The sequence below is a fragment of the Exiguobacterium sp. s7 genome, assembly GCF_018618195.1.
Classification (GTDB): domain Bacteria; phylum Bacillota; class Bacilli; order Exiguobacteriales; family Exiguobacteriaceae; genus Exiguobacterium; species Exiguobacterium mexicanum_A.
The window spans coordinates 1-43662 of sequence record NZ_JACSLO010000016.1 but is presented as its reverse complement, the minus strand read 5'-3'; the positions used below and the strand labels follow the sequence as shown (position 1 = coordinate 43662).

The 43662-nt window shown below is 51.0% G+C and carries 43 protein-coding genes, 2 tRNA genes and 1 rRNA gene; 45 read left to right on the top strand and 1 reads right to left on the bottom strand.

Translation table 11 applies throughout. The annotated features are described in order from the left end of the window. The 10 genes from rrf to rsmI form a co-directional block, all read left to right on the top strand. Window positions 1-80, top strand: a 5S ribosomal RNA gene (gene rrf / locus KNP79_RS15920); the annotation flags it as partial. An 85-nt stretch (window positions 81-165) separates the two neighbouring features. Then, window positions 166-1587 (top strand): aminotransferase class I/II-fold pyridoxal phosphate-dependent enzyme, encoded by a 1422-nt coding sequence (locus tag KNP79_RS14300; RefSeq protein WP_251130541.1) that lies wholly within the window; start codon window positions 166-168, stop codon window positions 1585-1587. A gap of 2 nt (window positions 1588-1589) precedes the next feature. Continuing rightward, on the top strand, window positions 1590-2228 hold the full coding sequence (tmk, locus tag KNP79_RS14295; protein WP_034781763.1) for a dTMP kinase: 639 nt from the start codon (window positions 1590-1592) through the stop codon (window positions 2226-2228). Beyond that, entirely contained in the window at window positions 2228-2557 is a 330-nt protein-coding gene (locus KNP79_RS14290; protein WP_029594397.1) for a cyclic-di-AMP receptor, read from the top strand. Before tmk ends, KNP79_RS14290 begins: the two co-directional genes overlap by 1 nt. Beyond that, window positions 2557-3567 (top strand): DNA polymerase III subunit delta', encoded by a 1011-nt coding sequence (locus KNP79_RS14285; protein WP_371743438.1) that lies wholly within the window; start codon window positions 2557-2559, stop codon window positions 3565-3567. Before KNP79_RS14290 ends, KNP79_RS14285 begins: the two co-directional genes overlap by 1 nt. Window positions 3568-3573: 6 nt before the next feature. After that, a complete protein-coding gene (locus KNP79_RS14280; protein ID WP_034781766.1) occupies window positions 3574-4404 on the top strand; it encodes a PSP1 domain-containing protein in 831 nt (276 codons plus the stop codon). 23 nt (window positions 4405-4427) lie between these two features. Further along, window positions 4428-4763: a DNA replication initiation control protein YabA gene (yabA, locus tag KNP79_RS14275; protein WP_034781768.1), complete on the top strand. Its 336-nt coding sequence runs from the start codon at window positions 4428-4430 to the stop codon at window positions 4761-4763. Between the two features lie 65 nt (window positions 4764-4828). Then, window positions 4829-5563 carry a tRNA1(Val) (adenine(37)-N6)-methyltransferase gene (locus tag KNP79_RS14270; protein WP_034781771.1) on the top strand — a complete coding sequence of 245 codons (735 nt, stop codon included), beginning with the start codon at window positions 4829-4831 and terminating at the stop codon, window positions 5561-5563. After that, a complete protein-coding gene (locus tag KNP79_RS14265) occupies window positions 5556-5834 on the top strand; it encodes a GIY-YIG nuclease family protein (protein WP_034781773.1) in 279 nt (92 codons plus the stop codon). The genes KNP79_RS14270 and KNP79_RS14265 overlap by 8 nt, the downstream gene beginning before the upstream one ends. Beyond that, window positions 5806-6675 carry a 16S rRNA (cytidine(1402)-2'-O)-methyltransferase gene (gene rsmI, locus KNP79_RS14260; protein ID WP_214709874.1) on the top strand — a complete coding sequence of 290 codons (870 nt, stop codon included), beginning with the start codon at window positions 5806-5808 and terminating at the stop codon, window positions 6673-6675. The genes KNP79_RS14265 and rsmI overlap by 29 nt, the downstream gene beginning before the upstream one ends. A 16-nt stretch (window positions 6676-6691) precedes the next feature. Here rsmI and KNP79_RS14255 read toward each other — a convergent pair whose 3' ends face one another. Beyond that, entirely contained in the window at window positions 6692-6985 is a 294-nt protein-coding gene (locus KNP79_RS14255; RefSeq protein WP_012727742.1) for a transition state genes transcriptional regulator AbrB, read from the bottom strand. A gap of 329 nt (window positions 6986-7314) precedes the next feature. On the opposite strand from KNP79_RS14255, the gene metG reads away from it, so the two are divergent. The 35 genes from metG to lysS all read left to right on the top strand — a co-directional run bounded on the left by metG (window position 7315) and on the right by lysS (window position 43339). Then, window positions 7315-9276, top strand: coding sequence for a methionine--tRNA ligase (gene metG / locus KNP79_RS14250; protein ID WP_214825159.1), 1962 nt, complete (start codon window positions 7315-7317; stop codon window positions 9274-9276). Between the two features lie 53 nt (window positions 9277-9329). Continuing rightward, a complete protein-coding gene (locus KNP79_RS14245) occupies window positions 9330-10097 on the top strand; it encodes a TatD family hydrolase (protein ID WP_034781781.1) in 768 nt (255 codons plus the stop codon). Beyond that, complete coding sequence (locus KNP79_RS14240) at window positions 10094-11401, top strand: 3D domain-containing protein (RefSeq protein ID WP_214709878.1); 1308 nt, start codon at window positions 10094-10096, stop codon at window positions 11399-11401. The genes KNP79_RS14245 and KNP79_RS14240 overlap by 4 nt, the downstream gene beginning before the upstream one ends. Continuing rightward, complete coding sequence (gene rnmV / locus KNP79_RS14235; RefSeq protein WP_034781784.1) at window positions 11394-11954, top strand: ribonuclease M5; 561 nt, start codon at window positions 11394-11396, stop codon at window positions 11952-11954. The genes KNP79_RS14240 and rnmV overlap by 8 nt, the downstream gene beginning before the upstream one ends. Continuing rightward, window positions 11951-12829: a 16S rRNA (adenine(1518)-N(6)/adenine(1519)-N(6))-dimethyltransferase RsmA gene (gene rsmA / locus KNP79_RS14230; protein ID WP_214755102.1), complete on the top strand. Its 879-nt coding sequence runs from the start codon at window positions 11951-11953 to the stop codon at window positions 12827-12829. The genes rnmV and rsmA overlap by 4 nt, the downstream gene beginning before the upstream one ends. 82 nt (window positions 12830-12911) lie before the next feature. Next, entirely contained in the window at window positions 12912-13148 is a 237-nt protein-coding gene (locus KNP79_RS14225; protein WP_021065751.1) for a Veg family protein, read from the top strand. Window positions 13149-13248: 100 nt separating this feature from the next. After that, the gene (gene ispE, locus KNP79_RS14220) at window positions 13249-14112 is read left to right on the top strand and encodes a 4-(cytidine 5'-diphospho)-2-C-methyl-D-erythritol kinase (protein ID WP_214755100.1); all 864 of its coding nucleotides are present in this window, start codon (window positions 13249-13251) and stop codon (window positions 14110-14112) included. 73 nt (window positions 14113-14185) lie between these two features. Then, on the top strand, window positions 14186-15010 hold the full coding sequence (gene purR / locus KNP79_RS14215; RefSeq protein ID WP_114165389.1) for a pur operon repressor: 825 nt from the start codon (window positions 14186-14188) through the stop codon (window positions 15008-15010). Between the two features lie 135 nt (window positions 15011-15145). Then, complete coding sequence (spoVG, locus tag KNP79_RS14210) at window positions 15146-15445, top strand: septation regulator SpoVG (RefSeq protein ID WP_034781793.1); 300 nt, start codon at window positions 15146-15148, stop codon at window positions 15443-15445. Window positions 15446-15630: 185 nt separating this feature from the next. Next, the gene (gene glmU, locus KNP79_RS14205; protein ID WP_034781794.1) at window positions 15631-16986 is read left to right on the top strand and encodes a bifunctional UDP-N-acetylglucosamine diphosphorylase/glucosamine-1-phosphate N-acetyltransferase GlmU; all 1356 of its coding nucleotides are present in this window, start codon (window positions 15631-15633) and stop codon (window positions 16984-16986) included. 45 nt (window positions 16987-17031) lie between these two features. After that, complete coding sequence (locus tag KNP79_RS14200) at window positions 17032-17988, top strand: ribose-phosphate diphosphokinase (RefSeq protein ID WP_021065746.1); 957 nt, start codon at window positions 17032-17034, stop codon at window positions 17986-17988. 55 nt (window positions 17989-18043) lie between these two features. Next, the gene (gene pth / locus KNP79_RS14195) at window positions 18044-18601 is read left to right on the top strand and encodes an aminoacyl-tRNA hydrolase (RefSeq protein WP_034781796.1); all 558 of its coding nucleotides are present in this window, start codon (window positions 18044-18046) and stop codon (window positions 18599-18601) included. A gap of 46 nt (window positions 18602-18647) precedes the next feature. Next, window positions 18648-22172, top strand: a complete 3525-nt coding sequence (gene mfd, locus KNP79_RS14190; RefSeq protein ID WP_215192829.1) for a transcription-repair coupling factor — start codon at window positions 18648-18650, stop codon at window positions 22170-22172. Further along, entirely contained in the window at window positions 22156-23703 is a 1548-nt protein-coding gene (locus tag KNP79_RS14185) for a polysaccharide biosynthesis protein (protein WP_214755096.1), read from the top strand. The genes mfd and KNP79_RS14185 overlap by 17 nt, the downstream gene beginning before the upstream one ends. 1 nt (window position 23704) lies before the next feature. Beyond that, window positions 23705-25120, top strand: a complete 1416-nt coding sequence (gene yabN, locus KNP79_RS14180) for a bifunctional methyltransferase/pyrophosphohydrolase YabN (protein WP_214755094.1) — start codon at window positions 23705-23707, stop codon at window positions 25118-25120. After that, window positions 25117-25389: an RNA-binding S4 domain-containing protein gene (locus KNP79_RS14175; protein ID WP_021065741.1), complete on the top strand. Its 273-nt coding sequence runs from the start codon at window positions 25117-25119 to the stop codon at window positions 25387-25389. Before yabN ends, KNP79_RS14175 begins: the two co-directional genes overlap by 4 nt. Window positions 25390-25434: 45 nt before the next feature. Further along, the gene (locus KNP79_RS14170; RefSeq protein WP_034781803.1) at window positions 25435-25809 is read left to right on the top strand and encodes an FtsB family cell division protein; all 375 of its coding nucleotides are present in this window, start codon (window positions 25435-25437) and stop codon (window positions 25807-25809) included. A gap of 74 nt (window positions 25810-25883) precedes the next feature. Then, complete coding sequence (locus KNP79_RS14165) at window positions 25884-26420, top strand: S1 domain-containing RNA-binding protein (RefSeq protein ID WP_034781804.1); 537 nt, start codon at window positions 25884-25886, stop codon at window positions 26418-26420. Window positions 26421-26615: 195 nt separating this feature from the next. After that, complete coding sequence (locus tag KNP79_RS14160; protein ID WP_215192828.1) at window positions 26616-29018, top strand: YhgE/Pip domain-containing protein; 2403 nt, start codon at window positions 26616-26618, stop codon at window positions 29016-29018. 142 nt (window positions 29019-29160) lie between these two features. Continuing rightward, window positions 29161-29237 (top strand) — tRNA-Met (locus tag KNP79_RS14155). A gap of 9 nt (window positions 29238-29246) precedes the next feature. Continuing rightward, window positions 29247-29318 (top strand) — tRNA-Glu (locus KNP79_RS14150). A 68-nt stretch (window positions 29319-29386) separates the two neighbouring features. Next, window positions 29387-30616, top strand: coding sequence for a tRNA lysidine(34) synthetase TilS (tilS, locus tag KNP79_RS14145; protein WP_251132984.1), 1230 nt, complete (start codon window positions 29387-29389; stop codon window positions 30614-30616). 35 nt (window positions 30617-30651) lie between these two features. Continuing rightward, entirely contained in the window at window positions 30652-31197 is a 546-nt protein-coding gene (hpt, locus tag KNP79_RS14140) for a hypoxanthine phosphoribosyltransferase (RefSeq protein ID WP_021068188.1), read from the top strand. A gap of 105 nt (window positions 31198-31302) precedes the next feature. Next, entirely contained in the window at window positions 31303-33330 is a 2028-nt protein-coding gene (ftsH, locus tag KNP79_RS14135; protein WP_034781808.1) for an ATP-dependent zinc metalloprotease FtsH, read from the top strand. Window positions 33331-33424: 94 nt separating this feature from the next. Then, window positions 33425-34189: a type III pantothenate kinase gene (locus tag KNP79_RS14130; protein WP_021068190.1), complete on the top strand. Its 765-nt coding sequence runs from the start codon at window positions 33425-33427 to the stop codon at window positions 34187-34189. Window positions 34190-34209: 20 nt separating this feature from the next. After that, window positions 34210-35136, top strand: coding sequence for an Hsp33 family molecular chaperone HslO (gene hslO / locus KNP79_RS14125; protein WP_285800851.1), 927 nt, complete (start codon window positions 34210-34212; stop codon window positions 35134-35136). A gap of 86 nt (window positions 35137-35222) precedes the next feature. Next, window positions 35223-36176, top strand: coding sequence for a cysteine synthase A (gene cysK / locus KNP79_RS14120; protein WP_021068192.1), 954 nt, complete (start codon window positions 35223-35225; stop codon window positions 36174-36176). Between the two features lie 118 nt (window positions 36177-36294). Then, window positions 36295-37650, top strand: coding sequence for an anthranilate synthase component I family protein (locus tag KNP79_RS14115; RefSeq protein WP_251131417.1), 1356 nt, complete (start codon window positions 36295-36297; stop codon window positions 37648-37650). Further along, window positions 37647-38231, top strand: coding sequence for an aminodeoxychorismate/anthranilate synthase component II (pabA, locus tag KNP79_RS14110; protein ID WP_215192826.1), 585 nt, complete (start codon window positions 37647-37649; stop codon window positions 38229-38231). Before KNP79_RS14115 ends, pabA begins: the two co-directional genes overlap by 4 nt. Then, on the top strand, window positions 38215-39045 hold the full coding sequence (locus tag KNP79_RS14105; RefSeq protein ID WP_058765122.1) for an aminotransferase class IV: 831 nt from the start codon (window positions 38215-38217) through the stop codon (window positions 39043-39045). Before pabA ends, KNP79_RS14105 begins: the two co-directional genes overlap by 17 nt. After that, entirely contained in the window at window positions 39042-39827 is a 786-nt protein-coding gene (gene folP, locus KNP79_RS14100) for a dihydropteroate synthase (RefSeq protein WP_021068196.1), read from the top strand. Before KNP79_RS14105 ends, folP begins: the two co-directional genes overlap by 4 nt. Then, window positions 39820-40185 carry a dihydroneopterin aldolase gene (folB, locus tag KNP79_RS14095; RefSeq protein WP_034781816.1) on the top strand — a complete coding sequence of 122 codons (366 nt, stop codon included), beginning with the start codon at window positions 39820-39822 and terminating at the stop codon, window positions 40183-40185. The genes folP and folB overlap by 8 nt, the downstream gene beginning before the upstream one ends. Then, the gene (folK, locus tag KNP79_RS14090; RefSeq protein ID WP_034781818.1) at window positions 40182-40685 is read left to right on the top strand and encodes a 2-amino-4-hydroxy-6-hydroxymethyldihydropteridine diphosphokinase; all 504 of its coding nucleotides are present in this window, start codon (window positions 40182-40184) and stop codon (window positions 40683-40685) included. Before folB ends, folK begins: the two co-directional genes overlap by 4 nt. Before the next feature lie 79 nt (window positions 40686-40764). Continuing rightward, window positions 40765-41703, top strand: a complete 939-nt coding sequence (gene dusB, locus KNP79_RS14085) for a tRNA dihydrouridine synthase DusB (RefSeq protein WP_251132985.1) — start codon at window positions 40765-40767, stop codon at window positions 41701-41703. A 145-nt stretch (window positions 41704-41848) separates the two neighbouring features. Continuing rightward, a complete protein-coding gene (gene lysS / locus KNP79_RS14080; RefSeq protein WP_215192824.1) occupies window positions 41849-43339 on the top strand; it encodes a lysine--tRNA ligase in 1491 nt (496 codons plus the stop codon). The last annotated feature ends 323 nt before the right edge of the window (window positions 43340-43662 follow it).

Here is a 43662-nt window from a genome sequence, read left to right as displayed (position 1 = left end):
ATGCCGAACACGGAAGTTAAGCGCTTCAGCGCCGAAAGTAGTTGGGGGTCTCCCCCTGTGAGGATAGGACGTTGCCAGGCCAACGCGAAAGACGATCAAGCATCCGCTTGGTCGTCTCTTTTTGTATATATATGTCGTATTTAATTCGGATGGGAAGGTGTCTAAATGACTCGAAAACCTAAACATAATCCTTTTACATTTATGGAGACGCTTGAGCAACATGTGCGAGAAGGACGGGTTTCTTTTCATGTACCTGGCCATCACAATGGAACGGTGAGAGATGAAAAGCTTCCGACGGCCTTCCAAAAAATTATGCCATATGACTTAACAGAGCTTGGTCACTTGGATGATTTACACCATGCGGAAGGTATTATTTTAGAAGGTGAAAAGGCATTAGGATCCCTTTACCAGAGTAAAAGCAAATGGTTGGTAAATGGCTCTACTGCAGGGAATTGGAGTCTATTAGCAGCAACCGTAAAACGGGGAGAACGAGTGTATGTACAACGTAATTCCCACAAATCGGTTTGGAACGCCATTGAGTGGCTCGGTTTAGAACCCATTTTACTCACTCCTGAATTAGATAGGGGGAGCAGTTTACCGACTGTCGTCACATTAGAAACAATTCAAGATGCTGTCACGCAGTACCCAGGTGGGAAAGCCCTCCTACTGACGTCTCCTACTTATTACGGAGATATGGCAAACATCCCGGAGATCAGTGCTTATTTGCGTTCGTTGCATATTCTTCTCTTAGTTGATGAAGCACATGGCGCTCATTTGATTCATCCTACATTTCCAAAGCGATCCGCTATTTTCGAAGGAGCTAGCGCAGTCGTACAATCAGCCCACAAAACATTGCCCGCTCTCACGATGGGGGCATGGATTCATTATAAAGAAGAAATCGATGAAAAACGTCTCTTTCATGCGCTTTCATCTTTCCAAACATCTAGCCCATCTTACTTGATTATGGCCTCGCTTGATTACGCCCGAGAGTACCTCGAAAACTTGAGTGACCGAGATTGGACTCATATTCAAACGAGTCATTTTTCATTCATCATGGAAATGAGACGTGCTGGGTTTTCAATCAAAGTGGGCGATGACTTCACCAAGATGACTGTGTTAACATACCCTAAAAATGGTCTGATCTTTAGCCAGCATTTAGCGTCAATCGGGATTGACGTGGAACTGGCTGCAGAAGATCACGTGTTATTCTGCTTGCCGTTAAGGGAATTAAAAAGCCAAGAGATTCAACATTGGGTCAAACTGATTAAAAATGCATCGCAGCACGTCCCGCTCATTGTTGAAGATGAGACAATCTATCCTTACCCGATGACTGAACGCGTTTCGTTGTTGCGTTCTATATCGGACGACGCTGATATTGAACGTCTACCGTTTGAGCAAGCGATTGGTTCTGTTGCGGCAGAGACCGTTATTCCGTATCCGCCGGGGATTCCTTGGATTCTAAGAGGAGAAGTCATCACAGACGAGAAAATCCGAGTTTTGAATGAATGGATTTCATTAGGACGGAACCTGCAGGCAAGTAGACATGTTATGATGAAACAAATTGATGTTATCGTAGAGGAGTTTTAAGCGTGAAAGGTATGTTTATTACTGTGGAAGGACCAGATGGTTCTGGGAAAACAACACAGCTACAATTGTTAGTTCAGTCATTGACTGAACAAGGGTATGAAGTGGTCGTCACCCGAGAGCCAGGGGGAACGAAGGTCGGAAACAGTATTCGAGAAGTCTTGCTCTCGCCAGAACATGATGAGATGACGCCTCGAGTCGAAATGATGCTCTATGCCGCATCCCGAGCTCAAAACATTGATCAAGTGATTCGACCGGCTCTCCACCGTGGAGCAGTTGTCGTATGTGATCGATTTGTGGATGCCTCGATTGCGTATCAAGGCTATGGGCTCCAATATGATTTGTCACAAATTTTGTCGTTAAACGACTGGGCGACTGCTGGGATCAAACCAGATTTGACGTTTCTCTTTGACTTGACCCCGGATCAAGCGAGCCATCGCATGAAAGATAGAGGCCAATTAGATCGAATCGAGAGCCGTGATGAGTCTTTCCATCAACGCGTATACGAAGGATTTCAAATATTATTAGAGCAACATCCAGAACGAATGGTACGTATTGATGCGAACGCCTCGATTGAAACCATTCAGGATGAAGTGTTAGATATTACGTTAGAACGATTAAAAGAAAGAGGAGTGATGCAATGATGAAGATGGTAATCGCGATTGTACATGATAAGGACAGTGCCCGCTTGTCAGATGCTTTGATTGAAGAGGACTTCCGTGCAACGAAATTAGCCACAACGGGAGGTTTTTTGAAAGAAGGAAACACCACGTTTATGATTGGTGTACCGAAAGAGCGGTTAGATGACCTACTTGCGTTAATCAAATCAAACTGCTCGAGCAGGGATCAAATGATCACGCCGATTTCACCGATGGGTGGACACGCTGATTCATACATTCCTTATCCTGTAGAAGTCCAAGTTGGCGGAGCGACTGTGTTTGTCTTGCCGATTGAAGGATTTCATCAGTTTTAATGGGGACGGTCACGAACATGAGTTTTCAGGAGTTATCAAAATCTCAAACGGTTATTGCGAAAGTGATTGAAAACTCGATCGTTGCTCAAAAGGTCGGTCATGCATATATCTTTTCAGGTGACTATGAACCGTACTTGATTGAAACGGCACAGCTGTTTGCGAAATCCCTTTTTTGCGAGTCGCCTGACGGGGTAGAACCCTGCGGTAACTGTCGAAACTGTAGACGAATGGATTCGGGAAACCTTGTCGACTACATGGAAGTCGAACCGGATGGAGCCAGCATTAAGAAAGAACAGGTGCAACAGTTATTGAGTGACTTGTCTTTACGTGGTGCAGAAGGTGACCGTCAAGTGTATGTGATTCACCAAGCCCATAAGATGACGCCACAAGCCGCCAACAGCCTATTGAAGTTCTTTGAAGAGCCAGGTGTAGGGAAACTAGCCATCTTGGTAACAACTCAGCCACAACTTCTCTTACCGACGATTCGTTCGCGAGCTCAGCATTTAGTATTCCGACCGATTGATCGAGAACGGCTTGTGGAAACGTTGGTCGCAGACGTGCAATGTACGAGCGATTTAGCGCGTCTTGCTTTAGAGACATATCCGAAATTCGAAGACGCGCGTGAGGCGCTTCACAACGACTGGTTTGTACAGGCGTATGGGCTAGTGGTACAATTAGTTGAAGTATTGACAAAACGCCCGCAAGAATTGCTTTTATTCGCCCAAGAAAAATGGCTCGGTCATTTTAAAGGGCGGAATGAATTGCGAGTCGGTCTCGAGCTGTTCGGAAATTGGTTGGAGCAAGCGCTCCACTTCAAAGTGCGAACAGACTATGTTCCGGAGTTGTTTACGAAAGAACAAGCGCTATATACTGCGTTTGTAAAAAATCGTCCGGTTCATAAAATCGTCCATGCTATTGAATCTGTCCATGAGGCGATTCGACGACTAGAGGCAAACGTCAATCCTCAATTAACGTTCGAACGGTTAACGTTCGATTTGCAGAAAGGATAGGAGAGCGTGCTTGAAGTAGTCGGAGTCCGTTTTAAAGAAGCGGGAAAAATCTATTACTTTTCACCAGGCGAAGCAACGCTTGAACGTGGGGACCATGTCATCGTAGAGACGGTACGAGGCATCGAGTACGGTGAAATCGTCCAAGTTGGTAAACAACTAGGTGAAGACGAAGTGGTTTTACCGCTAAAGACAATCCTTCGTGTCGCTGATCAAAAAGATGCCGAAATCGTACAAGATAATCGATTGGCCGCTTTTGACGCTCACGCCGTCTGTGAAGAAAAAATTCGTGAACATCGACTTGAGATGAAGTTAGTAGATGTTGAGTATACATTCGATCGTAATAAAGTCATCTTTTATTTCACGGCAGAAGGCCGTGTTGATTTCCGTGAGCTCGTTAAAGATTTAGCGAGTGTGTTTCGGACTCGAATCGAGCTTCGCCAAATCGGGGTTCGAGATGAAGCGAAACTGCTGAGCGGAATCGGACCTTGTGGCCGTGTGTTGTGTTGCTCCTCGTTCTTAGGGGAATTTGAACCGGTATCCATTAAGATGGCCAAGGATCAGAACCTATCCTTGAACCCGAACAAGATCTCCGGTGTATGCGGTCGTCTCATGTGCTGTCTAAAATACGAGAACGATACGTATGAAGAATTAAAGCGGGATTTGCCAGACGTCGGAAAACGAATCAAAATTCCAGAAGGTGACGGACGTGTCATCGGTCTCAACATCTTGGATCAATTGATTCAAGTCGAGTTGAATGATCGGACCCGTGTTGTGACGTATACAATCGACGAACTCGTCGAAGTCGGTGCAGTCAAACGAAAACCGTCGAAACAGTGATGGGGTGCTGAGCAGTGGAAAGAATGGATAAAAAGGAAGTCATGATGCGGGTCGATGCGATCGAGCAACAGATGCAATTGTTGACGGAGCATTTAGGGGTGCTCAAAGAGCAACTCGCCTATTTGCTCGAAGAAAACCAACACATGTATCTCGAGAACCATCATCTGCGCGAAAAAGTAGAACAACTCGCAGAAGTCGAGACACCTAACGGAGATCCTCAAATTGCCTTGTCCGGAAAAGGACAAAATAACTTGGCGGCGTTATACCAAGAAGGGTTTCATATCTGCAATTTGCACTATGGACAAGTCAGAAAAGACGGGGATTGTCTCTTCTGTATGTCAATGCTAAATAAACATTAATAAGGGGCGATAGACGGGTATATACTCGTCCGTCGCCTTTGTACGTTATGTAGGAGGGAAATGGCGTGACTGTAAAACAAGGTGAACGTCTTGATGATTTGTTAGGACGTCCCGGAAAAATCATTCAAAGTGATGATGTATTTTCATTTTCATTGGATGCGGTGTTGCTGGCCGAATTTGTGTGGGTCCCGATTCAAAAAGGGAGACTCGTTGATTTATGCGCCGGTACGGGGGCTATTCCGCTCTTTTTATCGTATCGGACGAAAGGAACGGTGACAGGACTTGAAATCCAGCCCCGTCTCGTTGATATGGCGAATCGAAGCATTGCCGTTAACGATTTAAGTGACAGACTGCACATCCTTGAAGGCGATGTGAAACATGCGACCAGCGTACTAGGGCATGCTCGTTATGACGTTGTCACGTGCAACCCACCTTATTTTTTAGCAAACGAAACTTCGCTCCGTAATCAAAATGAACATCATACGATTGCACGTCATGAAGTGCTTTGCACGTTAGAAGACTGTATCCGCTCAGCCAGTCAACTCGTCAAGCCGGGTGGGAAGGTAGCCTTCGTCCATCGACCAGAGCGATTACTCGATATTCTAACGCTCATGCGGGCGTATCGGATTGAACCGAAACGAATGCAACTCGTTTACCCGAAACAAGGCCGAGACGCAAATACACTTTTAATAGAGGGGTCGAAAGATGGAAAAGCAGGGCTCACAATCTTACCTCCGTTTGTCGTCTATGAGGAAGATGATACGTACACGAGTGACATGCGGGCCATCCTCGATGCGTAAGCACTTTGCCTATATTCTCGAGTGTAGCGATGGCACATACTATACCGGATATACGACGGATGTAGATAAGCGGATGGACGTGCACAACAGCGGTAAAGGTGCGAAATATACGCGAGCGCGTCTCCCGGTGACGTTACGATATGTCAGGTCGTTTGCGACCAAACGTGAAGCCATGCAGTACGAATGGTCCATCAAACAACTCACTCGGGCTCAAAAACAGCAATTGATGGAGGGAACGAGTAATGAACTCACAGAAAAGTTATCAGACTGACGGGCCTACGCTCTACGTGGTGCCAACGCCGATCGGAAACTTAGAAGATATGACGTACCGAGCGGTCCGGATTCTAGGTGAGGTCGATTTGATCGCGGCTGAGGATACGCGTCAAACGATGAAGCTCTGTCGCCATTTCGGCATTGAGACGAAACTAGTCAGCTACCATGAGCACAATAAGCACGTGAGTGGCCCGCGCTTAATCGAAGATATCGAGGCCGGCAAATCAGTCGCCGTCGTCTCAGACGCGGGCATGCCGGGGATCTCGGACCCGGGGAGTGACCTCGTGCGGTTGGCCATTGAAGCGAAGCTCCCTGTCGTCGTGCTCCCTGGAGCGAACGCGGCGTTGACGGCTCTTGTCGCCTCTGGTCTTGCGACCGAGCGGTTTTTGTATTACGGATTCTTGCCACGTAAAAAGAAAGAGCGGCTCGATGTGTTATCTTCTTTGCAATATGAACCGGGCACCATCATTTTTTATGAAGCGCCACATCGGTTAAAAGAGATGCTGACCGGGATTCAGGACGCGTTCGGCAATCGGCAACTCGTTCTCGGACGAGAGTTGACGAAAACGTTTGAAGAGTTTTTACGCGGGACGGTAGAAGAAGCGCTTGTTTGGTGTGAAGGTGAGGTACGTGGTGAGTTCGTCGTCATGGTGGCTGGTTCGACGGAAATAGCACCGACACACGATTGGTGGGAGGCGTTATCGCCGCTCGAACACGTCGATCGTTATATCGAAGACGGATTGAAGCCGAACGCCGCTATCAAACAAGTTGCTAAAGAGCGCGGTTTATCACGTGGCGAGGTGTACGACGCCTATCATCAAGTCGACAAAAAAGAGTAAGCAAGGAATTCCTTGCTTACTCTTCGCTGTAGTAGTTTTCGAGCATGTTTTTCAACTCGACGAGAACGCGTTGTGCGCCTTCTGGTGAAAGGATCAATTTACCGTCAGCCAACTTGAAGTTGTCATCCGATACTTCGCCCGTCACTTGGCAAGTCATGTTCGGTTTGTATTTTTTCAACACGATTTGATCGTTGTCGACGTAGATTTCAAGAGCGTCTTTCTCAGCGATCCCGAGTGTGCGGCGCAATTCGATTGGAATGACGACACGACCGAGCTCATCAACTTTCCGTACGATACCTGTAGATTTCATTTTGTGTTTCCTCCTCCAATGGTGTCGAAATCTCTTGGTGACATGAGTCGTCAAAATTCGACAATGTTACTACAGCAAAAAGCATACTAAACTTTCCAATTGCAGTCAACTGCTTACTATTGGAAATCTACATTTTCGAAAATTGGCGATATGAGAACGATATATACCTAAAATTCCCCGAAAGTTAGGACATGAAACAAAGAAAGGGTTTTTTTGGAACATTTTTTATGAGGTAATAACAAAATAATTCCAAACAATTGGTTTGGAAATTCTTTTGTCGAACCGTGTATAATGGAAATTGCAAATGTCGAAAGGATGGAGAACATACAATGGCGAAGCCTACTTTTTATATTACGACTCCGATTTACTATCCGAGTGCCAAACTACACATCGGTCACGCCTATACGACGGTGGCTGGCGATGCTATCGCGCGTTATAAGCGTCTGAAAGGATTTGACGTCCGTTATTTGACGGGGACAGACGAGCACGGTCAAAAGATTCAGGAAAAAGCGAAAGAAGCTGGCGTGACGCCGCAAGCGTTTGTCGATGAAGTCGTTAAAGACATCAAGGTGTTATGGGACCGTCTTGAAATCTCGTACGATGATTATATTCGTACGACCGATGCCCGCCACAAGGCCGTCGTCGAGCACGTATTCGAGACGCTTCTGAAAAACGATGACATCTATCTCGGTGAATACGAAGGGTGGTATTCGATCCCTGATGAAACGTATTACACGGAGTCACAGCTCGTTGATGGGAAGAGCCCTGACAGCGGTCACCCGGTCGAGCTTGTACGCGAAGAGTGCTATTTCTTCCGTCTCAGCAAGTACGCCGATCGTTTAATCGAGTACTTCGAGTCGCACCCTGACTTCATCTTGCCAGAATCGCGCAAAACCGAGATGATCAACAACTTCTTGAAGCCGGGCCTCCAAGACTTGGCCGTCTCACGGACGACGTTTGACTGGGGTGTCCAAGTGCCATCGAACCCGAAACACGTCGTGTATGTATGGGTCGATGCTCTCACGAATTACATCTCTGCCCTCGGCTATGGGTCGGACAACGACGAGTTGTTCAACCGCTATTGGCCAGCCGACGTGCACTTGGTCGGAAAAGAAATCGTCCGGTTCCATACGATCATTTGGCCGGCGTTGCTCATGGCGCTTGACCTTCCATTACCGAAACAAGTTTTCGCCCATGGTTGGTTGCTCATGAAAGACGGCAAAATGTCGAAATCGAAAGGCAATGTCGTCGATCCGATTCCACTCATCGATCGCTACGGACTCGACTCACTCCGCTACTATCTTCTTCGTGAAGTTCCATTCGGAGCGGACGGCACGTTCACACCGGAAGCGTTTGTGGATCGCTTGAATTTTGACCTTGCCAATGACCTCGGAAACCTGCTCAACCGGACCGTGGCCATGATTAAGAAGTATTTCGATGGCGAGATCCCTGCCTACGCGGGCAATGTAACAGCGTTTGATGCCTCGTTGCTTCAAGTCGTCAACGAGACGACAGAGAAGACGGAAGCGGCCATGGAACACATGGAGTTTTCCGTCGCGCTCACAAGCATTTGGCAACTCGTGAGCCGTGCCAATAAATATATCGATGAGACGCAACCGTGGGTCCTTGCGAAGGACGAAGCGAAGCGTGGTGAACTCGCATCCGTGATGACGCATCTGGCCGGCGTACTTCGCCATGTGGCGGTCATGATTCAACCGTTCATGACACGGGCACCAAAAGAAATGTTCCGCCAGCTCGGTCTTGAAGGAAAAGACATGTCATGGGAAGCGCTCGATACGTTTGCGGCCTTCGATGGAGCGGTCGTCACCGACGGGACACCGATTTTCCCACGTCGTGATGTAAAAGAAGAGATCGATGCAATTCAGGAAATGATGCGTCAAGCATCGAAAGCACGTGTCGAGGAAGCCGAAGTGGAGGCGAGCGATGCTGAGGATGAGGACGTCCGTCCAGAAATCACAATCGACGTCTTTGACCAAGTCGAGTTCCGTGTCGGTCAAATCGTCGAGGCCGATAAAATCAAGAAGGCGAAGAAGCTGTTGAAGCTTCAAGTCGACCTTGGTAGCGAGACACGTCAAATCGTCTCAGGCATTGCCGAATGGTATGCGCCGGAAGACTTGGTCGGGAAGAAAGTCATCGTCGTCGCCAATTTGAAGCCGGTCAAACTACGTGGCGAGTTGTCACAAGGGATGATTTTAGCGGCTGATAAAGACGGTAAGCTTGAGCTTGCGACCGTATCTGAGAATATGCCGAACGGGGCCGTCGTCAAATAATCGTTTGGGGGAGACTTCGGTCTCCCTCTTTGTCTATATAAGGAGGAAGCACCATGTTGATTGATACGCATACCCATATCAATGCCGAGCAGTTCAATGAGGATGTCGAGGCGACGATCGAGCGGGCTCGTGCCGCGGGCGTTTCCCCGATGCTCGTCGTCGGATTCGATAACCCGACCATCACGCGGGCAATCGAGCTCGCGGAAACGTATGAGGATATCTATGCCATCGTTGGCTGGCATCCGGTTGATGCCGTCGATTGTACGGATGCTGATTTGAAGAGAATCGAGACGCTAATGGCTCATCCGAAAGTGATGGCGCTCGGGGAAATCGGTCTCGATTACCATTGGGACAAGTCGGAGAAAGATGTCCAACAACGCGTGTTCCGGCAACAAATCGCTATCGCGAAGCGGACGAACATGCCCATCGTGATTCATAATCGGGAAGCGACAGCCGACGTGCTCGATATTTTAGAGGAAGAACATGCCGAAGAGGTAGGCGGCGTGTTCCATAGTTACAGCATGTCCGTCGAATTGTTGGAACGCTGTCTGCGCTTGAACTTCTATATCTCTCTCGGAGGACCAGTGACGTTCAAGAATGCGAAAGTACCGAAGGCGGTGGCGCAACAAGTCCCGCTCGATCGGCTCCTTGTCGAGACGGACTGCCCGTATTTAACGCCGACGCCGTTCCGTGGTAAACGGAACGAACCCGCTTACGTCACGTACGTCGCCGAAGAGATTGCATCGCTACGTGACATGTCCTACGACGCGCTCGCTGAAGCAACGACAGCCAATGCGAAGCGCCTATTCCGTCTCCCATGATGTTCAGGCGCATCATCTTGAGTATTGGTGTCGTAGCGACGGCAGTGTTCGCCTATATGGCGATGCAGCCTGAACCGATCACCATCGTCGACGACGGCGTGACAACCGTGCATGAAAGCCGCGGCGATTCGGTGCTAGAAGTGCTTAACGAGACCGGTATCGTGATCGACGAGGCGGATATGGTGACTCCCGCCTTAAGTGCCGACGTCCCGACGGATCGAGTGATTCATATCGAACGAGCTCGTACCGTGTCGCTTCAAATCGGTTATGGCCAGGTCGAGACGATCGAGACGCGTGAACGGACCGTCAAAGACGTGTTGCTTCGTTATGGAGTGAGTGTACGCGAAGGGGACGACGTGTACCCGGGCGTACGTGCACCGGTCACATCAGGGATGACGATTCGCTACCAGCCTGTCGTCGCCCTCGATGTCATCGTCGGGGACGAGGCGAAGACCTTGTATACGATGGCTCAAACTGTCGAACAGGCGTTACGGGAGGCGAATGTGACGGTTTCTGACCAAGATACGGTCGTCCCGGCTCTCACGACACCGGTACGGGATGGAATGACCATCAGCGTCAATGTGAGTCGAGACGTCGTACAATATGAGAGTCGTCTCATCCCGTTTGAAATCGTCATGGAAGAGGACGATACGCTCGAACTTGGAGAGACCGAAGTCGTGCAAGTCGGCATCCCGGGACTCGAACGGACGCGGTATGCACTGACAGTGGAAAATGGTACAATTACAAATCGGACCGAAACGAGCGTGGAAACGCTACAAAGCGTACGCCCTCAAATCATTAAACGTGGGACGAAAGTCGTGGCCGAACCGGAGATTGAACCGGCAACGAATCAAGAAACGACCGCCACGACCGAACCGTCGAGTCCGTTTCGAGACGAGGCGGAGATTAAGATTGAAGAGACACCTCGTGCCGAGGATGCGCTGGACTTCACTTCCGCGAAACAACTTCTCGTCGAAGCGACCGCGTATACGAACAATGCAGAAGACACGGTCACATTTGATGACAGGGTTCTGACCCGTAGTGGTTATGATGTGACGGATACGATTTTGTATGAAGGGATGCGAATCATTGCTGTCGACCCCGCTATTATTCCTCTTGGCACACGTGTGTACGTTGAAGGGTTTGGCATGGCGATTGCTTTAGATACAGGCAGTGCGATCAAAGGTCATAAAATTGACTTGATGATGGACACGAAAGAAGAAGCGGTAACGTTTGGGCGTCAGCCGCTCACGATTTGGGTTATCCCGAAGCAAGAAGAGAAAGAAGGAAACGATGATGCGTGAAAAAATACAAGAGGTGATTGTCGTCGAAGGTCGAGATGACACGACGCGGCTTCAAGAAGTATATGACGTCGATACGATTGAAACGAACGGATCTGCCGTCTCGAAACAGACGATCGAACGAATCAAACGCGCCCAAGAAACGCGCGGCGTTATCATTTTGACGGACCCAGACTACCCGGGTGACCGAATCCGGGCCATCGTCGAGGAGCAGGTTAAAGGATGTAAGCATGCCTATTTACCTCGGGCCGAAGCGAAAGATAAACGTGGCAAGATTGGGGTCGAGCATGCTTCACCGGCAACGATTCGCCGTGTACTCGAAGCGGTGTATGAACAGCGAGTTGAGACTGACATGCCGCTCGTCACCCGCCAGATGGTGCTCGAAGCCGATTTGATTGGCGGAGCGGACGCTGCGCGCCGTCGTAAACGGCTCGGCGTGTTACTCCGAATCGGTGAACCGAACGCCAAACAGTTTGTAAAGCGCGTGGAAGCGTTACGGGTCACGATTGAGGAATGGGAACGGGCACTGGCTCAGTTAGAGGAGGAAAATCATTGAAAGACATTGCAACAATCCAACGCACGAAATCAATTCTAGAACGTCACGGCTTCTCTTTCAAAAAGTCGCTTGGGCAGAACTTTTTAATTGATTTAAATATTTTGAACAAGATAGTGGATGCAGCTGAGTTGGGCGAAGCGAGCGGGGTTCTTGAAATCGGTCCCGGCATCGGGTCATTGACGGAACAGTCTGCCAAGCGGGCTAAAAAGGTCGTCGCCCTCGAAATCGACCAACGTCTGCTTCCGATTCTGGAAGATACGATGTCTCCTTATCCACATGTGCATGTCATCCACGGCGATGCCCTCGAGCTCGATATTCAAGACATCGTCGAGCGTGAGTTTTTCAGTCAAGGAATCGAAGACATCTCGGTTGTGGCGAACTTGCCGTATTATGTGACGACGCCGATTATCATGCGCTTACTGGAAAGCCAAATCAAGTTCCGTTCACTCGTCATGATGATTCAAAAAGAAGTTGCCGAGCGCATTGGAGCGAAGCCTGGGACGAAAGCATACGGCTCTCTCTCGATTGCGATCCAATATTACGCGGAGGCGAACGTGAGCTTTATTGTTCCAAAAAGCGTGTTCATGCCGGCCCCGAACGTCGATTCAGCGGTCATCACGTTGAAGATGCGTCCCAAACCGGCGGTCGACGTGAAAGATGAAGCCTTCTTCTTCGAGCTTGCCCGGGCCAGTTTCGCACAACGTCGAAAAACGATCTTAAATAACTTGACGAATCACCTCGGGAAAGACAAAAAAATGGAAATCGAACAGTTTTTAAGTGAAGCTGGAATCGATCCGAAACGGCGAGGCGAAACGCTTTCGCTTGAGGAGTTTGCACGGTTAGCTGACACAATTTTACCACTTAAAAACAGTTGACGACCGGATAACGAATCGATATAATATTAATCTTTATTTTTGTTTTTGAATGTGTTATACTTGTAACAGTGAGGTGAAGCGTATGCCAAAGACGTTGCAAGAAATCAGACAGAAACTCGAATCGCATGTTGGAGAACGATTGACGTTGAAAGCAAACGGCGGTCGTAAGAAAGTCGTTACTCGGTTTGGAACGCTCGTTGAGACGTATCCCGCGGTGTTCGTCGTCAAATTGGATGAAGACCATCATAACGTGGAACGTGTCTCATATAGCTACGCTGATGTCCTAACGGATACAGTTAAAATTGAATTCAGTAATTGAACGATAAATGAGGGGCGGATGCATTGGCAGCTGCTTCTTTTTTTGTGCGCTCGTTTACGGTACAATGGCGAACAGGAGATACATGGGAAGGGTGAACGATATGCGCACGATCAGTGTGAAAGCGCCGGCAAAAATCAACTTGACGCTCGATGTCCTTGGGAAGCGGACAGATGGCTATCATGAAGTGGAAATGATAATGACGACAGTAGACTTATCGGACCGGTTAGAATTGACTGTGCTCGATACAGATGAGATTCGGATTCAGTCCGAGCATGCCTACGTGCCGAACGACCATCGAAATTTGGCTTATCGTGCGGCTGAGCTGTTACGGAAGCGATTCAATATCAAACAGGGTGTCGAAATTGTATTAGATAAGCAAATCCCAGTGGCGGCAGGGTTAGCTGGCGGCTCGAGCGATGCGGCGGCGACACTTCGGGGTATGAACGAATTGTTCGACCTTGGCCTGTCGTTAGAAGAGTTGGCCGAACTCGGAGCCGCCGTCGGATCGGACGTATCGTTTTGTGTCATGGGAGGAACAGCCATCGCGCGCGGACGCGGCGAACAGCTGGAGACGATTCCGTCACCGCCGCCGTGCTACGTCGTATTGGCGAAGCCGAAAATCGGAGTGTCGACGGCTGACGTCTATCGTGCCGTGCAGATGGAGAAGATTGTGCATCCAAACACCGAGGCGATGGTCACGGCGATTCGGGATCGGGATTTTGATGGCATCTGTGTAAACTTAGGGAACGCCCTCGAGGCGGTCACGCTCGAACTTCATCCGGAAGTTCGCCAAATCAAAGAGACGATGCTGCACTGCGGAGCGGATGGTGTCCTCATGAGCGGCAGCGGTCCAACGGTATTCGCATTGATTGAGCACGAGCAAAAAGCACATCGTGTCTATAATGGACTGAAGGGATTTTGTCCTGAAGTGTTCGTCGTTCGGATTCTCGGCAAAAAACATTGAACAAAGACGAATGAGAATGATATATTCTGTTTAGAACATTCGTCTATTATTGAAGAAGTGAAGGGGAATCCGTATGAAAATTCGTAGAAGTGGTCGTCTTGTCGATATGACCCGTTATTTGCTGGACCATCCACACCAGCTCGTCTCATTATCGATGTTTTCGAGTCGTTATAAAGCAGCCAAATCATCCATCAGTGAAGATTTGGTCATCGTCAGTGAAATGCTTTCGCATGATGGCACGGGAAAACTCGTCACAGTGCCAGGGGCAGCCGGCGGTGTCATGTTCATTCCAGGCTGGAGCAAGGAAAAGTCGCTCTCGATGATCGACGGCCTATGTGAGCAATTGTCGAAACCGGAACGGTTGCTTCCGGGAGGCTATCTCTATTTGACAGATGTCCTCGGGAACCCGCGTCAAGTGAAGCCGATGGGGCAAGTCTTCGCCTCTGTGTTCGCCGATCGTAAAGTTGACGTCGTCATGACAATCGCGACAAAAGGGATTCCGCTCGCGTACGCTGTCGCCGAGCAACTTGGTGTCCCGTTCGTTATCGTTCGTTCTGACAGTCGTGTCACAGAAGGTTCGACGGTCAGCATCAACTACGTATCAGGCTCATCAAAGGCGATTCGCACGATGGCGCTCGCTCGTCGCAGCTTGCCGCGTGGCGCGAACGTCTTGTTGATTGACGATTTCATGAAAGCGGGCGGTACGATTCGCGGGATGATGAGTCTCTTGAATGAGTTCGAGGCGAACCTCGCGGGTGTCGGTGTCCTCATGGAAGCGGAAGGCGCCGAGAAGAAAATGGTAAGCGAATACGTCAGTTTGATGAAATTGACGAACGTCGATTCGGATGAAGGACTCGTCACCATTTCGCGAGGGAACGTCGAACAGTTCTTAAAGTGATTGGCAAAAATTTGATTTCGTTTTATGATGAAAGGGTATAAGATTCGTACGAAGTCAATCGGTTCGCTTGGAATCATCTCAACCTTTTAGAAGGTACACCACGGTCTAGACAACGATGAAAAGGGGATGCGAAACATGCAGATCACAGACGTAAAAATTCGCAAAGTCGCGACGGAAGGTAGAATGAAGGCACTGGCCTCCATTACACTCGACCATGAATTTGTGGTACACGATCTTCGAATCATTGAAGGGAGTACCGGTCTTTTCGTAGCGATGCCGAGCAAGCGGACGCCAGAAGGGATTTTCCGCGATATCGCTCACCCGATTAATGGAGATATGCGTCAAAAAGTCGAGGCGGCTGTTCTAGAGGCGTACGGCCAAGAGGACGTCGCTATTGCCGAGACGCAAGCACGATACAATGCCATGAATGAGTAATCTTTGACAGCGGATGGGGACCCTTCCGCTGCCTTTTTACGTTTCATTGGTTACGAATGGTTACAACGGTTGAAACCACGTCACGGTTTCGATATAGTAGATACGGTGTAAATAAGATTTGAATGTAGAAAAAAACCGAACAATTGAGTACATTACAGTCGATATGAGATAGGAGCGAATCAAGAATGGATCGTTTTGCAGTCATTTTGGCAGCAGGTAAAGGGACCCGTATGAAGTCGAAGCTATATAAAGTGCTTCATCCGGTCCTCGGAAAACCGATGGTCGAACACGTCGTCGATCAACTCGACAAAATCGGGGTCAGTCGTCAAATCGTCATCGTCGGCCATGGGGCTGAAGCGGTACAAGAGACGTTGGGCTCACGCGTGGAATATGCGGTCCAAGAAGAACAGCTCGGGACAGGTCATGCAGTGCAGATGGCAGAAAGCGAACTCGCGGGTAAACCGGGCGCAACGCTCGTCGTTTGCGGCGACACGCCACTGTTGACAGCGGAAACGCTCGAGGCGCTGTTGGCCCATCATGAAGCCCAGCAAGCGAAAGTGACAGTACTGACAGCCATCGCTGACGATGCGACAGGATATGGTCGTGTCATCCGTGGGGAAGACGGAAACGTTACAAAAGTCGTCGAGCATAAAGATGCGTCTGACACTGAACTAGAAATCCGTGAAATCAACACAGGCACGTACGTGTTCGATAACGAGCTCTTGTTTGATGCATTGAAGCAAGTCGGGAACAACAACGCTCAAGGTGAGTACTACTTGCCGGACGTCATCTCGATTGCGAAAGAAGCAGGCGAAGTCGTGGCAGCACACACGGCGCCGACATTCGATGAAACGATCGGCGTCAACGACCGTGTCGCTCTTTCACAAGCTGAAGCGGTCATGCGCAAGCGGACGAACGAACGCCTCATGCGTGAAGGTGTCACATTCATGGATGCAGCTTCGACATACATCTCACCAGATGCCGTCATCGGTTCGGATACGATCATCTATCCAGGGACGGTCATTCTCGGGAAAACGATTATCGGTTCAGAGTGCGTGATTGGTCCGAATTCAGATATCCGCAATAGCGTCATCGAAGACGGTGCGACGGTTCGTCAATCGGTCGTGAGTGACAGCCGTGTCGGAACTGAAGCACAGGTCGGGCCGTTCGCCCACCTTCGTCAACAAGCAGTCCTCGGCGCGAATACGCGCGTCGGTAACTTCGTGGAAATCAAAAAATCAACGTTCGGAGACGGTGCGAAAGCATCACATCTCAGCTATATCGGAGATGCTTCGATCGGGGAACGCGTCAACCTCGGCTGTGGCTCGATCACGGTCAACTATGACGGCAAGAACAAGTTCGAAACGGTCGTCGAAGCCGATGCCTTCGTCGGCTGCAATGTGAACTTGATTGCTCCGGTGAAAGTCGGAAAAGGCTCAATCGTAGCAGCCGGTTCGACGATCACGGATGACGTTCCTGAAGAGGCGCTTGCGATTGCACGCGAACGCCAAACGAATAAAGAAGGTTACACGAAACGATAAGTTGCTGCCTATTATTATGGAAAACGATGGAGGAGAATCCTAAACATGTCTACTGTATATGAACGTGAAATTCGCCTATTTAGCTTAAACTCAAACCGCCCACTCGCCGAAGAGATTGCCAAGGAAATTGGCATCCCGCTCAGCGATTGCCAAGTGAAGCGGTTTAGCGACGGAGAACTTTACATCAACATCGAGGAGAGCGTGCGAGGCGATGATGTGTACATCATTCAATCGACGAGCTCACCGGTGAACGAAACGCTCATGGAGTTACTCGTCATGATCGATGCGTTGAAACGAGCATCGGTTCGGACGATTAATGTGGTCATGCCATACTATGGTTACGCTCGCCAAGACCGCAAGGCGCGCTCACGTGAGCCAATCACAGCGAAACTTGTCGCTGATTTATTGACGGTTGCAGGTGCCACGCGTTTAATCACGATGGACTTGCATGCTGCTCAAATCCAAGGTTTCTTCAATATCCCAGTAGACCAATTATTAGGTGTTCCACTCATCTCGACGTATTTTGAGACAGATGAATTTAAAGCGAAAGACATTGTCGTCGTCTCACCGGACCACGGTGGCGTCACGCGTGCCCGTAAGCTTGCCGAACGCTTGAAGGCTCCAATCGCCATCATCGACAAGCGTCGTCCTGAAGCGAACGTGGCTGAAGTCATGAACATCGTCGGCAGCGTTGAAGGCAAGACGGCCATTTTGATCGATGACATCATCGATACAGCTGGAACAATCACGCTCGCGGCCGATGCCATCGTCCAAGCTGGTGCAAAAGAAGTGTACGCCTCGTGTACACACCCAGTCTTATCTGGACCGGCGATGGAACGGATCGACAACTCGTCAATCAAAGAACTCGTCGTTTTGAACACGATCGATTTAGAAGGTCGCGAATGTTCGAGCAAAATCAAGCAGATGTCGGTTGCCCGTTTGCTTGGGGAAGCGATCATGCGTGTCCACGAGCACAAATCGGTGAGCACGCTGTTCGATTAAAAAAACGAGGCCCGAAGGCGTTCGCCTTTGGGCTTTTTTGTTCAGGAGGAATAAGATGAAATGTATCGTCGGCCTCGGGAATCCAGGCAAAAAGTATGAGATGACCCGTCACAACGTCGGTTTTTTAGCGATTGATCGCTTAGCTGACAAACATGGGATTCAACTTGATGAAGCCAAGTTTAAAGCATTGATCGGAACGGGAAGAATCAATGGAGAACGTGTCGTCCTCGTCAAACCGCTCACCTACATGAATCTATCAGGGGAGTCGGTACGTCCGATTTTAGATTATTATAAGATTGAGATTGATGACTTGCTCGTCATTTATGACGACTTGGACATGGTGCCAGGGAAACTGCGATTCCGTCCGAAAGGCAGTGCCGGTGGACATAACGGCATCAAGTCGCTGATTCAACACCTGGGAACCCAAGATTTCAAACGTCTGAAACTCGGCATCGGTCGTCCGCCGCATCCGATTAAAGTCGTCGATTGGGTGCTCATGAACTACCGGAAAGAAGATATGCCAGAATTGAATGATACGCTCGATCAAGCGGTGTCCGCCGCGACTGATTTTGTGGACACGGAATGGATCGCGCTCATGAATCGATATAACTAAAGGGTCAACGTACCCTTTTTTGTCGTATGAGGTGGAGGAAATCAAAATGAATGCTTTAGAGAAATTCATGTTGGCATTGCCTGAGACGAATGTGATTCGGGAGCGGTTGCCAAAAGTTGATCGTCAACTCGTCACCGGATTGACGACGAGTGCCAAAGCGCTCGTGTTGGCAGGTTTGGCGAAAAATTCGCCCCGACGTCTCGTGGTCGTCACACATAACATGTACCAAGCCCAAAAAATGTACGATCAGCTCGAGTCGCTCGTCGGCCCGAGTCAAACATTGCTTTATCCGATCGATGAGACGCTCGCTGGAGAACTGTCACTCACATCGAGCCCAGAACTTCTTGCCGCACGGATTGAAGCTCGAACACGTCTCCTTGACGAAACGGGAGGCGTCCTTGTCGTGCCACTCGGTGGGTTACGTCGCTTTATCCCGAGCCCGACGGACTGGCGGACAAGCCATCGAGTCATCAAACCAGGTCAAGAGCTTGATTTGAAGCCGTTTGCTGAGACGCTGATCACGCTCGGATATGAACGAACGGCTACCGTCACCGCACCGGGTGAATTCTCCGTCCGCGGCAGCATTTTAGATGTCTATCCGCTCACGGAAGCGCGTCCGTATCGCATCGATTTGTTCGACACCGAGGTCGATTCGATTTTTACGTTTGATGCTGAGACACAACGCTCACTAGGGGTCGTCGCCGAAGCGGTCATTCCCCCGGCGACCGAGTTTATCGCTTCGACAGAACAATTGAAAAAAGCTGGACAGGCACTCGAACGTCAATATGATCGGACGCTCTCGTTGATTGAGACGGAGACGATTCGTCAAGCACTTGAGGACGGGATTGCCCGGGACATCGAACAGTTCGGTCGAGGTGAGGCGCCCGAAAAAGTTGGAAAGTACACGCCGCTGCTATATAGCTCGACACTCCTCGACTATGTCGGACCGGATGCTGTCTTGATTTTAGATGAAGTGGCCCGGATTGAAGACGCCGCCGATGTGCAAGATCGCGAGGAAGCCGAATGGTTCTCGTCGCTCATCGAACGCGGGGAATCCGTCAGCAACTATACGCTTGCCGTTCCGATGCATAAAGTGTTTCGTGATTTGAAGCAAGTGGCGTTCTCGCTCCTCCCGTCGAGACGGTCGGGGATTCCGGAAACGAACACGGTCCACCTCAGTTGCCGTCCGCTCCCGGCGTTTCACGGGCAGATGCACTTGCTGAAGCAAGAAGTCGAACGTTGGCAACAAGGTGACCATCGTCTCGTCTTCTTAGCAGGGGATCAAACGCGGGCCGACAAGGTGGTAGCATTGCTTGAAGACTATGGCATCTCGTCAACGTTCACAAATGTGGACGGCGAGTTGTTGCCGCGTCATGTCCACGTCATGATTGGACAAATCGAGGGCGGATTCGAGCTCTCGACGAGTCGCCTCGTCGTCGTCTCCGAAGAAGAGCTGTTCAAACGCGTCACGAAGCGGAAACGACAGACGAAGAATTTGACGAACGCCGAACGGATTAAAAGTTATCAAGAGTTGAAGCCGAACGACCACGTCGTCCACATCCATCACGGGATCGGGAAGTACCTAGGCATCAAAACGATTGAAGTCGGCGGCATTCATCAAGACTACTTACATCTCGTCTATGCCGGTGACGATGCGCTCTACGTCCCGGTCGACCAAATCGATCTCGTCCAAAAGTACGTCGGGGCGGAAGGCAAAGAGCCTAAGATTTATAAACTCGGTGGGACCGATTGGAAGAAGGTCAAATCGAAAGTCGCCAAATCGGTCGAAGATATCGCCGACGAGCTGATCAAGTTGTATGCGGCGCGGGAAGCGTCCGTCGGTTATGCGTTCCCGACCGATGACGAGGAGATGGGTCAGTTTGAAAGCTCGTTCCCGTATGCGGAGACAGAAGACCAGGTCCGTTCCATCGCCGAAATCAAAGCCGATATGGAACGATCACGGCCGATGGACCGTCTCCTTTGTGGCGATGTCGGTTACGGAAAGACGGAAGTGGCGATTCGAGCCGCGTTCAAAGCTGTGCTCGCTGGTAAGCAAGTCGCGTTCCTTGTGCCGACGACCGTACTCGCACAACAGCACTACGAGACGATGCTCGAGCGGTTCAGTGAGTTTCCAATCAACGTCTCCGTCATGAGCCGCTTCCGCTCGAAAAGCGAGATGGCGGCGACGAAAAAAGGCTTGAAAGAAGGGACGATTGACGTCGTCGTCGGGACGCACCGCGTCTTGTCGAAAGATGTGACGTTCGCCGACCTCGGGCTCGTCATCATCGATGAAGAGCAACGTTTCGGGGTTAAGCATAAAGAACGGCTCAAACAGTTGAAGACAAATATCGACGTCTTGACGCTGACGGCGACACCAATCCCGCGGACGCTCCACATGTCGATGATTGGGATTCGGGACTTGTCAGTGCTTGAGACACCGCCGGAGAACCGCTACCCGGTGCAGACGTACGTCATGGAATATGACGGTATCGTCTTGCGTGAGGCACTCGAGCGTGAACTCGCGCGAGGCGGGCAGGCGTTCTTCCTCTATAACCGGGTCGAAGGTATCGAGCGGAAGGCTGAAGAGATTCGCGCTTTGTTACCGGAAGCGCGGATCGCGACGGCGCACGGTCGGATGACCGAGACTGAACTCGAGAGCCAGCTTATCAGCTTCCTCGAAGGAGAAGCCGACGTGCTCGTCTCGACGACGATCATCGAGACCGGCATCGATATTCCGAACGTGAACACGCTCATCGTCCACGATGCGGACAAGATGGGGCTGTCACAGTTGTACCAGTTGCGCGGTCGTGTCGGTCGTTCCAACCGAATCGCCTACGCCTACTTCACGTATCGGAAAGATAAACGCTTAACCGAGGTCGCGGAGAGCCGGCTACAGGCCATCAAGGAGTTCACGGAGCTCGGGAGCGGGTTCAAGATTGCGATGCGCGACTTATCGATTCGCGGTGCCGGCAATCTGCTCGGGGCTCAACAGTCCGGGTTCATCGATTCGGTCGGATTCGACTTATACTCGCAAATGTTGTCCGAAGCCATCGAAGAACGGAAAGACCGGATGCGCGGCCAGGCGAAACAAGTCGTCTTCAAACCGGAGATTGCGTTCCAAGCGGACGCGTATATCCCGGACGAGTATTTGTCAGACAGCGAATTGAAAATCGAGATGTACAAGCGCTTCAAATATGTCGATACACCAGAGGCGCTGTTCGCCCTCCAAGACGAGTTGATCGAACGGTTCGGGGAATTCCCAGAGCCTGTCGCCCTCCTCATCCAACTGACGCGTCTGCGCATTTATGGGGAAATGGCGAAAGTGGCCCGCATCAAACAGACGCCGGGTCGCATTGAGATGGTATTGTCGCTCGAATCGACGACAGCGCTCGACGTGCCGTCGTTCATGGAGTGGACGATGCCGCTCGGTCGGAAACTTGGCGTCGGTCAAGACAACGGTGCTCTCAAGTTGTCGCTTAGCGGCAGGATGCCGGTCATCGAACTGTTGAACGATGCCGATACGGTACTCGAGGAGCTTGTGAAGAGGTTGGCCCATGCGGTCGCCAAGTAAATTTGCGACCGGGGTCATCTTATTTGCGCTTGCGGGTTATCTTTCAAAATTCATCAGCTTCGCTTATCGGGTCCCGTACCAAAACATCGCGGGAGACTTTGGCTTATACGCCTATCAGACGGTATACCCGTTTGCTGCGATCGTCGCCTCGCTCGGCATGTATGCGATGCCGGTCGTGATTGCGAAAATTGGTGTCGGGGCCCAAGGGCCGAGACGCAAGCTCGAGGTGTTGTGGGGGAGTTTTTATGTCTTACTCGGCCTCGGCTTCGCCCTTGTCGTCGCGATGTGGATGCTCGCACCGGCGATTGCCCGTCTTCTCGGTGACATGCAGCTCGCACCGACGTTACGCGTGATCAGCCTCAGCTATTTGCTTATGCCCGCGTTGGCGGTGCTCCGCGGTTCGTTCCAATCGGTCGATGACTTAAGGCCAAGCGCCATCTCGCAAGTGCTCGAGAACCTTGTCCGTGTCACAGTTCTGCTCGTCGCTCTGTTGATTGGCGTCCGCTTTGGACAAGACGCCTATACGCTGAGCCGGTACGCGTACGCGGCGACGCTCGTCGGAGGTGTGGTGGCGATTATCATCTTATCGTTGTGGGCGAAGAAGCTGCGGGTCGTCCCGGTCCAACGTGCGACGTTGCGGTCTGTCCTTCGGATTTTACTGACGACCGGCTTTGCCGTTGGCTTCGCCTCGCTCGGGATTTTATGGATGCAGCTCGTCGACTCATTCACGATTGTCAATCTGATGGGTGGAGACTACGCCGCGAAAGTCGGGAAAGGGGTATTTGACCGAGGTTATCCGCTCGTTCAATTTGCGATTCTTTTCACGACGGCTCTCGGGATGGCGAACGTGCCAAATTTGGTGCGCCATTACCGGGCTGGTCGTGTCGAGGCGACGTCATCCGGACTCAGCTCGATGATCCGTGTGACGACGACAGTCGCCGCAGCGGCGACCATCGGCTTGATGGGTGTCATGCTTCCATTAAACATTGCCTTATTCGAAAATGCCGCTGGGACAATGGCACTCGTTCTGTTGGCGACAAGTACGTTTGCTGCTTCGCTTGCCGTGGCGAGTATGACGTGCCTACAGGCGATTGACCGGGAACGGACGGCCGCTGTCGGTATGATTCTCGCGATCGGTGTCAAACTCGTCAGCAATCTGTGGCTCGTCCCTCCCTATGGCATCGAAGGGGCTGCCCTCGGGACATCCCTTGCCTTTTTAACGATGGCCGCCTTCAATTTCAATCGGCTCGATCAAATCATTCCGCTTGGCATGCTCCGATTTCGACACTATGGGCGTCTCATCAAAACGGTGGCGCCAATGGGGGGTGTCTTGTTCGGTTTGAATGTCATCATAATGAACTGGCTGCCAAATCGTCTCGATGCTCTCGCTTGGCTCGGCTTTATGCTCGTAGTCGGGGCTGGCAGTTATGTCTGGCGGTTATGGAAAGAACAAATCTTGACGATAGACGAGTGGGAAATGATCCCGTTCGGAGGTCGTCTCATCAATCTGCTAGAGAAAAAGGAGAACTGATATGAGTTACGGAATTACGGTCGTCGGCCTCGGGTCCGGCGAACTCGAGCAATTGCCGCTCGGTGTCTATCGTCATTTGAAACAGCAACCTCTCGTTTGGTTGCGTACGAAAGAACATCCGGTCGTTCAAGAGCTGGAGACGGAAGGGGTCCACTTTGAATCGTTCGACTCGATTTACGAGTCGTGCGATACGTTTGAGGAAGTGTATGCCAAAATCGTTGAGACGTTGCTCGACAAGAGTGAGGAGTTGGCCATCACCTATGCTGTACCAGGTCATCCGTTCGTAGCGGAGCGGACCGTCGAACTGCTCGTCGAGCAAGGTGCGGACGTCACGTTTCTCGGCGGTCAGAGCTTTTTGGACGCCATGTTCCAAGCCCTGCGCATCGATCCGATTAACGGCTTCCAATTGCTTGATGCGACCGCGCTCGATGTGGAACGGATTCAAGTGACCCAACATGTGTTGATTGGCCAAGTGTATGATGGGTTCGTGGCCGGAGACGTGAAAGTCCAGTTGATGGAACGTTATCCAGATGAGCACATCGTTAAACTCGTGACGGCCGCCGGGACGAAACGCGAGCGGGTCAGTGAAATCCCGCTCTACGAGATGGACCGCGTGGCAGAAGTCGACAACTTGACGACGCTCTATGTGCCGCCGCTCATGGATGAGACGCATTTGGCGCGCGAGTTTTCGACGTTGAAGCATATCATTGCGACGCTCCGCGGACCGGACGGGTGCCCATGGGATCGGAAGCAGACGCACGAGTCGCTCCGCAAATATTTGCTTGAAGAAGCATATGAGTTGATTGAAGCGATTGACGCGGAAGACGATGATGCCATTGTCGAAGAGCTCGGTGACGTTTTGCTTCAAGTCATGCTCCACGCCCAAATCGGGGCGGACGAAGGCTATTTTGATATCCGGGACGTCATTGGCGCCGTCAGCGAGAAGATGGTCCGCCGTCACCCCCACGTGTTCGGTGACGTGACAGTAAACGATGCCGATGATGTCGTGACGAATTGGAATGCGATTAAACAAGTGGAAAAAGGGGAAAAAAGAAAATCGCAGCTAGATGGTGTCCTCATGACTCAACCCGGGTTGATGCGGGCCGAGCAGTTGCAGAAAAAAGCTGCACAAGTCGGTTTCGAATGGGACGATGTTCAAGGTGCGTTCGAGAAGTTGGAAGAAGAACTCCGCGAGTGGAGAAGTCAGCCGGAAGATGAACGAGAACTTGGCGATGTCCTGTTCTCAATCGTCAACGTGGCGCGCTATTTCAAGTTGAACGCTGAGCAGGCGCTCGAACGGACCAACCAAAAATTTAAGAGACGATTCGAATACATTGAAGCGAACGGCTCCCTCGACGAGATGACGCTCGACGAGATGGATCGGCTCTGGGATGAAGCGAAGGAGAAGGGATTATGAGATTAGACAAGTTTTTGAAAGTATCCCGTTTGATTAAACGGCGCACATTGGCGAAAGAAGTCGCCGACCAAGGCCGAATTCAGTTGAACGGACAAGTGGCGAAAGCGAGCACGGACGTCAAAGTCGGTGACGAGTTGCAAATTCGCTTCGGAAACAAGCTCGTCACGGTTGTCATCGACTCGATTGCCGAGCATGCTCGAAAAGAGGACGCGAAAGAAATGTACCGCTTGCTCAAAGAAGAAAAGGTGAACAGTGGTACGGAAGCGTAAAAAAAAGGTATACTGAACGTAACAGGACAGGAGGAAGGTGATTCGATGAATGGACGTAACCCGATGGAACGCAAACAGCGGATTCGGGCTCTTGATGAACGAAGAGAACAGCTGGAAAAAGAACAGAACCGGCAACGTATCCATCTTCGACGCCGCCTGGCTGCAGCCTCGCTTCTCTTTTTGTTGATGATTGTCTTCATCGGTCAGAGTTACTTCTCGAAAGTCGGATATGTGTCCGAGCAAGAACGGAAACAAAATGAAGCGCAAGTCGAACTTCGGGAAACGAAGGACGAACAGTCAGAACTAAAAGAGCAGGTCGAGCGTTTACAAGACGAAGAATACATCGCCAATCTAGCGCGCAACGAGTTGTTGTTCTCGAAAGATGGCGAGATTATTTTTTACTTCTCACCAGAGGAATAAGTGGGTTCGTTGACCGTTGACGAATCGACTCGTATAATTGTAGGGAATCAATCAAAAAAGGAGTACATTATTTTATGTCAATTGAAGTAGGAAGCAAGGTACAAGGTAAGGTTACAGGGATTACGCATTTCGGAGCGTTCGTAGAGCTTCCAAATGGCAAAACGGGTTTGGTGCACATCAGTGAAGTGGCAGATTCTTACGTCAAAGACATCAATGAGGTTCTAACGGTCGGTCAAGAAGTGACGGTCAAAATCTTGAACGTCGAAAACGATGGCAAAATCGGGTTGTCTATCAAAAAGGCCGTCGATCGTCCTGTCAGTGAACGCCCAGAGCGCCCAGCCGGCGAGCGTTTCTCTCGTGGCCCACGCCCAGGTGGCCCGGGTCAAGGCGGCCCACGCCCAGGTGGTCCAGGACAAGGTGGCCCACGCGGTGGCGGCGGTCCTCGCGGTGGCGGTCCACGTGGTGGCGGCGGACGTCGTGAAGTACGCCGTGAACCAGAAACGTTCGATACGTTGATGAGCAAGTTCTTGAAAGATAGCGACGAGCGCTTGACAACGTTAAAACGTCAAACCGACTCAAAACGCGGTGGACGTGGAGCCAAGCGCGGGTAACCCTTCGTAAACCATCAGCTTCTACTCGTAACAATAAAGACGACGAACCACAGACTGTCACAGTCTGTGGTTTTTTGTCGTCTATTTTTTTGTTATGAAAAATAACTAAAAAGGGTTGCATTTTTGAAAGGAAGCGAGCACAATAGGGAACATGAAAAAATAGTTATGTTTTATAAGTGAAAGGTGAGAGTTGAAATGAATGGATGGAAACTGTGGACAGCAGAATGGCGCAGTATCGGGAAAGATCGACGGGTATGGATTCCGATTCTCGCGGTCGCGCTCGTGCCGCTTATGTATGCCGGGATGTTTTTATGGGCTTTTTGGGACCCGTATGGACAAATGGAAGACTTGCCGGTGGCACTCGTGAACGAGGACCAGGGTGCAACGTTCGATGGGGAACAACTGACTATCGGTGATGAACTCGTGGAGAAATTAATGACATCTGATGCGTTCGAATTTGTCGAGACGACAAAACGAGAGGCTGAGTCAGGATTGGACGACCATGACTATTACATGGCGATTGAGATCCCGGCGGATTTCTCGGAAAAAGCGACGACCGCGCTCGATAAAGAGCCGGAGAAGCTCGAACTGAAATACATCGCCAATGAGTCGTATAACTTTTTAGCGGCTCAAATCGGAGGTTCGGCGATGGAACAAGTGAAAGGCGAACTATCGACCGAGGTCGCCAAACAGTACGTCAGCGCGATGCGTGACGGAATTCAAGATGCCGCTTCTGGGCTCGATGACGCCGCAACCGGGGCCGCGAAACTAGCAGACGGTTCGAAGACGGCCGAGAACGGCGCGACCGAGTTGGCCGACGGGACTGCGCTGCTCGCTTCGAAACAACAGGAGTTGGCCGACGGAGCGAGTCAATTGAATAAAGGTGTCGCGCAACTCGAGGCAGGGACGACCGAGTTGGCGAACGGAAGCCGACAAGTACATGATGGCAGTGCCGCCTTATCGGACGGGGCTCGTCAAGTAAATGACGGGGCGTCCGCCCTTCAAGACGGGACGAACCAACTCGTCGAAGGGACAGATACATTCGCTTCGAAGTTGGAGGAATTGCACAGCGGGACGGCTTCTCTCAATCAAGGCGTTCAACAACTCGCGGCCGGGATTCAGCGCTCGAAGGACGGCAGTGTTCAACTAAGCGCCGGTTCGAATGAGTTGGCGGCCGCGATGACAGCGGCGAAAGAAGGCAATGCTGCTCTATTGGTAGGTGAGACGGAACTCGTGGCCGGAATCGGTCGGATGAAGACGGAGATGTTGGCCAGCCAAGACCAGTTAATCACCCAGCTGGCAGCACTCGCCGAGGCAGGGCAACCTGCTTCACCAGAGATGCTACAGGCAATCGTAGCCCAATTGGCGGAAGGTCAAACAGCGACCGCAGCCGGGTTCGATGAACTGGCAGCGGGAGCGACGCGTGTGAAAGAAGGACAGGCTGCGCTCGGTGACGGATTGACGCAAGCAGAAGCCGGTGCCAATGAACTTGCTTCGGGACTGGCGACGTTACGTGACGGACAAGCCGAGCTCGCAAGCGGGGCACAGGCGTTGGCGGATGGGTCGACACAAGTGGAACAAGGGGCTCAAACGGCCGCTACGAGTTCGAAAGAGTTGGCTGCCGCGAGCAACCGAATAAATGCCGGGGTCGGGGAGTTGAAAGACGGGACGTCCGAACTTGCGACAGGTAGTGACCGTCTGACCGAAGCGACAGGAGCTCTTTCAGAAGGAAGTTCAAAACTCGCGGACGGAGCGAAGAGCGCGGGCGAGGGCACGAATACACTCACGGATGGGGCTGTACGTTTGGCAGAGGGTGGTAAAGACCTTCAGTCAGGTAGCGACCAGCTCGCAGACGGAGTGTCCGAACTTGCGGCTGGCAACAGCAAGTTACGGGACGCGCTCGCTGATGGGGCCGAAGCAGCCGCGATCGACATTCGAGACGATAACGTTGACATGATGGCCGGACCGGTCACAGTCGTCAACGACTCGATTCATAAGGTACCGAACTACGGAACGGGCTTTGCGCCGTACTTCATGTCACTCGGTCTATTCGTCGGGGCGCTCTTGTTATCCATCGTCTACCCGCTGTACGATCCGGCTGGTAAGCCGAAACGCAGCCTGTCGTGGCTCGTCTCGAAATCGGGTGTTCTACTCGTGGTCGGCTTTGTTCAAGCGCTTGTCTTAGATGTGGCGATGGTCATGCTGCTCGGACTTGAAGTCGAGGCACCGCTTCAGTTCTTCGGATTCAGTTGGCTCGTCAGTATCACTTTCTTGTTGATCGTACAACTGCTCGTCACGACACTCGGGAACCCAGGTCGTTTCGTGGCCATCGTCCTATTGATCCTGCAACTGACGACGTCGGCCGGAACGTTCCCGCTTGAACTCATTCCGAGCGCGTTACAACCATTCAACGCCTGGTTGCCGATGACGTATACGGTTGCTGGTTATAAAGAGATTTTGTCAGCGGACGGTTGGAGTTATTTGCAACAAGCCATCGTATATCTAGCGTTTGTATCGGCTATTTGTTTCTTCTTGCTTTGGGGTTATTTCCACATTGCCTGGAAGAAAAAATATCGGCTGACGACGTCAGAAGCGTGATGCACAACGAACTGAAAATCGTGTATAGTGGATAAGACGACACTATACACGATTTTTTTGTGAAAAAACTTTTAAAAAAGAATTGACACTGGCGTGGGTACTGGTTATTATAGAAAATGTGCTTAGGACACAACAATAACATGGCGGTGTAGCTCAGCTGGCTAGAGCGTACGGTTCATACCCGTGAGGTCGTGGGTTCGACTCCCTCCGCCGCTACCATTTTATTTAGGCCCGTTGGTCAAGCGGTTAAGACACCGCCCTTTCACGGCGGTAACACGGGTTCGAATCCCGTACGGGTCACTTACCTAAGCGAAAAGAAGCCATCTCACTCGAGATGGCTTCTTTTGTTATATCAAGGAGGGCGACGGATGACGAAAGTATTGATTGCTGTGTCAGGTGGAGTCGATTCGGTCGTCTTGTTAGACCGTGCCGTCCAGAGCGGTCTTGAGATCGGGGTGGTCCATGTCCATCACGGATTGCGTCTCGAGTCGGATGAAGAGTATGAATTTGTGCGACGTCTTGCCGACTCGTACGACGTGCCGTTTCATGGCAAACGGCTCGCTTTCCCGAACGGTGGTTCACAAGCTGCTTACCGGACAGCACGTTATGCATTCTTTGAAGAAGTCATGCGTACGTTCGGATATACACAACTGATGACGGCTCATCATGCGGACGACCAACTCGAGACGGTTCTCATTCAACTACACCGTAACGTCGTCGAAGTAACAGGAATTCCCGAGTGTCGTCCGTTCGCAGGAGGGGAGCTCGTCCGCCCGCTCCTATCGGAAACGAAACGAGAACTGATTGTCTACGCCAATCGACATCGTCTCGAATGGCGAGAAGATGCGAGCAATGCCGAAGCGGATTACTTACGAAACAAGCTGCGGCATCAGCTCGTCCCGCAACTCCTCGCCGCTCGACCGGATCTCGTTTACGTCGTGAGCGAGACGGCAAGGCGTCAGCGCGAACTATGGGACGCTCGTTACCGACGGATGGAGATGTGGATGGATACCTCAGTTCATTTTGAGATGAAAGCGTTTCATGTGAAACTAGACGACGTGCTCGGTTTAGATCGGTTTGAGCGACACGTCGTGGGGCGATTGCTCTCTACTCGATATGGGGTAGAGGTAGGAGAAGCGATGGAACGTCTTCTTGAGAATCCACGAGGGTCAGGACACTTTGATTTAGAAGGTCCGTGGCAACTTCGGAAACAAGGTGGAAACTTGTCATTGCAGACAACCGATCGACCGCTGCCTCTCCCGACTGAACTAGTGGTGACGACGTTCCCAGCATGCGTAACGTTCGGTGAGAGTCGATTTTCACTTGAAATCGTCGAAGAGGCACATGGCATCCCGCTCGAGGCGATCGAGTTGCCGTTGATCATCCGCTCTGTCGAGGCTGGGGACGCAATGAAACTGTCCATCGGGACGAAAAAAGTCGCCCGCATCTTCATTGACGTGAAGATTCCGCGAGAAAAACGGCCTTTTGTCCCATTGGTAGTTGACGCAACGGGACGGATTATCGCTATAGTAGGGGTAAGAGTTTCCGATTTTCCGGATAAGTCGGGTGCGATGTGCCCACGATTAATGGTAAAATGATGATTGTGTCGGATAAGAAAGAGGAGGATTTTAAGATGTCATTAATGAACGATATGGAGAAAGTACTGATTTCAAGCGAAGAGATTCAAGGTAAAGTGAAAGAACTCGCTACAACACTTAGCGAAGAATATAAAGAAGAGTTTCCACTCCTCGTCTGCGTGTTAAAAGGTGCGATGCCATTCATGTCAGACCTCGTCAAAGAAATGGACATCCATTTAGAAATGGATTTCATGGACGTGTCGACGTACCATGGCGGAACGTCATCGACGGGTGAAGTTAAAATTGAAAAAGATTTAAATACATCTGTAGAAGGACGCGACATCTTGATTGTAGAAGATATCATTGATAGTGGACTCACGCTCGGCTATCTCGTCGACTTGCTCAAGTACCGCAAAGCCAAATCGGTTAAAATCGTGACGCTTCTCGATAAACCGACGGGCCGCAAGAACGGATTGTCGGCAGATTATAGCGGTTTCGTTATTCCGCACGAGTTTGTTGTCGGCTATGGTCTCGATTACGAAGAGAAATATCGTAACCTTCCGTACGTCGGTGTGCTCAAGCCGAGCATTTACGGGGGCTAACGTTTTTCTTTTGAAAATGCGTCGTGTTAAGATAAAAGAAATACCCAAAGTATACACATATACTGAATGGGCGAGAACATCGTTTCTCGGAATAGGAGGCAGAGAATGAATCGTGCAGTGAAAAACACCTTAGTTTTCGGTGTGATTTTCCTAGCCTTGATCTTGTTCCTTCAATATTTACAAAACCCGAATAGCCAGAGCGAGACGCTTACGTATTCGAAGTTCTTGGAATATGTGGAAGAAGGTCGGATTGAAACGGCAACCGTACAAGAAATTCCGGGAGCCATCTCAATTACAGGAGATCTAACAGGAGACGAAGATCAGCGTTTTGAAACGAATATCCCGGCCAACGAGGCCGAATACGCCGAAGTGCTCTCGTCACTTCGCGCGGATACCGACATCCAAATCGAAGAAGCAGAGTCGAGTGGTAGCTGGTTCAGCATCGTATTCGCGATCTTACCGTTCATCATCATCTTCATCTTATTCTTCTTCTTGCTCAACCAAGCCCAAGGTGGCGGTGGTGGCGGTCGTGTGATGAACTTCGGGAAATCGAAGGCGAAATTATACGATCAAGAGAAGCGCCGTGTGACGTTTGAAGACGTTGCCGGAGCGGATGAAGAGAAGCAAGAGCTCATCGAAGTCGTTGAATTCTTGAAAGATCCTCGCAAGTTCTCGAAACTCGGGGCACGGATTCCGAAAGGTGTCTTGCTTGTCGGTCCTCCGGGAACAGGTAAAACATTGCTTGCTCGTGCAGCTGCAGGAGAAGCCGGTGTACCGTTCTTCTCAATCTCAGGTTCTGACTTCGTCGAAATGTTCGTCGGTGTCGGAGCGTCACGTGTACGTGACTTGTTCGAGAATGCGAAAAAGAACGCACCGTGTATCATCTTTATCGATGAAATCGATGCGGTCGGACGTCAACGTGGCGCCGGCCTCGGTGGTGGCCATGACGAGCGTGAACAAACGCTTAACCAACTTCTTGTCGAGATGGATGGATTCAGTGACAACGAAGGGATCATCATGATTGCCGCGACGAACCGTCCGGATATTCTTGACCCGGCCCTTCTTCGCCCAGGTCGATTTGACCGTCAAATCACGGTTGATCGTCCGGATGTTAAAGGCCGTGAAGCAGTCCTCAAAGTTCACGCCCGCAACAAGCCACTTGATTCGACAGTCGACTTGAAGTCGATTGCGCAGCGAACACCTGGATTCTCAGGTGCTGACCTTGAAAACTTATTGAACGAAGCGGCGCTCGTCGCAGCCCGGTCTGACCGTTCAGCGGTATCAGTCGTGGATGTCGAGGAAGCGATTGACCGCGTCATCGCCGGTCCTTCTAAGAAGAGCCGTGTCATCTCGGAGAAAGAACGACAAATCGTCGCCTATCATGAAGCGGGTCATACGATTATCGGGATTGAGCTTGAGAATGCAGATGAAGTGCATAAAGTGACGATCGTTCCTCGCGGTAACGCAGGCGGCTATGTCGTCATGCTTCCAAAAGAAGATCGCTACTTCATGACAAAACCTGAGCTTGAAGATAAAATCGTCGGTCTCCTCGGGGGCCGCGTGGCGGAAGACGTCATCTTCGGTGAAGTGTCAACAGGAGCAAGCAATGATTTCCAACGTGCGACTGGTATCGCCCGGAAGATGGTCATGGATTACGGGATGAGCGACAAGCTCGGGCCGCTCCAACTTGGGTCAAACCATGGTGGACAAGTCTTCCTTGGCCGTGACTTCCAAACGGAACAGAACTACTCGGATGCGATTGCACAAGACATCGACCTCGAGATTCGTGATATCATCAACCGTTGTTACGCCAAAGCGAAACAAATCTTGACGGATCGTAAAGACGATCTCGAGCTCGTCGCGAAGACGTTGCTCGAAGTCGAGACGCTCGATTCGAAACAGATTCGTCACTTGATCAAGACGCGCGAATACCTTCCGCACGAACCGGAAGAGCCGTCTGAACCATCGAAAGATGATGCAAGCGACGAAGCGAAGAAAGATGAGGCGGCCGTCAAGCACGGACAAGTCATCGATCAGCCTGGAGTCGTTCAAGAAGCGAAGCCGGACGTTGTCCCTGAAGGTGATAAGCCGGAAGCGACGCCGACGGAACGCCCGAACAACGAATCACGCTAAGTGTAAGAGACGAATGCCCTAAACAAGGCATTCGTCTTTTTTCGTGTTATAATTCGAGCGAACTGTAATTGACAACAAAGTGAGGAACGCTATCATGATTTTAGTGATTGATGTTGGGAATACAAATATTGTCCTTGGGATGTATGACGGCGAGACGCTCGTCCATCATTGGCGCATCTCGACCGACCGCACGAAAACGACCGATGAATACGGCATGCTCGTGAAATCGCTGTTCGATCATTCGAACGTTTCGTTCGATCAGATTGACGGCGTGATTCTATCTTCGGTCGTCCCACCGGTCATCTTTCCGCTCGAGCAGATGTCGCAACGTTATTTCAACGTCCGGCCAATCGTCGTCGGTCCCGGCGTGAAAACCGGTCTCGACATTCATGTCGACAATCCGCGCGAAGTCGGAGCGGACCGCATCGTTAACGCGGTCGCTGGAATCGCCAAGTATGATGGGCCGCTCATCATCGTCGATTTCGGTACGGCGACGACATACTGCTATATCGATGAGAACCGCCGCTATCACGGAGGAATTATCTCGCCGGGCATCATGATCTCGGTCGAGGCGCTCTACCAACGGGCGGCTAAATTACCTCGTATCGAGCTCGCGACGCCACCTACGGTCGTTGGGAAAAATACAATTCAAGCGATGCAGTCCGGGACGTATTACGGCTATGTCGCACAAGTCGATGGCATTGTCGGCCGCATGAAGCGTGAAGTCGGAGAAGCGACCGTGATCGCCACAGGCGGTCTCGCACGTTTGATTAGCGAGCATGCCGAGACGATTGATGTCGTCGATTCATTTTTAACGCTCGATGGGCTTCGTCTCATCTATGAGCGCAACCAGAAATAAACTTAAAGGAGTTACTCAATATGATTCAACCAGAACAACAAGCATTACTTGACCAAATGAAAGCCGATTACCTCGTCCGTGCCCTCGGGTTCAACGGGGAAGTCCGCGCGTTTGCCGTCCGGACGACGAAAACGATCTTTGAAACGCAACTCCGTCACCAGACGACACCGGTCGCTTCAGCAGCGCTCGGCCGCACGATGACGATCGGGACGATGATCGGTGCGATGCAAAAAGGTGCCGCTCGCGTGACGCTCAAAGTCGAAGGCGATGGACCAATCGGGAAAATCATCGTCGATGCTGATACGGCGGGAGACGTGCGCGGTTACGTGTCACATCCTCGTGTCGAAGGCGGCACGTTCGTGAATGATCACGGTTTGACGAAGCTGAAAGTTGGTGAAGTCGTCGGACGCGGGACGATTTCGGTGATTAAAGACCTCGGTTTAAAAGATTTTGTCGGCGGCTCGTCTGAGATTCAAACGGGTGAGATTAGCGAAGACTTCACGTACTACTTCGCGACGTCAGAACAAGTGCCGTCAGTCGTCGGTGCGGGTGTGCTCGTCCTCCCGGAAGATGAATCGATTCTTGCGGCCGGTGGCATTATCGTTCAATTGATGCCGGATGCGTCAGAAGAGACGATTCAAGCGCTTGAGCAGGCACTCAAAACGTTCCCGCCAGTGTCGGTCCTCATCGGAGAAGAGAAGACACCGGAAGAGATGCTCCATATGCTCCTTGGCGACAGCCTCGAAGTGTTGGATCAAAAGCCGGTCCAATTCAATTGCACATGTGGTCGCGACCGTATGGAAAGCGCGATTATTGGGCTCGGTGCCGAAGAGATTCGTCACATGATTGAAGAGGATGGCGGCGCTGAAGCGGTTTGTCACTTCTGTGGCGAGAAATACCACTTCTCGGCGGAACAATTAGAAACGATGAAACAACAAGCACGCTGACCGCTTTGCTCCAAATTGCATATTTTGAATCTGATAGGGTATGATTACAATATCGGAATAGTCGGAATTATGGAGGAGGAAATGAAATGCGTATCGTAGATTCAGTAACAGACTTGATTGGAAAGACACCGATTGTGAAGTTGAATGGATTGACTGGCGCTGAAGATGCCACGGTTTACTTGAAATTGGAGTATATGAACCCGGGGTCTAGCGTAAAAGACCGGATTGCGCTCGCTATGATTGAAGCGGCGGAACGAGAAGGGGTCTTGAAACCAGGAGATACGATTATCGAACCGACCAGTGGGAACACGGGAATCGGTCTCGCCATGGTCAGTGCGGCCAAAGGCTATAAAGCGATTTTGGTCATGCCGGAAACGATGAGCATGGAACGTCGCAATTTGCTTCGTGGCTACGGCGCCGAACTTATTTTGACGCCGGGTCCTGAAGGGATGGGCGGAGCGATTCGCCGTGCGACGGAGGAGGCTGAACAAAACGGTTATTTCCTCCCGCAGCAGTTTAACAATGAAGCCAACCCGAACGTGCACGAGATGACGACGGGACCTGAGATCGTCGACGCATTCGATGCGTCAGGTCTTCAAGTCGATGCGTTCATCGCCGGCGTCGGGACAGGTGGAACGATTACGGGAGCGGGTAAAGTGTTGAAAGCCCACTATCCGAACGTTCAAATCCTAGCGGTTGAACCGGTCGATTCACCGGTCTTGTCGGGCGGTAAACCAGGCCCGCATAAAATCCAAGGCATCGGCGCCGGGTTCATCCCGTCGATTCTCGATACGGAGATTTATGAAGGTGTCCTTCAAATCACGACCGATCAGGCGTTCGAATACGCACGTCTTGCGGCTAAGACGAACGGCGTGCTCGGAGGCATCTCGTCAGGTGCAGCCATCGCTGCCGCTGTCGATACGGCCAAACGTCTCGGCAAAGGGAAAAACGTGCTGGCGATCATCCCGTCAAACGGAGAACGCTACCTCAGCACACCACTCTATCAATTCGATGAAGAATCGGATAGCGTTCGCTCATAAGCAAACGGCAGTTACCGGGAGACAACTTCTTTCGGTAACTGCCTTTTCTTGTGTACAATTAAAGGCATGAATCAGTGGAACGGGGGAATGTGGCGTGAGACAAACAGCGTTCAAAACCATGAGTATGACAAAAGAGAAGATGTACGACACATATATGACATTGACGGAAGGGAAGAAGCACTATGCGTGGTTAGAGAGCGGACGCGTCGGCCGCTATACGATGGCCGGGATTGAGCCGTTCGCTACGCTTCACGTGAAAGATGGGGTCGGGACGTTCATCACCTCTGATGCGACAGAAACGATGCACGGTGCCCCGCTCGACATCGTCGAAACAATTCGGACCCGGTACGCCACCGAGCGGCCAGCAGGTGCTCCCCCATTTTTCGGCGGGATGATCGGTTATGTGAGCTATGATGTAGCCCGTACCCTCGAACGTTTACCACGGCAAGCGGAAGACGATTTGGCAACACCGGACGTTTCATTCTTGTTGTTCGATGAAGTAGCGGTCTTCGATGAAGAAGAGTCGCTTTTATACGTGATGGTCACGGCCGATGAGCAAGCGGAGGCGAAGCTCGAGCGCTTTGCCGCCCTCTGGCGAACAGAATCACATTATGCGTTTCCGCCGCTTACGAGCGGAACGGTCGAGCGATCCCGTTCGCTGTCACAGGATGAATTCGTTGCGGCCGTGCAAAAGATTCAAGACTACATCGTCGAGGGCGATGTGTTCCAAGTGAATTTGAGCGTCCGGCAGTCGGAACCGCTGCTCGCACACCCGCGTCACATCTACGACACGCTCCGGAAAGTGAACCCTTCACCGTATATGGGTTATTTCGTTGACGACTCGCTCACGATGGTGTCGGCTTCACCAGAACTGTTGATTGAAAAACATGGCGCCGCCATCTCGACCCGCCCGATCGCCGGAACGAGACCGCGAGGCCGGGATGAGGCGGAAGATCTGGAACTGGCTCGGACGCTACTCGACAATGAGAAAGAGCGGGCCGAACATGTCATGCTGGTCGACCTGGAACGAAACGACTTGGGCAAAGTCGCGGCTTACGGGACAGTGCATGTCGATGAACTGATGGTCATCGAGAAGTACTCGCACGTCCAACATATCGTCTCGAACGTGCGCGGTCTGATGCGGGACGGCGTATCGGGAGCCGAAGCACTTGGCGCGATGTTCCCGGGCGGCACCATCACCGGGGCGCCGAAAATCCGGACGATGGAAATCATCGAGGAACTCGAACCGGTCCGGCGTGGGATTTACACCGGCTCATACGGCTGGCTTAGTTGGGATGATGACCTCGTGTTCAACATCACGATTCGGACGATGATCGTGAAGGACGGAATCGCCCATGTTCAGGCTGGTGCCGGGATTGTGATCGATTCGGATCCTGAAGCGGAGTACGCCGAATCACTTTCCAAGGCAAAAGCGCTATGGACAGCGAAAGAAATGACGGAGGCGACGGTATGATTTTACTCATCGATAACTATGACTCGTTCACATACAATTTAGTTCAATACTTTGGGGAGCTCGGTGAACAACTCGTCGTCCGTCGTAACGATGACATCACGATCGAGGAAATTGAAGCGCTCGCCCCAAGTTATCTCGTCATTTCGCCTGGTCCGTGTACACCTAACGAGGCAGGTATCAGTATCGACGCGATTCAGGCGTTTGCCGGTCGCATCCCAATTCTTGGCGTCTGTCTTGGACATCAAGCGATTGCTCAAGCGTTCGGCGGAAAAGTCGTTCATGCCGAGCGGCTCATGCATGGCAAGACGTCAGCGATTCAACATGACGGAAACACGCTGTTTAACGGCATCCCGCAACAGACAATCGTGACACGCTACCATTCGCTCGCAGTCGAACGAGACTCGCTGCCATCGTGCTTGCAAGTCACGGCGGAAACGAGCCTTGGAGAGGTCATGGCGCTTCGACATGAAACGTTACCAATTGAAGGGGTCCAGTTTCATCCGGAAGCGATTTTGACAGAACACGGCAAAGACATGATTCGTAATTTCGTCGAGGTGTATCGTCATGTGGCTTTGGCATAACGGCGAACTGCGGGGCAGCTCTGAAGTAACGATTCCGGTGGAAGATCACGGATTTTTATATGGGATGGGCCTGTTCGAGACGTTTCGAACGTTCAATGGCATCCCGTTCTTGTTTGATCTTCACTGGGAACGTCTCGAAAAGAGCTTAGCGGAACTATGGATTGATTTACCGTATACGAAACAAGAGATGGAGCAGGCGATTCAAGACGTCGTTCGTCAAAACGGGACCCCGAACCTGTATGTGCGCTTGAACGTGTCCGCGGGGGTGGCGCCACTTGGACTCTACGACGGACGCTACACTCGTCCAAACGTGACACTGCTCGTCAAGCCGTTACCGGAATCGTTCCAGCCCACGGAAAAACGGCTGGAAGCCATCCCGTTTCCAAGAAGTCGGCCCGAAGCGGCATTCCGCTTAAAATCCCATCATTATATGAACAATATATTAGGGAAGCGCATGCTTGTTGATCGGGAGGCGGAAGGACTGTTCGCCGATGACTCAGGACATGTCGTAGAAGGGCTTGTCTCGAATATCTTCTGGGTCGAAGCTGACCAACTTTGGACGACGCCGCTCGCGACGGGACCTCTGGCTGGGGTCACGCGACGTTGGGTGATGGATACGTTTGATGTGAAGGAACGTGATGTGACGTTTGCGGAACTTACACAGGCAGACGAGATTTGGTTGACCAATTCGGTTCAACAGATTGCTCCGGTCACAGACTATGCCGGGAACAGCTATCCAGGAAAAGACGGGGCAAAATTTAAAGCATGTTGGTCTGTCTTGTTGCATGCGATTGAAAGGGAAGAAACGCGATGACAAAAATCATGGGAATTTTAAATGTGACACCGGATTCGTTTTCGGACGGAGGACGGTATACGGCGCTCGAACAGGCGGTCGCTCACGCCAAGCAACTCGTTCAAGACGGAGCGGACGCGATTGATATCGGCGGGGAATCGACACGGCCGGGAGCCCGGTTCGTCTCGGCGGAAGAAGAAATCGAGCGAGTCGTTCCTGTCATTCGTCAACTGAAGCAAGAGCTCGACGTGCTCATCTCGATCGATACGTACAAACCGGTGGTGGCAAAGGCGGCATTAGAAGCCGGGGCCGATATCATCAATGACGTCTGGGGCTCGAAGTGGGGCGATCAATCGATGGCACAAGTGGCACGGGCGTTTAACGTTCCCATCATCTTGATGCACAATCGCGACAATCGAAATTATGGCCATTTCATTGAGGAGGTCGTCGGTGACTTGTACGAATCGATTGAAATCGCCCAAGCGGCCGGTGTGCCGGATGAGATGATTTGGTTAGACCCGGGAATCGGCTTTGCGAAAGACTATGCGCAAAACATGGAGTTGATGAATCGACTCGACGTGATCACGAACCTCGGTTATCCGGTGTTACTCGGAACGTCGCGGAAATCATTTATCGGGCAAGCGCTTGATTTACCGACCGAAGAACGACTGGAAGGGACACTGGCGACGACGTGTCTAGGCATCATGAAAGGCTGTGCGTGGATTCGGGTCCATGACGTAAGAGAGAATAAACGAGCGTCACTCATGATGGACGCGATGCTGGGAGGCGGACAAATTGGATAAGATGTTTGTGAATGGGATGCGTTTCTATGGCTATCACGGTGTGTTTGAAGAAGAGAATCGACTCGGTCAACGGTTTAACATCGATTTGATGTGTGAGTTGGATTTGGCGCCGGCGGGACAATCGGATGATTTATCAGACGGGGTCAGCTACGCCGGTCTCTATCAATTGACGGAAGACATCGTCACCGGGGAGCCAGTCAATCTACTTGAGGCGCTAGGCGAGCGCATCACGACGGCTGTTTTGGCCCACAGCGACAAGATTCAAAGCGTCACCGTCAAAGTGATCAAGCCGGACCCGCCCATCCCGGGTCATTATGACTCAGTCGCAATTGAGATGACACGGAGACGGAACGTATGATGTACGTAGCGCTGGGCTCGAACATTGGGGAGCGTGCCAACTATCTGGCAGAAGCGATTCAAGCGATGGCGGTAAACGGTCTTCAGGTGACGAAAGAGTCATCCGTATATGAGACGGCACCGGTCGGATACACAGATCAGCCATCCTTCTATAATATGGTCGTCGAAGTCGAGCCGTCCCTTTCTGCGGAAGCAGCCTTGCTTCAACTCCAACAGATTGAACGGGACCTAGGGAGAGAACGACTATTCAAGAATGGACCGCGTACAATCGACCTTGACATCTTGGTCTATAACAGCGAAGATATACAATCGAAGCAGTTAACTGTTCCGCATCCACGGATGCATGAACGCGCTTTTGTCCTTGCCCCGTTCGCGGAGATTGCTCCGGCGGTCGAGGTAAAGGGAATGACGGTGCGGGCGTTGCTAGAAGCCCTTCCTGCGTCGGAACGACAAGATGTCTTCCGTCTCGGGCCGTTACAATCATTGGTCAGCTCGGTTTAACGTTAGCAAAGGAAGTGGAGAAGTGTCAGGGTTCAAAATTGGTAACATCGATATAAAGAACCGCGCCGTCCTTGCCCCGATGGCCGGAGTGACAAACCCTGCGTTTCGTCTGATCGCTAAAGAATTTGGCGCGGGACTCGTCTGTGCTGAAATGGTCAGCGATAAAGGGATTTTATTGGAGAACGCAAGAACGCTCCGGATGCTGTACGTCGATGAACGGGAAAAGCCGCTCAGCCTTCAGATTTTTGGCGGTTCGAAAGACACACTCGTCAGAGCGGCCCAGTACGTGGATCAAAACACGAATGCGGACATCATCGATATCAATATGGGTTGCCCAGTCCCGAAAGTCACGAAGTGTGAGGCGGGTGCCAAATGGTTGCTTGACCCGGACAAAGTTTACGAGATGGTGAACGCCGTGTCGCAAGCGGTCGATAAGCCGGTCACGGTCAAAATGCGCCTCGGTTGGGACGAAGACCATATTTATATTCTCGACAATGTTCGGGCGGCTCAATCTGGAGGAGCGGCGGCGATTGCGATTCATGGTCGTACGCGGTCTCAACAATATGAAGGAACAGCGAATTGGGATTGGATTGGCGAAGCCAAGAAGATTGCGACGGTTCCGATTATCGGTAACGGCGATATCTCGACACCTCAAGAAGCAAAACATGCGATTGATTACTACGGTGTCGATGCCGTCATGATCGGGCGGGCAGCACTTGGTAACCCATGGATGCTGTATCAAACGGTGCAGTATTTGGAAACGGGTGAACTTCCGCCAGAACCAGCGGCGCGTGAAAAAATCGACATCTGTATGTTGCACCTCGATCGATTGATTGCCATCAAAGGAGAAATGACGGCCGTTCGCGAGATGCGTCAACATGCGGCTTGGTACTTGAAAGGGTTGAAAGGCAGCGGCCCGGTTCGGAAGCAAATCAACGAAACGGAATCGCGAGATGCTTTTGGCATCGTGTTGTATCATTTTGTGGAACAGCTCGAGCGACAAATGCAAGAAGTGTGAACTAGTGAAAAAAATTGATTTGTGGTAAGCTTGTTTGGCGAAAAAGTGAACCACACAAGCAAACGGTTTAGGCTGTGCTGTTGGCCGTGAGGCTGACAGTTTTTTATTAGACATCCCCAATACGTATAGAGGAGTGAATGGAGTAGTGAGTCACGAGTTGGAAATGAATGACCAAATGCAGGTTCGGTTTGAAAAAATGACCGAGATGCGTGAACAAGGGCTTGACCCGTTCGGACGTCGGTTCGAACGTTCTGCCCACGCCGGTGAATTACATGAACAATATGAGGTGATTGAAAAAGAAGCCTTGGCCGAACAAGACGTCGAAGTGACGCTTGCCGGACGAATCATGACGAAACGTGGAAAAGGGAAAGTCTTCTTTGCCCACATCCAAGATGTCACAGGACAAATCCAAATTTACGTTCGTAAAAATGACGTAGGTGACGAACCGTTCGATTTATTCAAATCATCTGACCTTGGTGACATCGTCGGTGTGAAAGGGAAGTTGTTCAAGACGAACGTCGGCGAATTGTCGATTCATGTTGAAGAGTTCGAACTCTTAACAAAAGCACTTCGTCCGCTTCCTGATAAATATCATGGCTTAAAAGATGTGGAGCAACGCTATCGCCAGCGCTACTTGGATTTGATTACGAATAACGATTCGCGTCAAACGTTTATTCTGCGTAGCCGCATCATCTCGGAAATTCGGAATTTCTTGAACCATCGCGGTTACTTGGAAGTCGAAACGCCGATGTTGCATACAATCGCAGGTGGAGCGGCGGCCCGTCCGTTCTTGACGCACCATAATGCACTTGATATGGAATTATATATGCGGATCGCCATCGAGCTTCATTTGAAGCGCTTGATTGTCGGTGGTCTCGAGCGCGTGTATGAGATTGGTCGTGTTTTCCGTAATGAGGGGATCTCAACACGTCATAACCCAGAGTTCACGATGATTGAATTGTATGAAGCGTATGCGGACTATAATGACATCATGGATTTGACGGAAGAACTCGTAGCTCACGTAGCCCAAGAAGTGCTTGGCACGACGGACGTTCAATATGGAGAAGATACGATTCATTTGGCTGTCGGTTGGAAACGTGCGCACATGGTCGACTTGGTTAAAGAAGAAACAGGCGTCGATTTCTGGCAACAGATGTCTGATGAAGATGCACGTGCGCTTGCAAAAGAGCACGGTGTCGAGATTCAAGACCATATGACATTCGGCCACATCGTCAATGAATTCTTTGAGCAGAAAGTCGAAGAAACATTGTTACAACCGACGTTTGTCACAGGTCACCCTGTCGAAGTATCGCCATTGGCGAAAAAGAACGATACAGATCCACGCTTCACGGATCGATTCGAATTGTTCATCGTTCGTCGTGAACATGCGAACGCCTTCACGGAATTGAATGATCCGATTGATCAGCGTGAGCGTTTCGAAGCTCAACTTCTTGAGAAAGAAGCAGGGAATGACGAAGCCCATGAATTGGACAACGATTTCCTTGAGGCGCTCGAATACGGAATGCCACCAACGGGCGGTCTTGGAATCGGAATCGATCGCCTCGTCATGTTGTTGACGAATGCACCATCGATTCGTGATGTTCTATTGTTCCCGACGATGAGACACCAACAGTAAAGAATCGTTTTAACCTCTCGCTCTTACGGGCGAGAGGTTTTTCTATGGAGAATGTTGCCGATTTAAAGAGGCTAAAAACTTTTTTAGAAAAACTTTTGCAAAAAGTCTTGCGTTCTATTTAGGGATGCGGTAAAGTAATAAACGTTGCCGCTGATGGCAGCGGAAAAGAATAAAAAAAGTGGTTGACAACTGTGTCGATGACTTGTATTATTTTAAGAGTCGCCAATGAGCGATAGACGAACTTTGAAAACTGAACGATGAGGCAAAAATAAGTTTTACAATTTTTGAATGAAGCGCAAGCTTCGTCATTTTTAAAGAGCTAT

What these genes read in the sequence shown, in the direction of transcription:
- KNP79_RS14130 (WP_021068190.1), top strand. Translation starts at nt 33,425, where the DNA reads ATGATTTTAGTGATTGATGTTGGGAATACAAATATTGTCCTTGGGATG.
- KNP79_RS14185 (WP_214755096.1), top strand. Translation starts at nt 22,156, where the DNA reads ATGCGGTCGCCAAGTAAATTTGCGACCGGGGTCATCTTATTTGCGCTT.
- pabA (WP_215192826.1), top strand. Translation starts at nt 37,647, where the DNA reads ATGATTTTACTCATCGATAACTATGACTCGTTCACATACAATTTAGTT.
- folP (WP_021068196.1), top strand. Translation starts at nt 39,042, where the DNA reads ATGACAAAAATCATGGGAATTTTAAATGTGACACCGGATTCGTTTTCG.
- KNP79_RS14265 (WP_034781773.1), top strand. Translation starts at nt 5,556, where the DNA reads ATGCGTAAGCACTTTGCCTATATTCTCGAGTGTAGCGATGGCACATAC.
- hslO (WP_285800851.1), top strand. Translation starts at nt 34,210, where the DNA reads ATGATTCAACCAGAACAACAAGCATTACTTGACCAAATGAAAGCCGAT.
- KNP79_RS14245 (WP_034781781.1), top strand. Translation starts at nt 9,330, where the DNA reads ATGTTGATTGATACGCATACCCATATCAATGCCGAGCAGTTCAATGAG.
- mfd (WP_215192829.1), top strand. Translation starts at nt 18,648, where the DNA reads ATGAATGCTTTAGAGAAATTCATGTTGGCATTGCCTGAGACGAATGTG.
- glmU (WP_034781794.1), top strand. Translation starts at nt 15,631, where the DNA reads ATGGATCGTTTTGCAGTCATTTTGGCAGCAGGTAAAGGGACCCGTATG.
- ispE (WP_214755100.1), top strand. Translation starts at nt 13,249, where the DNA reads ATGCGCACGATCAGTGTGAAAGCGCCGGCAAAAATCAACTTGACGCTC.
- KNP79_RS14175 (WP_021065741.1), top strand. Translation starts at nt 25,117, where the DNA reads ATGAGATTAGACAAGTTTTTGAAAGTATCCCGTTTGATTAAACGGCGC.
- KNP79_RS14285 (WP_371743438.1), top strand. Translation starts at nt 2,557, where the DNA reads ATGGGGACGGTCACGAACATGAGTTTTCAGGAGTTATCAAAATCTCAA.
- KNP79_RS14290 (WP_029594397.1), top strand. Translation starts at nt 2,228, where the DNA reads ATGAAGATGGTAATCGCGATTGTACATGATAAGGACAGTGCCCGCTTG.
- rnmV (WP_034781784.1), top strand. Translation starts at nt 11,394, where the DNA reads ATGCGTGAAAAAATACAAGAGGTGATTGTCGTCGAAGGTCGAGATGAC.
- folK (WP_034781818.1), top strand. Translation starts at nt 40,182, where the DNA reads ATGATGTACGTAGCGCTGGGCTCGAACATTGGGGAGCGTGCCAACTAT.
- KNP79_RS14200 (WP_021065746.1), top strand. Translation starts at nt 17,032, where the DNA reads ATGTCTACTGTATATGAACGTGAAATTCGCCTATTTAGCTTAAACTCA.
- purR (WP_114165389.1), top strand. Translation starts at nt 14,186, where the DNA reads ATGAAAATTCGTAGAAGTGGTCGTCTTGTCGATATGACCCGTTATTTG.
- KNP79_RS14225 (WP_021065751.1), top strand. Translation starts at nt 12,912, where the DNA reads ATGCCAAAGACGTTGCAAGAAATCAGACAGAAACTCGAATCGCATGTT.
- KNP79_RS14300 (WP_251130541.1), top strand. Translation starts at nt 166, where the DNA reads ATGACTCGAAAACCTAAACATAATCCTTTTACATTTATGGAGACGCTT.
- tilS (WP_251132984.1), top strand. Translation starts at nt 29,387, where the DNA reads ATGACGAAAGTATTGATTGCTGTGTCAGGTGGAGTCGATTCGGTCGTC.
- ftsH (WP_034781808.1), top strand. Translation starts at nt 31,303, where the DNA reads ATGAATCGTGCAGTGAAAAACACCTTAGTTTTCGGTGTGATTTTCCTA.
- spoVG (WP_034781793.1), top strand. Translation starts at nt 15,146, where the DNA reads ATGCAGATCACAGACGTAAAAATTCGCAAAGTCGCGACGGAAGGTAGA.
- KNP79_RS14255 (WP_012727742.1), bottom strand. Translation starts at nt 6,985, where the DNA reads ATGAAATCTACAGGTATCGTACGGAAAGTTGATGAGCTCGGTCGTGTC.
- metG (WP_214825159.1), top strand. Translation starts at nt 7,315, where the DNA reads ATGGCGAAGCCTACTTTTTATATTACGACTCCGATTTACTATCCGAGT.
- cysK (WP_021068192.1), top strand. Translation starts at nt 35,223, where the DNA reads ATGCGTATCGTAGATTCAGTAACAGACTTGATTGGAAAGACACCGATT.
- KNP79_RS14170 (WP_034781803.1), top strand. Translation starts at nt 25,435, where the DNA reads ATGAATGGACGTAACCCGATGGAACGCAAACAGCGGATTCGGGCTCTT.
- hpt (WP_021068188.1), top strand. Translation starts at nt 30,652, where the DNA reads ATGTCATTAATGAACGATATGGAGAAAGTACTGATTTCAAGCGAAGAG.
- KNP79_RS14240 (WP_214709878.1), top strand. Translation starts at nt 10,094, where the DNA reads ATGATGTTCAGGCGCATCATCTTGAGTATTGGTGTCGTAGCGACGGCA.
- KNP79_RS14165 (WP_034781804.1), top strand. Translation starts at nt 25,884, where the DNA reads ATGTCAATTGAAGTAGGAAGCAAGGTACAAGGTAAGGTTACAGGGATT.
- yabN (WP_214755094.1), top strand. Translation starts at nt 23,705, where the DNA reads ATGAGTTACGGAATTACGGTCGTCGGCCTCGGGTCCGGCGAACTCGAG.
- dusB (WP_251132985.1), top strand. Translation starts at nt 40,765, where the DNA reads ATGGCCGGAGTGACAAACCCTGCGTTTCGTCTGATCGCTAAAGAATTT.
- rsmI (WP_214709874.1), top strand. Translation starts at nt 5,806, where the DNA reads ATGAACTCACAGAAAAGTTATCAGACTGACGGGCCTACGCTCTACGTG.
- yabA (WP_034781768.1), top strand. Translation starts at nt 4,428, where the DNA reads ATGGATAAAAAGGAAGTCATGATGCGGGTCGATGCGATCGAGCAACAG.
- KNP79_RS14160 (WP_215192828.1), top strand. Translation starts at nt 26,616, where the DNA reads ATGAATGGATGGAAACTGTGGACAGCAGAATGGCGCAGTATCGGGAAA.
- KNP79_RS14105 (WP_058765122.1), top strand. Translation starts at nt 38,215, where the DNA reads ATGTGGCTTTGGCATAACGGCGAACTGCGGGGCAGCTCTGAAGTAACG.
- pth (WP_034781796.1), top strand. Translation starts at nt 18,044, where the DNA reads ATGAAATGTATCGTCGGCCTCGGGAATCCAGGCAAAAAGTATGAGATG.
- KNP79_RS14115 (WP_251131417.1), top strand. Translation starts at nt 36,295, where the DNA reads ATGAGTATGACAAAAGAGAAGATGTACGACACATATATGACATTGACG.